Source organism: Nonomuraea spiralis, from assembly GCF_014648435.1.
GTDB lineage: Bacteria > Actinomycetota > Actinomycetes > Streptosporangiales > Streptosporangiaceae > Nonomuraea > Nonomuraea spiralis.
Map to the genome: position 1 here is coordinate 114,918 of NZ_BMRC01000021.1, position 53,201 is coordinate 168,118.

At 70.0% G+C, this 53,201-nt stretch carries 55 protein-coding genes (1 of these 55 only partly in view); 21 read left to right on the forward strand and 34 right to left on the reverse strand.

Annotation, left to right across the window (positions count from 1 at the left end):
* The 3 genes in view from IEZ27_RS38035 to IEZ27_RS38045 are tightly spaced (at most 43 nt apart) and all read left to right on the forward strand, a layout consistent with a single transcriptional unit that may run on beyond the window.
* Positions 1-511 carry the 3' end of a family 2B encapsulin nanocompartment shell protein gene (locus tag IEZ27_RS38035; protein WP_189651710.1) on the forward strand. It extends 899 nt beyond the left edge of the window, so only the last 511 of its 1,410 coding nucleotides appear in the window; the start codon falls outside the window, past its left edge; the stop codon is at positions 509-511.
* Positions 512-554: 43 nt separating this feature from the next.
* Positions 555-1,925, forward strand: a complete 1,371-nt coding sequence (locus IEZ27_RS38040; protein WP_229824724.1) for a family 2B encapsulin nanocompartment shell protein — start codon at positions 555-557, stop codon at positions 1,923-1,925.
* Complete coding sequence (locus IEZ27_RS38045) at positions 1,925-4,090, forward strand: terpene synthase family protein (protein ID WP_189651711.1); 2,166 nt, start codon at positions 1,925-1,927, stop codon at positions 4,088-4,090. The genes IEZ27_RS38040 and IEZ27_RS38045 overlap by 1 nt, the downstream gene beginning before the upstream one ends.
* On the opposite strand, the gene IEZ27_RS38050 is transcribed toward IEZ27_RS38045, so the two are convergent.
* Together IEZ27_RS38050 and IEZ27_RS38055 are read right to left on the reverse strand one after the other, a co-directional pair.
* Positions 4,087-4,434, reverse strand: coding sequence for an STAS domain-containing protein (locus IEZ27_RS38050; RefSeq protein ID WP_185845005.1), 348 nt, complete (start codon positions 4,432-4,434; stop codon positions 4,087-4,089). The genes IEZ27_RS38045 and IEZ27_RS38050 overlap by 4 nt on opposite strands.
* A gap of 419 nt (positions 4,435-4,853) precedes the next feature.
* Positions 4,854-5,120: a hypothetical protein gene (locus IEZ27_RS38055; RefSeq protein WP_189651712.1), complete on the reverse strand. Its 267-nt coding sequence runs from the start codon at positions 5,118-5,120 to the stop codon at positions 4,854-4,856.
* A 450-nt stretch (positions 5,121-5,570) separates the two neighbouring features.
* Between IEZ27_RS38055 and IEZ27_RS38060 the strand changes: the two genes are divergently transcribed.
* Entirely contained in the window at positions 5,571-6,026 is a 456-nt protein-coding gene (locus IEZ27_RS38060; RefSeq protein ID WP_185845006.1) for a C40 family peptidase, read from the forward strand.
* Positions 6,027-6,240: 214 nt separating this feature from the next.
* On the opposite strand, the gene IEZ27_RS38065 is transcribed toward IEZ27_RS38060, so the two are convergent.
* From IEZ27_RS38065 to IEZ27_RS38075, 3 genes are all read right to left on the reverse strand, one after another.
* Positions 6,241-6,507, reverse strand: coding sequence for a hypothetical protein (locus IEZ27_RS38065; RefSeq protein ID WP_125641548.1), 267 nt, complete (start codon positions 6,505-6,507; stop codon positions 6,241-6,243).
* Positions 6,508-7,479: 972 nt separating this feature from the next.
* The gene (locus IEZ27_RS38070) at positions 7,480-8,013 is read right to left on the reverse strand and encodes a MarR family winged helix-turn-helix transcriptional regulator (RefSeq protein WP_189651713.1); all 534 of its coding nucleotides are present in this window, start codon (positions 8,011-8,013) and stop codon (positions 7,480-7,482) included.
* The gene (locus IEZ27_RS38075) at positions 8,010-8,627 is read right to left on the reverse strand and encodes a type 1 glutamine amidotransferase family protein (protein WP_189651714.1); all 618 of its coding nucleotides are present in this window, start codon (positions 8,625-8,627) and stop codon (positions 8,010-8,012) included. The genes IEZ27_RS38070 and IEZ27_RS38075 overlap by 4 nt, the downstream gene beginning before the upstream one ends.
* 61 nt (positions 8,628-8,688) lie before the next feature.
* Between IEZ27_RS38075 and mads6 the strand changes: the two genes are divergently transcribed.
* The gene (gene mads6, locus IEZ27_RS38080; RefSeq protein ID WP_189651715.1) at positions 8,689-10,035 is read left to right on the forward strand and encodes a methylation-associated defense system protein kinase MAD6; all 1,347 of its coding nucleotides are present in this window, start codon (positions 8,689-8,691) and stop codon (positions 10,033-10,035) included.
* A 6-nt stretch (positions 10,036-10,041) separates the two neighbouring features.
* Here mads6 and IEZ27_RS38085 read toward each other — a convergent pair whose 3' ends face one another.
* Complete coding sequence (locus IEZ27_RS38085) at positions 10,042-12,726, reverse strand: AfsR/SARP family transcriptional regulator (RefSeq protein ID WP_189651716.1); 2,685 nt, start codon at positions 12,724-12,726, stop codon at positions 10,042-10,044.
* 115 nt (positions 12,727-12,841) lie between these two features.
* On the opposite strand from IEZ27_RS38085, the gene IEZ27_RS38090 reads away from it, so the two are divergent.
* Complete coding sequence (locus IEZ27_RS38090; RefSeq protein WP_189651717.1) at positions 12,842-13,750, forward strand: M23 family metallopeptidase; 909 nt, start codon at positions 12,842-12,844, stop codon at positions 13,748-13,750.
* Positions 13,751-13,765: 15 nt separating this feature from the next.
* Here IEZ27_RS38090 and IEZ27_RS38095 read toward each other — a convergent pair whose 3' ends face one another.
* The gene (locus IEZ27_RS38095) at positions 13,766-14,581 is read right to left on the reverse strand and encodes an FKBP-type peptidyl-prolyl cis-trans isomerase (protein ID WP_189651718.1); all 816 of its coding nucleotides are present in this window, start codon (positions 14,579-14,581) and stop codon (positions 13,766-13,768) included.
* 96 nt (positions 14,582-14,677) lie between these two features.
* Here IEZ27_RS38095 and IEZ27_RS38100 point away from each other — a divergent pair, with 96 nt between their 5' ends.
* Positions 14,678-15,724, forward strand: a complete 1,047-nt coding sequence (locus IEZ27_RS38100; RefSeq protein WP_189651719.1) for a DUF2293 domain-containing protein — start codon at positions 14,678-14,680, stop codon at positions 15,722-15,724.
* Between the two features lie 58 nt (positions 15,725-15,782).
* Here IEZ27_RS38100 and IEZ27_RS38105 read toward each other — a convergent pair whose 3' ends face one another.
* Positions 15,783-16,448 (reverse strand): inositol oxygenase family protein, encoded by a 666-nt coding sequence (locus tag IEZ27_RS38105; RefSeq protein WP_308427335.1) that lies wholly within the window; start codon positions 16,446-16,448, stop codon positions 15,783-15,785.
* Here IEZ27_RS38105 and IEZ27_RS38110 point away from each other — a divergent pair.
* Positions 16,383-16,757, forward strand: a complete 375-nt coding sequence (locus tag IEZ27_RS38110; protein WP_125641580.1) for an MmcQ/YjbR family DNA-binding protein — start codon at positions 16,383-16,385, stop codon at positions 16,755-16,757. The genes IEZ27_RS38105 and IEZ27_RS38110 overlap by 66 nt on opposite strands.
* On the opposite strand, the gene IEZ27_RS38115 is transcribed toward IEZ27_RS38110, so the two are convergent.
* From IEZ27_RS38115 to IEZ27_RS38155, 9 genes are all read right to left on the reverse strand, one after another.
* Positions 16,737-17,345 carry a LysE family translocator gene (locus IEZ27_RS38115; protein WP_229824725.1) on the reverse strand — a complete coding sequence of 203 codons (609 nt, stop codon included), beginning with the start codon at positions 17,343-17,345 and terminating at the stop codon, positions 16,737-16,739. The two genes, IEZ27_RS38110 and IEZ27_RS38115, sit on opposite strands and share 21 nt — an antisense overlap.
* Before the next feature lie 122 nt (positions 17,346-17,467).
* On the reverse strand, positions 17,468-18,664 hold the full coding sequence (locus tag IEZ27_RS38120; protein ID WP_189651721.1) for a serine hydrolase domain-containing protein: 1,197 nt from the start codon (positions 18,662-18,664) through the stop codon (positions 17,468-17,470).
* A 122-nt stretch (positions 18,665-18,786) separates the two neighbouring features.
* Positions 18,787-19,983 (reverse strand): kynureninase, encoded by a 1,197-nt coding sequence (gene kynU, locus IEZ27_RS38125; RefSeq protein WP_189651722.1) that lies wholly within the window; start codon positions 19,981-19,983, stop codon positions 18,787-18,789.
* Between the two features lie 12 nt (positions 19,984-19,995).
* The gene (locus IEZ27_RS38130; RefSeq protein ID WP_189651723.1) at positions 19,996-21,090 is read right to left on the reverse strand and encodes an ABC transporter substrate-binding protein; all 1,095 of its coding nucleotides are present in this window, start codon (positions 21,088-21,090) and stop codon (positions 19,996-19,998) included.
* A gap of 11 nt (positions 21,091-21,101) precedes the next feature.
* Positions 21,102-21,911, reverse strand: coding sequence for an amidohydrolase family protein (locus tag IEZ27_RS38135; RefSeq protein ID WP_189651724.1), 810 nt, complete (start codon positions 21,909-21,911; stop codon positions 21,102-21,104).
* Complete coding sequence (locus IEZ27_RS38140) at positions 21,912-22,427, reverse strand: 3-hydroxyanthranilate 3,4-dioxygenase (RefSeq protein WP_125641598.1); 516 nt, start codon at positions 22,425-22,427, stop codon at positions 21,912-21,914.
* Entirely contained in the window at positions 22,424-22,849 is a 426-nt protein-coding gene (locus IEZ27_RS38145) for a RidA family protein (protein WP_189651725.1), read from the reverse strand. The genes IEZ27_RS38140 and IEZ27_RS38145 overlap by 4 nt, the downstream gene beginning before the upstream one ends.
* Entirely contained in the window at positions 22,846-23,643 is a 798-nt protein-coding gene (locus IEZ27_RS38150) for a 2-keto-4-pentenoate hydratase (protein ID WP_189651726.1), read from the reverse strand. Before IEZ27_RS38150 ends, IEZ27_RS38145 begins: the two co-directional genes overlap by 4 nt.
* Positions 23,636-25,045 (reverse strand): aldehyde dehydrogenase family protein, encoded by a 1,410-nt coding sequence (locus IEZ27_RS38155; RefSeq protein ID WP_189651727.1) that lies wholly within the window; start codon positions 25,043-25,045, stop codon positions 23,636-23,638. The genes IEZ27_RS38150 and IEZ27_RS38155 overlap by 8 nt, the downstream gene beginning before the upstream one ends.
* Before the next feature lie 198 nt (positions 25,046-25,243).
* Between IEZ27_RS38155 and IEZ27_RS38160 the strand changes: the two genes are divergently transcribed.
* The 3 genes from IEZ27_RS38160 to IEZ27_RS38170 all read left to right on the forward strand — a co-directional run bounded on the left by IEZ27_RS38160 (position 25,244) and on the right by IEZ27_RS38170 (position 27,075).
* Complete coding sequence (locus IEZ27_RS38160) at positions 25,244-25,786, forward strand: VanZ family protein (RefSeq protein WP_125641607.1); 543 nt, start codon at positions 25,244-25,246, stop codon at positions 25,784-25,786.
* A 153-nt stretch (positions 25,787-25,939) separates the two neighbouring features.
* A complete protein-coding gene (locus IEZ27_RS38165) occupies positions 25,940-26,692 on the forward strand; it encodes a GntR family transcriptional regulator (protein ID WP_125641610.1) in 753 nt (250 codons plus the stop codon).
* 140 nt (positions 26,693-26,832) lie between these two features.
* Positions 26,833-27,075 (forward strand): hypothetical protein, encoded by a 243-nt coding sequence (locus IEZ27_RS38170; RefSeq protein WP_189651728.1) that lies wholly within the window; start codon positions 26,833-26,835, stop codon positions 27,073-27,075.
* A 161-nt stretch (positions 27,076-27,236) separates the two neighbouring features.
* On the opposite strand, the gene IEZ27_RS38175 is transcribed toward IEZ27_RS38170, so the two are convergent.
* On the reverse strand, positions 27,237-28,349 hold the full coding sequence (locus tag IEZ27_RS38175) for a coiled-coil domain-containing protein (RefSeq protein ID WP_189651729.1): 1,113 nt from the start codon (positions 28,347-28,349) through the stop codon (positions 27,237-27,239).
* Between the two features lie 147 nt (positions 28,350-28,496).
* Here IEZ27_RS38175 and IEZ27_RS38180 point away from each other — a divergent pair, with 147 nt between their 5' ends.
* Positions 28,497-29,018 carry a gamma carbonic anhydrase family protein gene (locus tag IEZ27_RS38180; protein WP_189651730.1) on the forward strand — a complete coding sequence of 174 codons (522 nt, stop codon included), beginning with the start codon at positions 28,497-28,499 and terminating at the stop codon, positions 29,016-29,018.
* Here IEZ27_RS38180 and IEZ27_RS38185 read toward each other — a convergent pair.
* Positions 28,990-29,892 carry a DUF1349 domain-containing protein gene (locus IEZ27_RS38185; RefSeq protein WP_189651731.1) on the reverse strand — a complete coding sequence of 301 codons (903 nt, stop codon included), beginning with the start codon at positions 29,890-29,892 and terminating at the stop codon, positions 28,990-28,992. The genes IEZ27_RS38180 and IEZ27_RS38185 overlap by 29 nt on opposite strands.
* Before the next feature lie 53 nt (positions 29,893-29,945).
* Between IEZ27_RS38185 and IEZ27_RS38190 the strand changes: the two genes are divergently transcribed.
* Together IEZ27_RS38190 and IEZ27_RS38195 are read left to right on the forward strand one after the other, a co-directional pair.
* Positions 29,946-31,268: a hypothetical protein gene (locus IEZ27_RS38190; protein WP_229824726.1), complete on the forward strand. Its 1,323-nt coding sequence runs from the start codon at positions 29,946-29,948 to the stop codon at positions 31,266-31,268.
* A 214-nt stretch (positions 31,269-31,482) separates the two neighbouring features.
* On the forward strand, positions 31,483-31,644 hold the full coding sequence (locus IEZ27_RS38195) for a hypothetical protein (protein ID WP_020540796.1): 162 nt from the start codon (positions 31,483-31,485) through the stop codon (positions 31,642-31,644).
* A gap of 128 nt (positions 31,645-31,772) precedes the next feature.
* On the opposite strand, the gene IEZ27_RS38200 is transcribed toward IEZ27_RS38195, so the two are convergent.
* From IEZ27_RS38200 to IEZ27_RS38230, 7 genes are all read right to left on the reverse strand, one after another.
* Positions 31,773-32,054, reverse strand: a complete 282-nt coding sequence (locus IEZ27_RS38200; protein WP_080044376.1) for a metal-sensitive transcriptional regulator — start codon at positions 32,052-32,054, stop codon at positions 31,773-31,775.
* Between the two features lie 29 nt (positions 32,055-32,083).
* Positions 32,084-33,151 (reverse strand): glycosyltransferase, encoded by a 1,068-nt coding sequence (locus tag IEZ27_RS38205; RefSeq protein ID WP_189651733.1) that lies wholly within the window; start codon positions 33,149-33,151, stop codon positions 32,084-32,086.
* A complete protein-coding gene (locus IEZ27_RS38210) occupies positions 33,148-33,942 on the reverse strand; it encodes a hypothetical protein (RefSeq protein WP_125642008.1) in 795 nt (264 codons plus the stop codon). Before IEZ27_RS38210 ends, IEZ27_RS38205 begins: the two co-directional genes overlap by 4 nt.
* 147 nt (positions 33,943-34,089) lie before the next feature.
* On the reverse strand, positions 34,090-36,189 hold the full coding sequence (locus IEZ27_RS38215) for a (Fe-S)-binding protein (protein WP_189651734.1): 2,100 nt from the start codon (positions 36,187-36,189) through the stop codon (positions 34,090-34,092).
* Positions 36,190-36,315: 126 nt separating this feature from the next.
* Entirely contained in the window at positions 36,316-36,900 is a 585-nt protein-coding gene (locus tag IEZ27_RS38220) for a TetR/AcrR family transcriptional regulator (protein WP_189651735.1), read from the reverse strand.
* 16 nt (positions 36,901-36,916) lie between these two features.
* Entirely contained in the window at positions 36,917-37,681 is a 765-nt protein-coding gene (locus tag IEZ27_RS38225) for a class I SAM-dependent methyltransferase (RefSeq protein ID WP_189651736.1), read from the reverse strand.
* An 11-nt stretch (positions 37,682-37,692) separates the two neighbouring features.
* Positions 37,693-38,502 (reverse strand): sugar phosphate isomerase/epimerase family protein, encoded by an 810-nt coding sequence (locus IEZ27_RS38230; protein ID WP_189651737.1) that lies wholly within the window; start codon positions 38,500-38,502, stop codon positions 37,693-37,695.
* Positions 38,503-38,614: 112 nt separating this feature from the next.
* Here IEZ27_RS38230 and IEZ27_RS38235 point away from each other — a divergent pair, with 112 nt between their 5' ends.
* Genes IEZ27_RS38235 through disA form a run of 5 tightly spaced genes read left to right on the forward strand, consistent with a single transcriptional unit; the run spans position 38,615 to position 42,595 of the window.
* On the forward strand, positions 38,615-39,313 hold the full coding sequence (locus IEZ27_RS38235) for a class I SAM-dependent methyltransferase (RefSeq protein ID WP_189651738.1): 699 nt from the start codon (positions 38,615-38,617) through the stop codon (positions 39,311-39,313).
* A 41-nt stretch (positions 39,314-39,354) separates the two neighbouring features.
* A complete protein-coding gene (locus IEZ27_RS38240) occupies positions 39,355-39,723 on the forward strand; it encodes a MerR family transcriptional regulator (RefSeq protein ID WP_189651739.1) in 369 nt (122 codons plus the stop codon).
* Positions 39,724-39,725: 2 nt separating this feature from the next.
* A complete protein-coding gene (trxA, locus tag IEZ27_RS38245; protein ID WP_221762492.1) occupies positions 39,726-40,034 on the forward strand; it encodes a thioredoxin in 309 nt (102 codons plus the stop codon).
* A gap of 37 nt (positions 40,035-40,071) precedes the next feature.
* Positions 40,072-41,478: a DNA repair protein RadA gene (gene radA / locus IEZ27_RS38250; RefSeq protein ID WP_189651740.1), complete on the forward strand. Its 1,407-nt coding sequence runs from the start codon at positions 40,072-40,074 to the stop codon at positions 41,476-41,478.
* A 40-nt stretch (positions 41,479-41,518) separates the two neighbouring features.
* Positions 41,519-42,595: a DNA integrity scanning diadenylate cyclase DisA gene (gene disA, locus IEZ27_RS38255; RefSeq protein ID WP_189651741.1), complete on the forward strand. Its 1,077-nt coding sequence runs from the start codon at positions 41,519-41,521 to the stop codon at positions 42,593-42,595.
* Between the two features lie 14 nt (positions 42,596-42,609).
* Here the strand turns inward: disA and IEZ27_RS38260 are convergent, their stop codons facing one another.
* The gene (locus IEZ27_RS38260) at positions 42,610-43,281 is read right to left on the reverse strand and encodes a hypothetical protein (protein WP_189651742.1); all 672 of its coding nucleotides are present in this window, start codon (positions 43,279-43,281) and stop codon (positions 42,610-42,612) included.
* Positions 43,282-43,359: 78 nt separating this feature from the next.
* On the opposite strand from IEZ27_RS38260, the gene IEZ27_RS38265 reads away from it, so the two are divergent.
* Positions 43,360-44,235, forward strand: coding sequence for an A/G-specific adenine glycosylase (locus tag IEZ27_RS38265; RefSeq protein WP_189651743.1), 876 nt, complete (start codon positions 43,360-43,362; stop codon positions 44,233-44,235).
* A gap of 19 nt (positions 44,236-44,254) precedes the next feature.
* Here the strand turns inward: IEZ27_RS38265 and IEZ27_RS38270 are convergent, their stop codons facing one another.
* Together IEZ27_RS38270 and IEZ27_RS38275 are read right to left on the reverse strand one after the other, a co-directional pair.
* Entirely contained in the window at positions 44,255-44,671 is a 417-nt protein-coding gene (locus IEZ27_RS38270; protein ID WP_185845011.1) for a cupin domain-containing protein, read from the reverse strand.
* A gap of 29 nt (positions 44,672-44,700) precedes the next feature.
* Positions 44,701-45,078, reverse strand: coding sequence for a cupin domain-containing protein (locus IEZ27_RS38275; protein WP_125641660.1), 378 nt, complete (start codon positions 45,076-45,078; stop codon positions 44,701-44,703).
* Between the two features lie 116 nt (positions 45,079-45,194).
* On the opposite strand from IEZ27_RS38275, the gene IEZ27_RS38280 reads away from it, so the two are divergent.
* Positions 45,195-45,608 carry a MarR family winged helix-turn-helix transcriptional regulator gene (locus IEZ27_RS38280; protein WP_229824727.1) on the forward strand — a complete coding sequence of 138 codons (414 nt, stop codon included), beginning with the start codon at positions 45,195-45,197 and terminating at the stop codon, positions 45,606-45,608.
* Positions 45,609-45,615: 7 nt separating this feature from the next.
* Here IEZ27_RS38280 and IEZ27_RS38285 read toward each other — a convergent pair whose 3' ends face one another.
* The 5 genes from IEZ27_RS38285 to IEZ27_RS38305 form a co-directional block, all read right to left on the reverse strand.
* Positions 45,616-46,554: a sugar phosphate isomerase/epimerase family protein gene (locus IEZ27_RS38285; RefSeq protein WP_125641663.1), complete on the reverse strand. Its 939-nt coding sequence runs from the start codon at positions 46,552-46,554 to the stop codon at positions 45,616-45,618.
* Between the two features lie 800 nt (positions 46,555-47,354).
* Positions 47,355-49,856: an ATP-dependent Clp protease ATP-binding subunit gene (locus IEZ27_RS38290; RefSeq protein WP_189651745.1), complete on the reverse strand. Its 2,502-nt coding sequence runs from the start codon at positions 49,854-49,856 to the stop codon at positions 47,355-47,357.
* 1,146 nt (positions 49,857-51,002) lie between these two features.
* Positions 51,003-51,335 carry a histone-like nucleoid-structuring protein Lsr2 gene (locus tag IEZ27_RS38295; RefSeq protein WP_125641669.1) on the reverse strand — a complete coding sequence of 111 codons (333 nt, stop codon included), beginning with the start codon at positions 51,333-51,335 and terminating at the stop codon, positions 51,003-51,005.
* A gap of 515 nt (positions 51,336-51,850) precedes the next feature.
* Positions 51,851-52,339, reverse strand: coding sequence for an RDD family protein (locus tag IEZ27_RS38300; protein ID WP_189651746.1), 489 nt, complete (start codon positions 52,337-52,339; stop codon positions 51,851-51,853).
* Between the two features lie 105 nt (positions 52,340-52,444).
* Positions 52,445-53,201: RDD family protein (locus IEZ27_RS38305; RefSeq protein ID WP_189651747.1), on the reverse strand; the 757-nt coding region annotated here is incomplete at its 5' end.

Below are 53,201 nucleotides of genomic sequence, written 5' to 3' on the forward strand. Positions count from 1 at the left end.
CAACAACAGGGAGTTCGGCCTGCTGCACAACGCCGACTTCAGCCAGCGCATCCGCACCCGTTCCGGTCCTCCGACGCCCGACGACCTCGACGACCTGCTGGCCGTCGTGTGGAAGGAGCCGTCCTTCTTCCTCGCGCACCCGCAGGCCATCGCCGCGTTCGGCAGGGAGTGCAGCAAGCGCGGCCTCTACCCGCAGGCCAGCGAGGTCAACGGACACCGTATCCCGGCCTGGCGGGGCGTGCCGATCTTCCCGTGCAGCAAGATCCCGGTCACGGGCAAGCGCACCACGTCGTTCCTGCTCATGCGTACGGGCCAGGAGAATCAGGGTGTCGTCGGCCTGCACCAGACGGGCATCCCCGACGAGTACCAGCCCAGCCTCTCGGTGCGCTTCATGAACATCAACGAGAAGGCGATCATCTCGTACCTGGTGAGCGCCTACTACTCGGCCGCCGTCCTGGTGCCCGACGCGCTCGGCGTCCTGGAGGACGTCGAGCTCGGCAGGAACGGCTAACAGCCGAATCGTCCGTCCGGTCCAAGAATTGGTGGTGTTTGAGTTGACGGAGTCGGATCAGCGGCTGAGCCTGGATACCGCCGCGGCGCGGAAGCTCGCCACGACGACCAAGACGCCTCCGCAGATGCGGGAGATCTCCTCCCGCTGGCTGCTGCGGATGCTCCCGTGGGTGGACACCGCCGGCACCTACCGGGTGAACCGGCGGCTCACCTACATGGTCGGCGGCGGCAAGGTGGGCTTCTCGCGTGCCGGCGCCCGGGTGCGGGTGGCGCCGCCGAGCCTGACCGAGCTGCCTCCGCTCCACGGGCTCGAGGACGACCGCCTGCTCGACGCCCTGGCGGGGCTGTTCGAGCAGCGGGAGTACGCCCCCGGCGACACGATCGCACGGGCCGGACGGCCGGCCGACGAGATCATCCTGATCGCGGACGGCCGGGTCACCAGGTTCCAGCACGGCTCGTACGGCGACCGCCTCGTGCTCGGCACCCTCGGCGAGGGCGACCACGCGGGCACCGAGCCGCCGGACGAGCGGGCCGTGTGGAGCCACACGCTGGAGGCCGGCACCAGGTGCACGGTGCTGGCCCTGCCGTGGGAGGAGTTGCGCGCGCTGGCCGGCGATTCCCCCGCCCTGCTCGACATGCTCGAACGCCATCGCGCCCGGCGGGCCGCCCCGCAGACCAAGCACGGCGAGGCGGCCATCGGCATGGCGGCCGGCCACCGGGGCGAGCCCACGCTGCCGGGCACGTTCGTGGACTACGACCCGGGTCCGCGCGAGTACGAGCTGAACGTGTCGCAGACCGTGCTGCGCGTGCACACCCGGGTCGCGGACCTGTTCAGCGACCCGATGGACCAGACCGAGCAGCAGCTCAGGCTCACCGTCGAGGCGGTGCGCGAGTCGCAGGAGCGCGAGCTGGTCAACAACCGCGACTTCGGCCTGCTGCACAACGTCGACCCGTCGCAGCGCATCCGTACGCTGACCGGGCCGCCCACCCCCGACGACCTGGACGACCTGGTCAGCCGCAGGAAGAAGTCCCGGTTCTTCCTGGCCCACCCGCGGGCCATCGCGGCCTTCGGGCGGGAGTGCAGCGCGAGGGGCGTCTATCCCGACATCGCCGAGGTCGAGGGTGTGCCGGTGCAGTCGTGGCGGGGGGTGCCCATCCTGCCGTGCGACAAGATCCCCATCAGCCGGGCGGGCACCACGTCCATCCTGTGCATGCGGACCGGCGAGAAGGACCAGGGCGTCGTCGGGCTGTTCCAGACCGGCGTCCCCGACGAGCGTGAGCCGGGGCTCAGCGTGAAGCTCACCGGCATCGATCGGAAGGCGGTCATGTCGTACCTGGTCAGTGCCTACTACTCGTGCGCGGTCCTGGTGCCCGACGCGCTCGGGGTGCTGGAGGACGTGGAGGTCTCGGGTTGATGGCCAAGCCGTTCGAGCTGCCCGACTTCTACCTGCCGTACCCGGCGCGGCTCAACCCGCACCGGGAGGAGGCCCGTACGCATGCCACGCTGTGGGCGCGTGACATGGGCATGCTGGAGGGCTCGGGCGTCTGGGAGGAGGCCGACCTCGACGGGCACGACTACCCGCTGATGTGCGCCTACACCCATCCCGACTGCGACGCCGCCGAGCTGTGCCTGATCACCGACTGGTACGTCTGGGTGTTCTTCTTCGACGACCACTTCCTCGAGGTCTTCAAGCGCTCCGGCGACATCGAGGGCGGCAAACGGCATCTAGACCGGCTCCCCCGGTTCATGCCGATGGGCGGTGACCTGTCCATGCCCGAGCCGGCCAACCCGGTCGAGGCGGGCCTGGCCGACCTGTGGCGGCGTACGGTGCCGGGCATGTCGGCCGACTGGCGGCGGCGGTTCGCCGAGAGCACCCGCCACCTGCTCAACGAGTCGATCTGGGAGTTGTCCAACATCAACGAGGGCCGGATCGCCAACCCGGTCGAGTACATCGAGATGCGCCGCAAGGTCGGCGGCGCTCCCTGGTCGGCGGGGCTGGTCGAGCACGCGGTACGGGCCGAGATCCCCGCGCGGCTGGCCGGCACCAGGCCGCTGCGGGTGCTGAAGGACAGCTTCTCCGACGCGGTGCACCTGCGTAACGACCTGTTCTCCTACGAGCGGGAGGTCCGGGACGAGGGCGAGCTGAGCAACGGCGTGCTGGTGCTGGAGACGTTCCTCGGGTGCTCGACGCAGGAGGCCGCCGACGCCGTCAACGACCTGCTCACCTCGCGCATGCAGCAGTTCGAGCACACCGCGCTGGCCGAGCTGGGCCCGCTCTTCGTCGAGCACGCCATCGACCCGGCGTCGGCGATGGGCGTGCTGGCCTACGTCAAGGGGTTGCAGGACTGGCAGTCCGGCGGGCACGAGTGGCACATGCGGTCGAGCCGCTACATGAACGAGGGCGCGGCGGCGGCCAAGCCGCTCGGCACGAAGTCCCTGATCGCCCTGACGGGGGCCAAGCGGCTGCGCAACTTCACCTCGGTCAGGCGGCAGCGGGTCGGGCCCTCGCGGATCCCCGAGCTGTACATGCCCTTCGAGCTGCGTCTCTCCTCCCATCTCGACGGGGCCCGGCGCAACGCGGTGGCCTGGAGCGCGGCCATGGGCCTGCTGGAGGCGCAGCCCGGCGTCGCCGGCTCGGCGGTGTGGGACGCGGACAAACTGGTCGACTACGACCTGCCGTTGTGCGCCGCGGGCCTGCATCCCGACGCCACCGCCGAGGAACTGGACCTGGCCTCGTACTGGTTGTGCTGGGGGACGTACGGGGACGACTACTTCCCGGCCGTCTTCGACCGGTCGGGCAACCTCGCGGCGGCCAAGGTCACGGTGTCCAGGCTCTCGGCGTTCATGCCGCTGGACGGCACGCCCGCGCCGCCGCCCGTGAGCGCGCTCGAACGCGGCCTGGCCGACCTGTGGGTGCGTACGGCGGGGCCGATGCCGGCCGCGGGGCGCGCCATGCTGCGGCGGGCGGTCGAGACGATGTGCGAGAGCTGGTTGTGGGAGCTGGGCGACAACGTGGTCGGGCGGGTCCCCGATCCGGTGGACTACATGGAGATGCGCCGGCTCACCTTCGGCTCGGAGCTGACGATGAGCCTGTGCCGGCTGCGGCACGCGCGCACGCTGCCCGAGGCGCTGTCCGAGAGTGGGCCGATGCGGGCGCTGGAGAACGCGGTCATGGACTGCGGGACGCTGATCAACGACATCTTCTCGTACCAGAAGGAGATCGAGTTCGAGGGCGAGGTGCACAACTGCGTCCTGGTGGTCCAGAACTTCTTCGACTGCGACTACCCGGCCGCGCTGGTCATCGCCAACGACCTGCTGACCTCGCGGATGAAGCAGTTCCAGCACATCGCCGAGCACGAGCTGCCGGTTCTGTGCGACGACCTCGGGCTCGACTGCGCGGCGAGGGGCGTGCTCGACGCGTACCTGGCCGAATTGCGCCACTGGCTGTCCGGCGTGCTCAACTGGCACCGGGCCTGCTCCCGCTACGACGAGCCCTCCCTGCTCCGGCACCACCGGCCGCCGGTCTTCCGCCTGGCCGGCCCCCGCGGGCTCGGCACGTCGGCGGCGACCGTCCTCTAAAGCGGCACGTCGTACGGGCGAGGGGTGTAGAACCAGCCCATCATGCGCAGCAGCCGCCGCAGGTGGGGTGTGAGGTTGTGCAGGCGGATCCACCGCTCGTCCGGGGGCAGCGCGGGCATGACCAGCACCCGCAGGCCGGACAGGTCGATGAAGGTCAGTCCTCCGGTGTCGACCCAGATGTAGGTGTTGCCCCCGCGTGAGTCCGACAGTGTGCTGGCGAGCGCGGGGCTGTTGGTGGCGTCGACCTCTCCGGTCAGGGCGACGGCCGGGGCTCCGGGCGCGACCCGCAGCGTGACGCTGAGCTGCCCGTCCTGATAGAGCAGCCGCTCTTCGAGATCGTTCACGACGTGCGCACCCCCCAACAGCTATGGACAGGGGGCTGCCTGCGGGATGACCGTCGGGGTTCCTCCCGGCCGTACTGGCCGTCCTGAGGAGGTCGCGGCTCCTTTCGCCGCACCGACGATTAACCCGAAACCAGGTTACACGCCGTATGTTTCGCTATGTAATATTCGCCGGAATTATGACCGAATTAGACGAAAAGATGAAGTGCGACGGGCGGCCTCCGAGACGACCGAGGCCGGCCCAGCACGCAGGGCTGGGCCGGCCTGGACCGTCCTCGCAGCGGGCCCCGGCGTGCGCATCCAGTCACGGGCGAGCCTGCGGGCGTTCCCGGCCAGGTGCCGCCACGAGGGGTCGTGGCTGCCGGAAAGCCTTCAGGTCAGCGTGACGGGCGCGCGGGCGGGCCGCCGCCGATCAGGAACTCTCAGTTGTTGTCCCCGTAGTGGCTCTGCGCGTCCAGGAGGTTGAGCTCGATGTCCTGCAGGTGCAGGGCGGTGAGGACGTCGACGTACTTGACGGAGTCGTTCAGGACGTCGTTGGCGAGCGTCAGGTCGTCGAGGATGGACAGCTGGCTCAGGATGTTCTTGCCGCTGTTGTAGGCGTTGGGGCCGACGTCGGCGGAGGCGCTCGTGGCCGAGAACCCGATCAGCGCGCCGGCGATGGCTGCACCGGTGAGAATGCGACGCATCATTTTACTTCTCCTTCATCGGAATCGGCGCAGCGGTGCGCGTCATCATAATTACCCGCCTCCCGAGTGGCGAGATTTTCGCGAATAACAATGTCGTGGACCGCCGGGGCCCGCAAGGGGAATATGCTAAGGCAAAGTCAAGTACCCGCACTTATTCCTTGGCCCGTGGTTCGACAGAAAATCACCCCGACATGCCTCGAAATATTCGGACTTGTCAGGCTTGGCGCGGTGTTTTATCCCCATACTGCCGGAGCAAGTAATCGGGAGAACTCACCGAATAACGCCGTGCCGTATGGCGGCGCGGCCCCGGGTCACGGGAGCGCCGAATATGCCATGAACGGACGACTGCGACTACTGCCAATAGCATTGGCGCACACGATTGTGTGCGTTTTCCATTCGATTCCCGCGCACTCCGCGGCCGGATGTCCGCCGCATGCGTGCCGCGCGGAGACCATGGCCGTACGGTCGATGGCGGGCTCGATCGCGCTCCGGGCGGCGATAGAGATGATCGGCGTCCCGTACTCGTGGGGCGGCGGCGGGCCGGACGGTCCCGGGTTCGGGATCGGAAAAGGGGCCAAGACCTGGGGATTCGACTGTTCAGGTCTCGCCGAGTACGCGTGGGCGCGGGCCGGGGTGGCGATCGGGACCACGACGTACGAGCAGTGGCGGGCCGGGATCCGGATACCGCGGGAGGAGATTCAGGCCGGGGACCTGGTGTTCTACGACAATGACGCCGGCAGTCCGGGCCCCGAGCACGTGGCGCTCGCGGTGGATGCCACGCAGATCGTGCACGCGCCCTTCTCGGGCGAATCCGTACGGCTCGACTCGTTGGAGCGGCCGCATTTCCTGGGTGTCGTACGTCCCAGCGCGGGGCGTTCCGACGCTTTCGCCAAGTCCGCGTACGGGTGAGCCCCGCGGCCCGGGTCGTCCTGCAGTGATCGACCTGGACCGCGGGGCGTTCAGAGCTCGGTGCGCACCGAGCCCGTGCCGTGGCCTCGCGAACTGCCACGGCCCGTACGATCGGTCCACCTCAAGGCATCAGGAAGGCGACCTTGGCCGGGCGGCTCCACGGAATTGTCCGCGGGTCGCCGATCGTCTTCCTGCCTACGCCACGCGAGGAGGCTCAGTTGTTGTCGCCGTAGTCGTCCTGGTTGTTGAGGACGTTGGCCTCGATGTCGTTCAGGTGCAGCAGCGTGAGGATGTCGATGTACTTGACCGAGTCGTTGAGGACGTCGTTCAGCGCCGTCAGGTCGTCGAGGATGCTCAGCTGGCTCAGAATGCTCTGCCCGTTGTTGTACGGGTTGGGGCCGACGTCGGCGGACGCGGCGGTGGCGGAGAAGCCGAGAGCGGTGACCGCGATTGCTGCACCGGCCAGAATGCGACGGATCATGTTTGCTTTCCTCCATGGATCGGCGCTTAATTTGTGCGCCATGGTCGTTTGTGCAGGGCTGTGAGGTGCCGCCAATAACCATCGCGGCAGGCAGCGAAAACCGCAACTCAGAATGCCCTAACCAAGGTCAAGGGGACGCCTCGATTTCTTGGGACTCGGTTGTCGTGTCCATCGACGGCAGCAGGCATACATCCTTGGCCCGCTGCCCGGCGAACGGGATTCTTTTGGTCTTCAGGCGAGCAGGTTGGGGCGTTCGTGCCCTGCGGTTCAGGCAACGATCACCCGAAACTTGAGAAAGGACCTACGGCGAACGGCGTACCTGGAGTGCCATCCCGGGGCCGATGTCCGGGATGAACAATGCGGCGGCGATGGTGGGCCGAGTTCGGCGAATCCGGAGATCGGGTGAGTGCGATGCGGCCGACTATCCGCGAGAGCGTCGTGGTTATCCACGTCATCGTCTCGGTGGCGCTGCTGGGCGAGGTGTGGGGCTGGTCGCGCTGAATGTGGCGGCCGGTGTCACAAAGGATCAGGCGCCGGCCCACAGGGCCTATGGCCATTGGGGGTGTTCCGCTATTACTGGACGGCGGTCAAGCTGGTGGCGGTCGCCTGTATGGGCAGGTGGCGGTGCTGGGGCGCAGATCGTCATGCTGATTTGCGCGACGGGGTTGTCGGTGTTCAAACCGCGCACAAAACTCCGCTGATCCCCGAATAGGTCGCGGAACGGAAATGCCCCCCATTTCTCAGCTCCCCCGCTTCCCACCCCCCGAAAGACAGATGGCTCCTCGCAGGGGAGTCCCCCTCGGAGTTGAAGGGCGGCCCAGGAGGCGGGGCGTGCCTCGGGGTGGGGGGCTGGGGCTGAGGAGGGGGAGGGCAAGGGCGGAGGGCGGGTCTGCTCTCCTGGCCTCTTGCCTGCGGGATGCCGTCTTTGGAACGTGGCTTCTGGGCGCGGACCTCGGGTGGGGCGCCTCGGGGTCAGGTGTTCGTCAGGGTGGTCAGCGTGCTGGTCAGGTGGGTCAGGGCTGCCAGGGTGGTGCGGGCGGTTTCGGGGCCGAGTTCTGCCACCAGGCGGTCGGCGAAGGCGCGGTGGCCGGGGACGATCTTGCTGATCGCCTCGCGGCCCGCGTCCGTCGGCTGGAGCAGTTTGGCGCGGCGGTGGGCGGGGTTGGGGTGGTATTCGGCCAGCCCACGTTCCACCAGCAGGTCCGCGATGCGCTGGACCCCCTGCCGGGTCATGCCCATCACCCGCGCGATCCCCGCCACCGGCAGCGGCTCGCCCAGGACGGCGCCCAGCACCTGCCACCAGGCCGCCGTCATCCCCGCCGGCTTGGCCAGCTCCTCAGCCACGTGCAGGAACTGGCCGTTGAGCCGGAACGACGCCAGCGCCAGGCCGGACAGCAACTCGGCCGCGTCGCCGCCGCCCCCAGGGCTCGCGCCGGCCCCAGCGCCCGAGCCGCCGCCTCCAAAGTTCGCGCCACCCTCAAGGCTTCCGTCGCCGTCGGTGCTCATGCCGCCATCAGCACCTCGAACGCCGAGGCGTCGCTCTTGCCGAACAGGCGGTACCACGCGTCGAGCACCTCGGGCCGGTAGATGTCGAGGCGGCGGAAGATCTCCCTGGCGAAGGCGACGGGCTCGGTGGGGCCGGCGGTGACGAGGTCGCCGTCGAGCACGGCGTCCCGGTCCCGGTAGTGCTCGGCGCCGGCGTATCCCTGCTGCGCCTCCAGGTACGGGAGCACCGCGCTGGTGTGGTCGCGTACGTCGAGCAGGCCCTCGCGGGCGAGGCCGGCGGTGGCGCCGCAGATGGCGGCCACCGGGACGCCCGCCTCCAGGAACTCGCGCGCCTTGCGGGCGAACGGCGCCAGCTCGTCACCCGCGTCCCAGAGGTCGGCGCCCGGCAGGATGAGCAGCGAGCTGCCCTCGGGCGTGAGCCGGTCGAGCGCGAGGTCGGGCGTGACCCGCAGGCCGCCCATGCTGACGACGGGCTCGGCGGTCATGCCGACGTTGACGATCTCGAAAGCCCCCGGCTCGCGCTGGAAGCGCCCGCTGCGCAGGTGGGCGGTCGCGTGCCCGGTCTCCCAGTCGGCGAAGGTGTCGTAAACGGCGTGGTGAATGATTCCCTTCATGACAACATATTGTCATTTCGACAACATGCTGTCAACAGAGAACCGTGGGAGGATGGGCGCCATGGCACAGATCGTCGGCGGAGGACGGCCGGTCAACGACGCCGAACGGCGCGTGATCTCCTACTTGCGCGACCACGCCCCCGCCGACTGGCTGCTGCTGCACAACGTCGAGGTCCCACGCGGCGACGACGTGTTCGAGGTCGACCTGCTCGTGCTGACCGGCCACTCACTCGCGGTCGTCGACGTCAAGGGCAGCCGCGGGCGCATCGAGGTGTCCGGCACCCGCTGGTACCCGCCGCGCAGGGAGGCGTTCGGCTCGCCGGTGACCAAGCTGCGGGGCACGGCCAAGGCGCTGAAGGGCCTGCTGGTGTCCAGGGCCACCCAGCTCGAACGTGTCTACGTCGACAGCCTGGTCGTGCTCACCTCGCCCGACGCCGAGCTGGTCGACCCGGCCGGCCGTGACGCGCCCAACGTCACCGACCTGCCCGGTCTGGTGGCCACGCTGGGCGACGTCTCGCGGGTCAGGCGGGGGTGCAGCCCCGACGTACGGCCTTATCTGACGGCGGTGCTCGACGCGCTCAACCAGACCGTGCGCCGCAGCACCGCGCCGCCCAGGTTCGGCAACTGGGAGGTCGAGGAGCAGCTCGGCGGCGACGCCAAGGTCACCGAATACCGCGCGTTCAACGCCACGCTGCCGGGCAGCGAGACCGTGCTGCTGCGGGTCTACCAGGCCGATCCGCTGGCCGACCACGAGGCGCGGGCGGCCGAGCGCCAGCGCATCGCCAACGCCTACCAGTCGCTGGCCCGCATCCCGCCCCACCCGTGCGTCGTGCGTTCTCGGGACTTCTTCGCCATCGACGACGAGAGCCGGTTCGTGCTGGTGCTCGACGACGTCCACGGCGAGGCGCTGCACCTGTCGCTGGGCAAGGGCGCCAGGCTGGGCGTGATCCAGGACCTGCTGCGCGGGCTCGCGCACGCGCACGCCAACGGCGTCGTCCACCGGGCGCTCACGCCCGGGTGCGTGCTGGTCACCGACGACGGGCACGCGGTGCTGACCGGGTTCGACTACGCCAAGCCGGGGCCGCGCAACTACACGGTCGCCCACGAGCTGGGCAACGTGCTCGACGCCCATTACGTGGCGCCCGAGTGCCAGGAGCGTCCCGACCGGATGACCACCGCGTCCGACGTCTACGCCGCGGGCGCCATCGCCTACCAGTTGCTCACCGGGGAGCTCCCGACCAGCTCCGACGTCCACGGTCCCGACGTGCCCGACGTGGTGCGCCGGATGCTCGACCACTCCCCCGCCAAGCGGCCGAGCGCCGCCGAGGCGCTCGACGCGCTCCAGGGCGTGCCGTTGCAGCAGTCGCGGTTGCGGCGGCTGGTCCGCCGCCTGGTGTCCGGTCCGTAGCGCCGGTCAGACCGGCAGGCTGCGGCGCAGGGCGCTGGCGTGCCTGAGGTAGTCGAGGGCCAGGCCGGTACGTCCGGCCGAGCGGTGCAGTTCGCCGAGCAGCTGGATGGTCGACGCCTCGCCGCTGCGGTCGCCGAGCTCCTGGAAGATCTCCAGCGAGCGTTCGAGGCCGGTGGAGGCGCGGGTCAGGTCGCCGCGCGCCGCCTGCAGCCCCGCGATGCCCTGCAGCGCGTACGCCCCGCAGTGGCGGTCGCCCAGCGACTCGAAGATCTCCAGGGCATGCCGGTGGAACGACATCGCCTGGTGCAGGTTGCCCATCTGGAGGCACACGCAGCCTTCCCGGTGGGCGTCCCCGAGCTCCTGGGCCAGCCGCATGGCCTCCGCGAGCGACTCCGACGCCTGGACCAGGTCGCCCGACTTCAGGCACACGCGGCCGATGGCCTGGCGGGCGAAGGCCTCGCCGTGCCTGTCCCCCGCGGCCACGAACATGGCCAGCGCCTGGCGGATGTAGCCGAGCGACTGGGCGTGCCGGCCGCGGAACTGGCTGACGGCCCCGAGTCCGCAGACGGAGGTCGCCTCAGCCCTGATGTCTCCCATTTCGTGAAATATCTGGCGGGAACGGGTGAAGCCCTCGGCGGACTCCTCGTACCGGTCCTGGTACAGGCTGACCTGGGCCAGGCCCCTGAGCATGGCGGCCTCGCCGTACCGGTCGCCCGCGGCCCGGGCGGCGGCCAGGGCCGCGGTGTGCGTACGGCGCCAGGTGCCGAGATGGCAGTGCAGGTCCAGGTAGGGCACCATGGCGGCGGCCAGCCCCCAGGCCGACTCGGCCAGGCCCAGCTCGGCGGCCAGGTCCACCGCCCCGGACAACGCCTCGTGCTCGGACTCGAACCAGGTGATCGGGTCGCAGGTGAGCCGGTCGAGCGTACGGGCGGGCAGGCGCCACCTGTCCGCCCCTGCCGCGGTGAGGCTGAAGACGGTGGTGGGCAGGCGGGCCATGGCGTGCTCGGCGGTCGCCGTCCAGCCGGCCAGCACGCGGGCCAGGGCGGCGCGGTCGGGGCCGCGTTCGCGCGCGTGCCTGCCGATGAGGTCGGGCACGCGGTAGCGCGGCTGGCCCACGTCGTCGGTGCCGACCGGGTCCAGCAGGTGCACGTCCACGAGCAGGTCGGTGATGTCGTGGGCGCCGTACCGGCCGAGTGCGGCGTCCACCACCCAGCCCGGCTGCGTCCCGGCGGCCGGTCCGAGGGCGCCGAGCGTGCTCAGCGTACGGGCGGCCTCCGCCGGCAACCGGCGGTAGCCGGCGTCGAGGCAGGCCCGTACCTCCTTCAGCTCGGCCAGCCAGTCCTCCGCCAGCCGTTCGCGCAGCACCGACAGCGACCAGCCGGGCCGTCCCGCCAGCCGCGCGCCGGCGCTCCTGACGGCCAGCGGCAGGCCGCCGCAGAGCGCCACGACGGCCAGGGCGTCGGCCGGTTCGCGGGCCACCCGCTCGGCCCCGGCGATGCCGCCGAGCAGCGTCAGCGCCTCCTCTTGTGACAGCTCGCCGAGTTGCACGCGCAGCGCGCCGGGCAGCTCGGTGATCCGCCGTCTGCTGGTCACGATCACGGCGCTGTCGTTGCCGGGGAGCAGCGGGCGTACCTGGGCGGCGTCGCGGGCGTCGTCCAGGAGGACCAGCATCGGCCGCTCGGCCAGCAGCGAGCGGAACAGCGCCGACCGCTCGCCGAGCGTGGGCGGCGCGTCGGTCACGCCGAGCCCGCGTAACGCCTCGGCCAGCAGCTCGGCCGGCGGCCTGCCGCCGCCCAGCTCCAGGTGGAGCTGCCCGGCGGGGAAAGCCGCGCGCAGGGCGTGGGCGGCGTGCACGGCCAGCGCCGACTTCCCGGCGCCGGGCGGCCCGGAGATCACCGCGACCGAGAACGTCTCCCCCAGCGCCGCCATGGCCGCCGTCCGGCCGATGAAGTCCGGCAGGTCGGGCGGGAGTTGCCGGGGCACGACGGGCGCCGCCCGTCCCTCGTCGGCCAGGATCAGCTCGTACGCGCCCCGCAGCTCCGCCCCCGGCTCGACGCCGAGCTCGTCCACGAGCTGGTCGCGTACCGCCGCGTACGTGCGCAGCGCCTCGGCCTTGCGGCCCCCGCGATGCAGGGCGAGCAGCAGCCCGCCCCACAGGTCCTCCCGGTAGGGGTGCTCGGCGAGCAGGCCGCGCAGCTCGTCGGCCGCGCCGTCGTGGTCGCCGTCCTCGATGCGCCGTTCGATCAGCGCCTCGGCGGCCCGCAGCCGCAGCCGGTGGAGGTGTTCGATGCGGCGGTCCCAGACCGGGCTGCCGGGCAGGTCGGACAGGGGTGCGCCGCGCCAGAGCGCGAGGGCGCCGGCGTGGTCGCCGCGGCCCGCCAGCTCCTCGAACAGGCGCAGGTCGAGCGCGCCGTCCGCGACGTCGATCGTGTAGCCGGCCCCCGCCGCGCGCAGCCCGACCGGCCCGAGCTGGGACCTCAGCGAGCTGACGTAGGTGCGTACGTTGGCCAGGGCCGAACGCGGCGGGCGGCCCGGCCAGAGCACTTCGGCGAGCCGGTCGGCGCCGACCATCTGCCCGGCTTCCAGCAGCAACGTGGCCAGCAGCATGCGGGGTTTGCCGCCGGAGATCCGTAGGGGCTTGCCGCCGGAGCGAATCTCCAGCGGCCCGAGGACGTGAAAGGTGACCGTCATGACAGCATCAGCCCCTCTACGGGAGATCTGACAGCTCTTTGTATCGGTTCTGGATGATTCTTGTGCGGCCAATGCGGACTCTGGTGTCACAGGTCCCACTGGAAAGGATCACCCCATGAAGCTCAGCCGATCAATGGTCGCGAGCCTCGCGTTGTTACTCGGCCTCGGTACGACCACCCCCGCCTTCGCCGACCCCGAACCGGAGTCCGCACAGGCCCAGATCCTCGCGACCAACTTCCAGATGCCGTTCCCCTGCGGCCAGACGTGGACCGGCAACTCCAGCGCCAGCAGCGCCCACCAGTCGTGGGAGATCGACTTCAACAGGGGCAGCACGGCCGACGCCGACCTCGGCGACCCGGTGGTGGCCGCGGCCTCGGGCACGGTGGCGATCTCCGCGCACCAGGGCTCGACCAACGGCTACGGCAACCTCGTCAAGATCGACCACGGCGGCGGCTGGTCCTCCTACTACGCCCACCTGAACACCAGGCTGGTCAGCGCCGGCCAGTCCGTCTCCCAGGGCCAGCAGATCGGTACGGTCGGCAACACCAGCAAGCCGGGCAACAACATCAGCCCGCACCTGCACTACGAGGTGCGCCTGGGCACCAGCTACCCGTCCAACATCCAGAAGGCCGTGTTCAACGGCGTCACCTTCGGCTACCCGGCCCAGACCCTGAGCTCGAAGAACTGCGGCGGCTCGACGAACCCGTACACGCCGCAGGAGGCGTGCGGCTCCGGCTACGACGTGATCGACTCGGCCGGGCTCGGCGCCGACGGGACCGTCTACCTGCTCTACAACAACTCCAACGGCAACAACTGCGTGGTCACGATGAAGGCGAAGTCGCTCGGCACGGCGACCGCGACCACCGCCTACCTGGAGGTACAAGGCAGCGCCAGGAAGACGGACTCGGGCAACTACGGCTACTACGCGGGTCCGGTCTACGCCGCCGCCGCGAACACGTGCGTCAAGTGGGGCGGCAAGGCCGGCGCCTCGGCGTACGACAGCCCGTTCGAGCACTGCGGCTGAGGCGGCTGAGGCGGCTCAGGCGGGCGTGATCGTGTCGAGGACGTCGATCACGTACAGCATGGGCCTGTCCCCCTGGGATCCGACGGCCAGCCGGCTGCCGACCCGCTGGCCGACCAGCGCCTCCAGCCACGCGGGCGGCACCGAGCCCGGCTTGAGCGTGAAGGCGCTGGGACCGCCGCGCCGGTAGGACGAGTCCACCACCGCGCGGGACGGCCAGGACGCGGCCACGTACTGGATCACCACTTTGGAACCCGCCGTGACCTCCCGCCCCGAACCGTCGATGAGGGTCCGGGGCGCGGAGTCCGGCCGCAGGTCGGACGGGACGGCGGGCAGCGTGCGCCCGACGAGCCGGGCGTCGGGCGGGTAGCCGCCCAAGATGTCGAAGACCACGACGAGCGTGTCGGCCGGCGAGACGCCGGCCAGCGGCACGTTCGGGTTCAGGGCCTCGGCCGCCGGGCTGACCAGCATGACCCGGCTGCCGGCCGGGCGGCCGATGAGCGAGGCGCGCCAGGTCTCGGAGACCTGCCTGCCGTCGAAGACGACAGATGTGGGCTGGTTGCCGTCGTAGGTGCTGAGATACGGCTTGTTCCCCGTCCATCGCCGGATGTCCACGTCGGCGAGCACGACGTCCCCCGGGAGCGTACGCCGTCCGCTGCCCTCGGAGAGCACCGTGATCCGCGGCGTGCGCCCCGGCTTCCCCCGAGGTATGGCGACGACGGGCTTGCTGCCGAACGTGCCCGTCACGACGGGCTGGGAGCCGTCCTCCGCCACACCACACGAGGTGGCCAGCATGAGTACGGCAGGCCAGAGCAGGCGCACGATTTCCCCCAAGATGCCAGATCCGAAGGGGTTACTTGCCGCAATAGCCAAAAGGAAAGCTGCGGGTCTCGCCATCTCACGACAAAGGGACGCGGGAGACTGGACCGCGTGAGCAAGCCCAACCTGGCCCGCCGGGTCGCAGAAACAGCCGAGATCGCGTTGACCAACCGCCACTACGTGACGTTCATCGACGTCGTGACGGGTTTGCGCTGGTTGCACTCCCGCCATGTGGACACCTGGCGGCAGGGCCGGGCCGGCACGCTGGCCGAGCTGGCCGCGGTCGACGAGGAACGGTTGCTCACGACGGCCGTCCTGCTGCGCGACTGGGCCCTCGCCAAGGGCCTGCGGCCGGTGGACACGCCGTACGTGGCGAGCACGCGCGACCGGCGCGACCTGCGCTTCACCTCGGGGAACGGGCAGGACGCGTTCCGCGTCCACTGGCTGTCGCCGGACCTGAGCGAGGCCCGGGTGCGACAGCTCACCGAGCGGCAGAGCAAGGCGCCCGACCTGGTGGCCGTGGCCTCGCAGGAGCCGTGGACGTGCGCGTCCTGCGGCGACACCGGGCCGTACCTGATCATGGAGGACGATCGCCCCCACTGCCTGACCTGCACCGACATGGACCACCTGGTGTTCCTGCCGTCGGGGAACGCGGCGCTCAGCCGCCGGGCCAAGCAGGAGAGCGGGTTGTCGGCGGTGGTCGTGCGGTACAACCGGCGGCGCAAGGTCTACCAGCGCCAGGGCATCCTGGTCGAGGAGGGCGCGCTGGCCGCGGCCGAGGAGCGCTGCCTGGCCGACGAGGAGGTGCGCGTACGCCGCCGCGAGCGCGACGCGGTGCGCAGGGCCGAGCAGGACGTCGGCTTCCAGGCGGCGATGGCGGCCGAGATCGCCCGGCTGTTCCCGAGTTGCCCGGCCGAGCGGGCGCGCGAGATCGCCGAGCACGCCGGCCAGCGCGGCAGCGGCCGGGTGGGCAGGACGGCGGCGGCCAGGGCCCTCGACGAGAACGCGATCACGCTGGCGGTGATCGCCTCGGTACGGCACCTCGACACCGACTACGACCGCCTGCTCATGTCCGGCGTCCCCCGGATGGAGGCCCGCGACCGGATCAGGGACACCATCGAGACCAAACTCACGGAGTTCCGGCAGCCGCTCCCATGACGCGGCGCCGGGCTTGTCAAAACCCGGCGACCGCTCCTATGACGCGACACCGGGCCTCTCACAACCCGGCGACCGCTTCGATGAGCGGGCGCCAGGTGGTCAGTTCGGCGAGGGGCGGGCGGGTGAGGCCCACCACCTTGCCCAGGTCGTCGGCCCTGCGCAGGGCGACGGCGGCCGGGCCGTGCGGCGCGGCGGCGAAGGCGGCCGCCTCCGCGGCGGACATCGGGCCGCCCTGCAATGCCAGCGTCCGAGCCGACTCCGGCGACAGGCCGCGGTCCGGCTCCGCGGCGGCCAGGTAACGCTTGGCGGGCACGTGCAGCTCGACCAGCGCGGCCACCCGGTCGCCGAGCAGCCCCCGCACCGCGGCCGCGCCCGTGGCGGCGTGCCCGGCCTCGTCGCCCGGGGCCAGCAGGTGCCCGAGGTCGTGCACCAGCCCCGCCACCTGCAACTCGCGATCATCGGGAAACCGGTCGCGCAGCACGGCGGCCACCTGGAGCCCGTGGTCGAGCAGCGGCACGGGGTCGCCGGTCCGGTCCGGGGTGTCCCAGGCGTCCTCGCAGCGCGCCAGCAGGTCCATCAGCTCGTCGACCGTCATGCGCCAAGCCTCGGACGCGGACGCCCGTGCCGCCAGACAGGACTTTTCGATACCGTCCATCGCATGGACGACTGGCACACCGTACGGGAAGAGCTGCGGTCCTTCGCGCTGAGTCTGCCCGAGACCCATGAGGACCACCCGTGGGGCGAGACGGTCATCAAGGTCAACAAGAAGGTCTTCGTGTTCCTCGGCATGGACGAGCAGACGGAGAAGTGGGACCCGACGTTCGGCGTGAAGCTGCTGTCGGAGGCGCACGGCCACGCGCTGACCGTCGAGGGCGCGGCCCCCAGCGGTTACGGCCTGGGCAGGGCGGGCTGGGTGACCGTGCCGTTCCTGTCGCCGCTGCCCGAGACCGAGGTGCTGCTCGACTGGGTGGAGGAGAGCTACCGGACCATCGCCCCCAAGCGGGCGGTCAAGCTACTGGACGGCCAGCCGTAGCGCGAAGGCGACCAGCAGCACCCCGGTCGCCCGCTCGACCCTGGCCCGGATCCGCGGCCTGCGCAGCAGCGCGCTGACCCGGTCGATGATCACGTTGTAGAGGCTGAACCAGAGCGCGTAGAGCACGGCGATGATCCCCGACAGCAGCAGCGCCCTGCCCAGGGTGTCACCGTGGCCGGGCAGGAACTGCGGCAACCAGGTCACGAAGAGCAGCAGCACCTTGGGGTTGAGCAGGTTCGACAGCAGCCCTCTGCGTACGTGCACGAGCGGCGAGCCGGTCGGGGGCGCGGGGGCCTCCACGATCCTGGCCCGGTTCCGGCTGGACAGCAGCGCGTGCACCCCGAGCCAGAGCAGGTAGCAGATGCCGAGGCCGCGGACCACGGTGAAGGCGGTGGGCGAGGCGACCAGCAGCGCCGACAGGCCGATCGCGGCGGCGCCGGCGTGCACGGACAGGCCGAGCAGGCCGCCGAGCATGGTCAGCAGGCCGGCCACGCGGCCGTGGGCGAGGGAGTTGCGCATGATCAGGGCGGCGTCGGGGCCGGGAATCATGATCATGATGAGGGTCGTGACCGCGAAGGTCAGCAGCATGGCGGGGGTCTCCCGGAGCCGAAGGCGCGCTCCCGCCCGACCCCGCTGTGTGTGCGCAGGTCGCACGGTCACGCGGGCGAACATCGTCAGTGCCTTTTGGGCACTGACCATGCTACCTGGACCTATTTGGCGAAAGCCGCCAGGGCCACCCCGAGGGCGCGCTCGTTCTGGCCCTGAGCCTTGGCGTCGGTGGAGTTGATCGAGTAGACCACGACGCGGCTCAGGTCGCGGGTGGCGCCGATGCCGGTGGAGCTGCCGTAGCGCGCGCCGGTCTTGCCGTACGCGACGATGCCGCCGGGCAGCACCAGCTCGGTCAGGCCCGAGGTGTAGTGGGCGGGCTCGTTGCCGCCGTACATGGTCACCTTCGGCACGGTGAACATCGGCTCAAGCTGCTCGGTGGGCACGATCTTGCCGTCGAACAGCGCCTTGGTGAACTTCTCCAGGTCGGCGGTGGTGGAGATGAGGTCGCCCGAGGCCCAGGTGGAGGTGACCTCCATCTCGGTGACGTCCACCACGTACGCGTCGCCGTACGCGAAGGAGTCGGGGAAGCCCTTCGGGACGACCTGGTAGCCCTGGTTGTGACGGCCGCGGATCTTGACGGACGTACCGGGGAAGTAGCTCTGGCGCATGCCCAGCGGGCGCAGGATGCGGGCGCCGACCTCGTCCTCGTACGACCTGCCGGTGACCTTCTCGATCAGCAGGCCCTCGACGAAGGTGTTGATGTTGAGGTAGTGCTGCTTGGTCCCGGGGGTGAACTCGATCGGGTTGAGGACGGCTTGGCGGACGTACTCCTCGGGGGTGATCGTGGTGAAGCGGTCGGCGTAGACCCGTTCGAAGCCGCCCTCCGTCTTCGGTGCGGGCAGGCCGCTGGTGTGGTTGAGCACCTGGGCCAGCTTGACCGGCGGGTAGTCGGCGGGCAGCAGCTCCGGCAGGTAGTCCTGGACCGTACGGTCGAGGGAGATCTTGCCCTCCGCCACGAGCTGGAGCACGACCGCCGTGGTGAACACCTTCGTCACGCTGCCGGCCCGGAACCTGGCCCCCTCCTTGGCCTTGTGCCTCCCGCGCAGGTCGGTCACGCCCGAGACGCCGCGCCAGGAGCCCGCCCGGCCGCTCACCCTGACCTCGGCGGCGGTGGCGTCGGGGGCGGGCAGCCCGGCGATGCTCTTCCGCAGCGCCGCCTCGTTGATCGGCGGCACCTGCACGGCGGCGGCGGCGGACGCGGTGACGGCGCCGGGCGAGCTCGTCGCGGCGTACGCGGGGGCGCTGACGGTCAGGGCGGCCAGGGCCAGGGCGGCGGCGGTGAGGCGGGTGCGCTTCATGGGGTTCTCTCCAGGTCACATCGGCTTTCGATGGGACAATCCTGGCGAGCGGACCCCCGGTGGCGGATCGCCGACGACGGCGATCTACGGGCTCGCTCTCAGGAGGGAGAGGACTCGCCCGATCAGGTGACCGCGAGCCGCCGCGCGTACCGTTCGTCCCGCCACAACTCCTTGTCGAGCACCTCCAGCAGCGTGGTGGCGGCGTCGTGGACGTCGGCGTAGCCGATGTAGAGCGGCGCGAAGCCGAATCTGAGGACGTCCGGCGCGCGGAAGTCGCCGTGCACGCCCCGGTCGATGAGCGCCCGCATGACCGGGTAGCCGTCCGGGTGGTGGAAGGAGACCTGGCTGCCGCGCGACTCCGGCTCCGCGGGTGAGACCAGCTTGAGCGCGTCGCCGACCAGATCGACGAAGAGCGAGGTCAGGGCGACGCTCTTGGCGCGTACCTGTGCCATCGGGACCCGGTCCCACACCTCCAGAGCCGCCTCCAGCGCCGCGAACGACACCACGTGCGGCGTGCTGACCGCGAACCGCCGGACGCCCTCGGCCGGACGGTAGCCGGTCTCGAAGGCGAACGGCTCGGCGTGGCCGTGCCAGCCGGACAACACGTTCTCGGCGGTGGCGTGGTGGCGCGGGTTGACGTAGAGGAAGGCGGGCGCGCCCGGTCCCGCGTTCAGGTACTTGTACGTGCACCCGACCGCGAAGTCGGCCTGCGACACGTCCACCTCCATGGCCCCCACGCTATGGCACACGTCCCAGACCATGAGCGCCCCCGCCTCCTGGACCTGGGCGGTCACCGATGGCACGTGCCGCCTGGCCCCCGTGCGGTAGTCCACCTCGGACAGCAGCACGACGGCCGCGTCGTCGAACCGGCCCTCGGCGTAGTCGCGCACCTCGTAGTCGCCGAGCAGCCGGGCCAGGCCCTGGGCGATGTAGTGGTCGGTGGGGAAGTTGCGCGGGTCGGAGACGATCACCTTGCGGCCGGGCCGCAGGCGTACGGCGGCGGCCAGCGCCTGGTAGGCGGCGATCGTGGTGGTGTTGCCCACGACGACCTGGCCGGGGCCGGCCCCGATCAGCGGCGCGAGCCGGTCGCCCGCGGTGAGGGGCTGGTCGTACCAGCCGGCCTGGTTCCAGCCGCCGACGAGCTGCCTGCCCCATTCGTCCTCGACCGTCCGGCGTACGCGCTCCGCGGCGCGGCGGGGCAGCGCGCCCAGCGAGTTGCCCACGAGGTAGACGACCCCTTCGGGCAGGACGAACTCGTTCTTGAACGCCCGCAGCGGATCGTCGGCGTCGAGGGCGAGGCAGGCGTCGCGGTCCAGCACCGGGGTTGCTCCTTATGGGGGTGGGATGGTGGCAATTATCCGGTTTACACCATTCTGGTACTGGCGGACGTACCAGTTCTGTACCGGATCGTGTGCCGCGTCCAGCTTGAACGGCCCCCGGGGACCGTCCAGCTCGCCCACCCCGGCCAGCGCCCGCGTCAGGTCGCCGCCCGCGGCCGCCGCCCGGTCGACGAGCCGCATCGCGTCCCAGCTCTGCAACGCCACCGCGGACGGGTTCCGCCCGGTACGCGCCCGCCACCGGGCCACGAACGCGGCGTTGTCCGGGTTCTCCAGCGCGGGCGACCAGAGCCCGACGCTCACCATGCCCTCCGCGTCCCGGCCGACCGCGCGCAGGACGTCCTCGTCGGCCAGGTTCTGGCAGGCCAGCAGCTTGATCCTGGCGTCGCCGAACCGCTTGAACGCCTTGACGAACGCGATCGCCTCGCCGCCCGCGTAGAAGGCGTACAGAAGCCGCGCTCCGCGCGGGATCCGGGCCAGGTACGGCTCCAGGTCGGCCTGCCCGCCGAAGGGCGTCAGGATGCGCTTGAGCGGTCCGGCGCCGTACCCCTCGGCGAAGCCGTCCAGGGTCTCGACGCCGGCGGAGTAGTCGGAGGCCATGAGCGCCACGTCCTGGCCGGCGTAGTGCTCGGCGGCGTACCGGCCGGCCGCGTAGCCGTGGGCGCGGTTGGTGTAGGACACGCGGAAGACGCCGGGTCCGCCAAGTTGGTCGGCGCCCGCGTTGGCGATCACCACCGGGATGTCGCCCGCCGCCTCCTTGACCACCGAGACCGCGACCGGCGAGGCGATCAGGCCGGTGAGCACGTCGGCGCCGCCGTCGATCAGCTTCCTGGCCTGCTCGGCGCCGATCTCCGGGCTGCTCGCGTCGTCGGCCACGACCAGCCTGGCCGGCCGGCCGCCGAGCAGGCCGCCGTGGTCGTCCAGGTAGAGCTGCATGGCGGTCTCCATGTCGTCCCCGAGGGTGGCGTACACGCCGGTCTGCGAGATGATCGCGCCGACCCGTACGGGCTCGTCCTCGGCGGCGAGGGGCACCGAGCCGCCGCAGCCCGCGACCATCAGCGCGACCAGTCCCAGCACGGCGACGCGCATGGGAGCCCCCTTCAGCCCAGGAACACCTCTGCGTTGGCACCGAGCAGCTTCGTGCGCGCCGGGCCGGACAGGAATCCGGCGTTCCTGATCAGCTCGCCCGCCGGTGACTCGCCGAGCGGGTAGGGGAAGTCGGAACCGAGCATGACGTGGTCCTCCCCGAGGGTGTCGACGAGCAGCCGCAGCGCCCGCTCGTCGAAGACGGCGGAGTCGACGCCGAACCTGCCGAGGTAGTGCGAAGGCGGCCGCTCACAGCCCCCGACCAGGTCGTGCCTGCGATGCCAGGCGTTCTCGACCCGCCGGCCCCCGGCCATGTCCCAGGGGTGCACGAAGACGGGAACGTTCCTTTCCGCGCAATGCACCAGGAACTCCGCCACGCCCGGGTCGTCGAGGTCGCGGTCGCCGACGTGGTTGCCGATCTCCACGCCCCGGTGCCCGCCGGCCAGGCAGCGGTCGAGCTCGGCGCAGGCCAGGCCGGGGTCCTGTAACGGCACCTGGCAGAACGGGATCAGCCGCGGGTCCCGGCAGATCTCCAGCGCCAGGTCGTTGAAGACCCTGGAGATCCGCACGCCCTCCGCGGGCGTCCTGTCGTAGCCGAAGAAGACGGGTGTGGGCGAGACCACCTGCCGGTCCACGCCGTCCTCGTCCATCCGCGCCAGCCGGACCCGCGGGTCCCAGCAGTCGTCCTGGATCCGGCGGAACTCGCGGTCCCGTACGAGGATCGTCGCCTCCCGCTCGGAGTCGACCCGCAACCGCGGCGCCCCGGGCCAGCCCAGGTCGGGCCAGCCCTTGGGCACGTGGTGCGTGTGGACGTCGATGACCATCTAGCCCTTGCCAGGGTGCAACGCGCCGCACCGGTCACACGTACGGGCCCGCTCGTCGGCGTAGAACGCCTCGAAGACCGGCGGGAGGTCCTTGACGATGTCGCGTACCTGGAGCTCGACCTCGTGGACCTTGGCGCCGCACTCCGCGCAGTACCACTGGAACTTCTCCAGCTCGCCCTCGGGACGGATGCGCTCCACGACCAGCCCCACGGACCCGGCCTCGGGGCGCTGCGGCGAGTGCGGCATGCGCGCCGGCAGCAACCACATCTGCCCCTCGCGGACGTGCACGGTCTCGGGCCCGTCCGCGGTCACCACGTTGACGTGCATGTTGCCGCGCACCTGGTAGAACAGCTCCTCGTACGGGTCCACGTGGTAGTCGGTCCTGGAGTTGGGCCCGCCGACCACCATCACGATGAAGTCACCGGCCCCCTCGAAGACGACCTTGTTGCCGACCGGCGGCTTGAGCAGATGGGCGTGCTCGTCGATCCACTTGGTGAAGTCAATCGGGGGGATCATGGTCGCTCCTGTGGATGGTAGGCGACGGCCTGCATCTCGATGAGCAGGTGCGGATGCGGGAGCTGGTGCACCGCGACCGTGGTCCTGGTCGGACCCTCCTCGTCGAAGAATTCGGCGTACACCTCGTTGTAGCCCTTGAAGTCGTTCATGTTTACCAGGTACGTGGTGATCTGTACGAGGTCGGCGAGCGAGCCTCCGGCGGCTTTGAGCAGGTCGCCGATGTTCTCGATGACCGCCCGCGTCTGGGCGCGGATGTCCAGGTCGGTGACGCCGTACCGGTCGGCCTGCGCGCCCGCGAAGGTGCCGTCCGGCCTGCGGGAGCTGGTGCCGGACACGTACAGGAAGTCGCCCGCGCGCTTGACGTGCGGGAAACGTCCCCGGGGCACGGCCTTGCCGGGGACGCGGATGGCCTCGCGGCTCACGTGCCGAACACCGCCCGTACCGAGCCGAGGCCCTCGATGCGCGCCTCGAACACGTCCCCCGCCTCGACGGGCACCACCGGGCCGAGCGCGCCGGTCAGCACGACGTCGCCGGCCCGCAGCGGACGGTCGCCGGCGGCCAGGGCGCCGGCCAGCCAGAGGGCGGCGTTGAGCGGGTTGCCCATGCACGCGGCCCCGGACCCGGAGGAGACCTGCTCCCCGTTGCGGGTCATCGTCATCGCCGCCGCGCCCAGGTCGAGCCCGGACAGCGGCATCGGCGTGCCGCCCAGCACGTACGCGCCGCTGGAGGCGTTGTCGGCGATCGTGTCGGCGATCGTGATGTCCCAGTCGGCGATCCGCGAGTCGGCGATCTCGATGGCGGGCAACACGAACTCCACCGCCCTGATCACGTCCACCAGCGTGAACGGCCCTTCGGTCAGGTCCGCGCCGAACACCAGCGCGACCTCGGCCTCGGCGCGCGGCTGGAGGAACCGCCCGGCCCGTACGGGCAGCCCGTCGAGCTCGGCCATGTCGGCGAAGAGCATGCCGTAGTCGGGCTGGTCGATGCCGAACTTCTGCTGCAGCAGCGGGTTGGTGGCGCCGATCTTCCTGCCGACCAGCCGCCGGCCCTCCGCCAGCGCCCGCCGGGTGTTGATCTCCTGCACCGCGTAGGCGTCGGCCGCCGACGCGACGAGGTCCCTGACCGGCGCGCACGGCTTTCCGGTACGCGCCGCCTCGACGAGCCGCTCGGCGGCCTGACCCCGCGTGTCCACGGCCAGCGACCATTCGTCATACATCGGGTTGCTCCAGTTTGATGGTGATCGTGGTGGGCTCGGAGTAGAAGTCGAGCGACTGCGTGCCACCCTCCCTGCCGATGCCCGACAGCTTCACGCCGCCGAACGGGGTACGCAGGTCACGCAGGTACCAGGTGTTGACCCAGACGAGCCCCGCCTCAAGGCGCTGGGCCACGCGGTGGGCGCGGTCGAGGTTGGTGGTCCAGAGGGTGGCGGCCAGGCCGTACTCGCTGCCGTTGGCCAGGTCGATCGCCTCGGCCTCGCTGTCGAAAGGAGCCACGTGGCACACGGGACCGAAGATCTCCTCTCGATTGAAACGCGACCACTCTGACAAGCCTGTCACTACCGTCGGTTCCACGAAATATCCGGAATCGCGATGATCGCCGAACGCGGGGACAGTTCCTCCTGTGAGCACCTTGGCTCCCTCCGAGCGGGCCAGGGCGTAGTAGGAGAGCACCTTCTCGCGATGCTCGGCCGAGATCATCGGCTGCGGCTCGACCTCCTGCGCGCGGGCCGCGAGCCGGCCGCAGAAGTCCTCGAAGATCGACCGCTCTACGTAGAGCCGTTCGGTGCACAGGCACACCTGGCCGCCGTTGGTGAAGACCGACTTCACGGTCCCCTCGACGGCCCGGCCGAGGTCGCAGTCCTCGAAGATCAGGCCGGCGTTCTTGCCGCCCAGCTCGAACGAGATCGGCTTGACCCGGTCGGCGGCCGTCTTCATGATCTGCGTCCCGGTCCTGGTCGAGCCGGTGAACGTCACCCCGTCCACACCCGGGTGCTCGACGAGGAGCTGGCCCGCGGGACCGTGGCCGAAGATGATGTTGACCACGCCCGGCGGCAGGCCGGCGTCGGCGCAGATCTCGGCGAAGACGGCGGCCGAGCCGGGGGTGTGCTCCGACGGCTTGACCACCACGGTGTTGCCGGCGACGAGGGCGGGGGCCAGCTTCCATGTCATGAGCAGGAACGGCAGGTTCCACGGCACGATCACGGCGACCACGCCGAGCGGCCTGCGCACGGTGTAGCTGAGCATGCCGGCGAGGTGAAAGGCGTCGTCGGGGCGCTGGGAGGCGATCTCGGCGAAGGCGCGGAAGTTCGCGATGCCGCGCGGGACGTCGAGCGTACGGGTCTGGCCGAGTGGTTTGCCGGTGTCGGCGATCTCGGCCGTGACCAGGTCGTCGAAGCGGGCCTCGATGCCCTCGGCGAGGCGGCGCAGCCATCCGGCGCGCTCGGCGACCGGCATCCCCGCCCAGTCGCGCGCCGCCTCCCTGGCCGCGCGCACCGCCCGGTCGACCACCTCCGGATCGGCCTCGTGGACCTGCCTGATCACCCCGCCCGTCACCGGGTCGTGGACCGGGAACGCATTGCCCGCCGCCACGGGCAGCCCGCCGATGAAATGGGTCAGCACAGCAGCCTCCTCTCGCCTCACCTCCCGGTATAGATCGTCGGGCGACGGTCAGACAACAGTTCGGCGGGGCCGGAACCACGCGGGCCCGCCGTGCCGTGGTGGCCCCGGTGACACTGAGCCACCCCTCAGCCGGACCCGCGCGGACCTGTCCATACAGACATCTTCCGGTACCCCTCGATCACCCGAGATGATGACCGAATGGCGCGCACGTGGGAATTATGGGGAAATATCATTATTGCTGGTACTTTTGCACTCCCGGTGGCCTTGCTGGCAATCATGTGGCTCTCCCGCCACCGTGTCCGCACCGGGCATCCCGCGCCGCTGCGCACCTCGCTCGCCGACATCGGCATCGCTGTCGGAACCGCGCCCTGGATCTGGATGATCCTCACGCCGTCAACCGGTCGGAGCGGAGTCAGTCTCGTGCCGTTCACGGACCTCGCCGATCTCGCCGGGGCGTCGTGGGAGACGGTGACGGTGCAGGTCGGAGGCAATCTGCTGGTGTTCGCCGCGCTGGGCGCGCTGCTGCCCGTACGCACTGCCGCGATGGCCTCGTACGGCCGTGTTGCGGCCATCGCGGCGGCCTTTTCGGTCACGGTCGAGTTCCTCCAGTACGCCCTGAGACTGGGCCGGTTCTCCTCCGTGGACGACGTCATCATGAACACCGCGGGTGCGCTGCTGGCCGCGTTGGTTACTCGCCGCTGGTGGGCCTCCCGAATAGCGGCTGGGACCGTTCCACGATAACGGCCTGCAAAAACGTCCCCGAATTCATCACACGGGCACGATCCGCTCAAAAGAAGCTCGGGACCAACCCCTGTATCTGTGCGATCGTGGACAAGACGGGGCAAGTTCTCTGGAGACGCCACAACCTGGTTGGTGACAGAGGGTGATCGAAACGTGTCTGAATCCCCGGTACCCCACGAGCCCCCTATTTACCGCCGCATCGCCGACGGCCTCCGCGCCCGGATCCTCTCCGGCGAGCTGCGCGACGGGGACCGACTACCGGGCGAGAACGCGCTCATGGCCGACTACGCAATCGCACGCGCCACCGCCAGGCAGGCGCTTGCCGTACTGATCAACGAAGGGCTGGCGGTGCCCAAACGAGGTTCGGGGGTCTACGTGCGCCTGTTCAAACCGATACGCAGGCACGGCTCGCGCCGCCTGTCACGAGAGCAGTGGGGTCAGGGGCGTGCCATCTGGGACGCCGACACCCGGGGCCGCCCGTTCACCGTCGACCTTGTGGAGGTGGTGCTGGAGCGTGCCCCGGAGGAGGTGGCGGGCGTACTGGAGAGCGGCGAGGTGTGGGTACGCCGCCGCCGCTACTCGGTCGACGGCAGGCCCGTGCAGCTCGCCACCTCCTCCTTCCCCGCCCGGCTGGTCGAGGGCAGCGCCATCACCCTGCCCGACACCGGACCGGGCGGCGTCTACGCCAGACTCGGCGACCTGGGCCTGCCCCCGGCCCACTTTACCGAGGAGGTACGGGCCCGCATGCCGGCCCCCCGCGAGACCGGGCTGCTCGACCTGCCCGGAGGAACCCCCGTCATCGTCATCGCCCGTACCGCGTACACGGCGGGCGGCCTGCCCGTCGAGCTCAACGAGATGGTGCTGGACTCGGCGGCATACGTACTCCAGTACGACTTCGACGCCTAGTTCAACCCGATCTGTCAAGCGATAGGTTGACCTGTCCATCACGATCATTGAATTCTCTAGAGAAGTCCCTCATCTTCTAAGGAGACGGAACCGTTCAGGAGATGGAACCTTCGCCTGGGGCCCGGGAAAGGTGGACAGAGATGCCCATCGATCGGCATCTTGTCGAGATCGCCCGGGAGTACCCCCAGTGGACCATCTGGCGGAGTGACGCGGGCCGGTGGTGGGCCACCCGCCACCACCCGCTCAGCGCGGCGCAGCGCGACGCCGGATGTGCGATGACCATCGACGCGGACGACCCGGACGGTCTGCGCGACCAGCTCCGGGACCAGGAGGGACGGATCGGCCGGCAAGTCCGGTGGCGGGCCGGCCCCGCCCCTCCATGACACGGGCTGTGGAGCGTTCCCCAGCCTGTGCACGCGAGCAGCCCGGTGCCGGGTCCAGCGTCTCGGCGGCCCCGGTACCGGGCCCCCAACGGGGCCAAGAACGCGGAAGTCTCCGACCCTATCGGGGGCGGGGGCTTCCGCTCCCGCCCCCTTCACGCTCTTCAGGTGTGGTACTCGCCCAGCCGCAGGATGTGCACGTCGGTGTCGTCGGAGACGTGCCCCCTCGGCTTCTCCTCGACCTCCTCGACCTCCTCGACCTCCTCGACCTCCTCGACGATCACCCGCACGTCCTCCTGCGGCGACGGCTGCGGGGACGGCTGCGAAGCGGACTGCGCAGAGGACTGCGGGGACGGCTGCGGGGACGGCTGCGGCGCGGCCTCGATGGCGGCCTCCGGCGCGGGCGGCGGCACGGGCACGGCCTGCTTGGCGGCGACCTGCGCGGGCGGGAGCGCCGCCTCCGGCACGAGCGCCCCGGCCGTCGACTCGGTGCGCATGAGGTCGCCGAGCACCGAGCCGATCTCGGTCAGCCGCCGCACGACCTCGGTGTGGGTGTTGGTCAGGTACTCCACGCGCCGCCCCGCGTGCTCGTCCAGGGTGGCCGTGCGCTGCCGCGCCGCCGCCAGCATCGACTCGGCCTCGCCGTGCGCCTCCGACAGCAGCTTCTCGGCCTGCGCGTTGGCGGTCGACATCACGCGCTCGGCCTCGTTCTGGGCCGCGCCGAGCAGCCGCTCGGCCTCGGTGTGCGCCTCACGCAGCAGGTCCTCGGCCTCGGTACGGGCCGACCCGAGCTGCTCCTCCGCGTCCGCGCCCGCCTGGGCCAGCATCCGTTCGGCCGCCTGCGTGGCCTCGGCCACCCGCCGCTCGGCCTCCGCCTGCGCCGAGGTCAGCATCTTGTCGGCCGTCTCACGCGAGGACGTCACCAGCCGCTCGGCCTCCGACCTCGCGCTCTCCCGCACGGCGGTCGACTCGGCCTCCGCGTCCGCGCGCTTGGCCGCGGCCTCCTCCTCGCCCAGCTTCAGGATCTGCGCGAGCCTCGGGCTGAGGTCCTCGTAGCTCTGGGGCGCCTCGACCATCCGCCGCCTGGCCTCCGCCAGCTCGACCCGGCCCTGTTCCGCCTGGTCGATCGCCCGCGCCAGCCGCTCTTCCAGATCCCGGACCTGGTTCCGGGTACGGATCATGTAGTCGTGCACCTGACGGCGGTTGTAGCCGCGCATCACGACTTCGAAGGTGTCCTCTTGCATCAGATCGGGAATGCTCTCGTGCTGGTTTGTCATGGGGGTTACCTAAGGGTTTGCGTGAGGCGGGGGAAAACTGCGAGTTGTGAGGGTCTGACGACGAGACGTCAGGAAACGACTTTCCTGCCATCTGCCCACGTCCGCAACCGGAACGCCATACCTGAGGCGGGAATTACGATTGGACGAATGTACATAGCAGCGTTGGATAACGGGGCAGTGCCGGACATCCACCCAGAGGCGTACATCGCGCCTGGTGCCGTCGTGGTCGGGAGTGTGCGGGTGGGCCGGGCGTCCAGCATCTGGTACGGCTCCGTTCTCCGAGGGGACGACGAGCGGATCGAGATCGGCGAGGAGTGCAACGTACAGGATCTCTGCTGCCTGCACGCCGACGCGGGCCAGCCTGCGGTCCTTGAGGACCGGGTCAGCCTGGGCCACAAGGCCATGGTCCACGGCGCCCACGTCGAGACCGGCGCGCTGGTCGGCATCGGCGCGATCGTGCTCGGCGGCGCCCGCGTGGGCGCGGGCACGCTGGTCGCGGCGGGGGCGCTGGTGGGGCCGGGCAAGAAGATCCCGTCCGGGGTGCTGGTCGCCGGCGTGCCCGGCAGGATCGTGCGCGAGCTCACCGACGACGACCGGGCTTCCTTCGCCCGTACGCCGGACAACTACATGGCCAAGGCGATCAGGCACCGGCAGGCGTCAGCAATTTGATCAGGACCTGGTCGGACACCGAGGCGGTGTTGAGCGGGTCGGCGTACTCGGGCAGCTCGGGGCGGAGGAAGCGGACGAAGTCGACGGTCAGCTTGAGGTCGGGCGTGCCCTTGATCTGCTTGGCGTTGGCCTTGGCGGCGTCCTTCTTGAGGGTGCCGTAGCTGTCCCAGTCGGTGTAGGCGGTGACACCCCATTGCAGCACCTCGGGGAGGTTCGAGGGCCAGCGTCTGGCGACCTTCCAGGCGCCGCCGTCCTCCTTGTAGAGCGCGACGGCGACCCGGCCCAGCCTGGCCAGCACGAGGTCCACCCAGCCGCTCTTGACCGCCACCTCCAGCGGCTTCGAGCTGCCGTCCAGGGTGAACTTGGCCTCGACCTGCCCGGCCGCGTCGGCGGTGCCGGTGGTGACGGACATCCAGTTGGGCTTGTCGTACGTGCCGGGCTGGCGGGCCATCAGGCCGCCGAGCGAGAACTTGCGGGCGGGTTTGCCGCCCTTCGTGCCCGTGACCTTGACCCGGGCGTGCATGACGATGTCTCCGGCCAGCTCCTGGTAGACGAACGGGCCGCGGAAGCCGTCGAACCAGGTGGACGTCTTGGGCTCCAGGTAGAGGGAGCCCTTGGCGGTCTTGTTCACGTCGAGCTTGGCGATCCTGTCGACGTCCTTCTCGATGTCGCTGAGTTTGCTCCACACGGCCAGCTCCGCGGCGTCGGCGAACTCGCCGGAGGCCGATCCGACCTCGCCGCCGGGCGTGGGCGCCTGCGCGTTCTGGACGGTGAGCACTCCGGGACCGGTGGGGGTGGGCGGTGCACCGGCCGCGATCCCGCAGCCGCTCACCACGCTCGCCACAACCAACGCCCCCGCCACCTTTGCCCTCATAGCGGACATTCTGCCGTGAAATGCCGGTGGGTAGAGTCCGGAGGCCCAGTACGATGACGGCCGTGCGCCCCTGGGATGCGTTCACCTCGGCAGAGGCGGAGGTCCGCGCGATGGTCGCGGACCCGCGCTGGCAGGGCCTGTCCGTGCCCGACCGCGCGCACGTCCTGGCCGCCAGGGTCCTGGTCACCCAGGACGGCGACCGCTGGCTCTACGGCGCGTACGCACGCTGGCACCTCTACGACCCCGGCGACGGCCGCTGGCATCCCGCGCCGCCGCCCAGAGGCGAACGGGCGCGCAGGGTGCAGCACGCCGCCGCCGTGCTGCCCGACCAGGTGGTGCCCACCGGGCCCGACTTCGCCGCCGAGCCCGGCTCGACCCAGTCGTTCATCGGTCCCGACGTGCCCCCGGGGGTGACCGAGCAGATCGGCGAGATGGTCCGCGGCGCCGGGCGCAAGCCGGAGCTCGACTACCCGCTGACCGCCTTCGGGGAGATCTTCGCCGCCGACGTGCCGAGCACGGTCGCCGCCGTCTGGGGGACGATCATGTGGTGCGCGTACGCGCCGGCCTTCGACGGCAACGAACGGCTGATCACGCTCTTCGGCGAGTACCTGCGCCGCTCGCTGCCCGGCGACGAGTGGGTGCGCTGGTTGCCCGCGCCGCCGCTGCTCGACCTGGTCACGCTGGTGGCCGAACGCCTGCGCGCGGGCCGGTCGCGGGCCGCGCTCCGGCTGGCCGCGCTGATCGCCGACACCGCCCAGGTGCTGCTGTCCGACATCCGGTTCAGGCCGCGCGCGCTGGCGCTGCTCACGATGGTGGAGCCCATGCTGCGCCGGCCCGGCCGGGACGACGCCACCGCCCTGCGTGGCGACGACGCCGTACGCCGGGTCTGGCTGGAACGTTGCCCGCCGCGGCTGGCCCTGGCCCTGCTGCCGGAGACCGACCCCGACGCGTACTTCGCGCACTCGGTCTACGACCTGGTCGAGGCGCTGGGCTTCGTGGACGACGCGCCCACGGCCGCCGCCGCCTACCTGGCCGACCTGTCGGACTCCAGGAGGCTGCTGCCCGAGCGGCTGAACCACCGGCTCAGGCGGGCGTACGGGGAGTTGGAGCGTGCCGGGCTCACGGGCACCTCGGCGGCCGAGCGCACCGAGCCTGAGGGCTTCGCCGTACGTCCGGGCGGGGTGCCGGTGCCGCCCGTGGTGACGCCGCCGGACCGGGAGAGCAAGGCGGCGGTGCTGGGCGCCGCGTACGCGACGTGCCTCGCGTGGGGCCGGCTGACCGGGGCCAAGGTGCCGCAGCACGGGCTCGCCGGCCAGAGCGCGCTGGTACGCGAGCTGATCCACGAACGCGACGATCATCACATCGGTCACACGTAACGCATTAATATCGTTATTTCACCTTTACTCCTCCTATATCCCGCTATCACTTCAGTTACCGGGCCATTCGCTGAATTGTGATCTCGGGCTGGGGAAATGATCCCTGTGGGGCCCCCGTGACGCCGAAAGGAATGACTCCGATGGGCCATGTCGCGGGAAGAGCCATCGCCGTAACCTCGTAGAAGGTGTGGGCTGCGGAAGAGAGGACGACGCGGTGGGGCACGACGACCTGGACTCTCGGGTCCACGACCGTGTCGCGTTGGACGAGATTGCGCTCTACGCCGAGGTGCTCACGGCCGTGGCTGTCAGCGAGCGGCGGCTGACCTTGGACGAACTCGACGACGCGCTCGGATTGCGGACTTCGGCGAGTCGCTGAAGACCATCGAAAATTACCTGTCCCGGGCTCCTGAGGGGTCCGGGACAGTGGTACCCGGGGATTCCAGGTAACTAGTCAATCGTGGGTGACCCTCTCCTACGTACGGAGGAGGCCGCTCCATGACGGCCCTAAGACCGGACGAGGCGCGCGATGGCGGCGGAGGCCTCCTTCACCTTCGCCTCGGCCTCCGGCCCACCCGTGTTGATCGCGTCGGCCACGCAGTGAGAGATGTGCTCCTCCAGCAGCCCGAGCGCGACGGCCTGGAGCGCCCGCGTCGCCGCCGAGACCTGGGTGAGGACGTCGATGCAGTAGGCATCGTCGTCGACCATGCGCTGCAGGCCTCTGATCTGGCCCTCGATCCGCCGGAGGCGCGTCAGATATGCCTGCTTGTCTCCGCTGTACCCATGCATGCTTCTACGGTACCCGTAACCCGTATGGGCTAGCGGAGATCTGACAAGAGCTTCTCCCACTGCTCGGCCACTTCCTCGGCCGAATGGCGTACGGCGGTGTCGAGGGCGCCGGCCGCGAGCGAGCGCCGCCGGCGCTCGTCGTCGATGAGCGCGAGCAGCGCCCCGGCGAAGAGTTGTGCCTCGCCCTCGCTCTCGGGCAGCAGCACGCCGTTGTAGCCGGTCGCCACGAACTCCCTGGGGCCCCTGGCGCCCTCGAAGGCCACCACGGGCACCCCGCAGCCCATGGCCTCCAGCACCGTCATGCCCAGGTCCTCGCTGCGTGAGGGGTTGGCCACGATCGACGCCTTGGCGAACTCCCCCGCCAGGTCGGGCGTGACGCCCATGAAGTAGACGTGGTTGTGCAGGTTGAGCTCGCTCACCAGCGACCGCAGCCGCCGTTCCTCGGGGCCGCCGCCGTAGAGCCGCAGCCGCCAGTCGGGACGTTTGTCGGCCACGATCGCGAACGCCCTGATCAGCCGGTCGTACGCCTTGACCGGCACCCACCTGCCCCCGGCCGCCACGATCCGGTTGTCCATCCGCGAACGCGGCCACGGACCGAACGGCAACGCGTCCGGCACGGAGTGGACGGCGGGCCCGTCGCCGAGCAGCCTGGTCCACTCCTCCTGGGCCGACTCCGTGGCCGTCACGACGGCGTCGAGGCGCGGGTAGAGCCGGCGTACCGGGCCGGGTACGGCGGGCCGCCCCCACTCTCTGGCGATCTTGAGGGTTTCACGTGGAGCATGCCGCGCCACCTGGACGCCGATCGCCGGCCTCGTCGTGATCAGCACGTCGGACCTCAGGCCGCGCAGCAGCCGCCAGAGCGCCACCTCGGTGCGCACCTGACCGCGCGGGAGCAGGTGGCGCACCCCAGGCCGGGCGTCGACCACGCTGCGCATGGCCACCTTGGGGCCGATGGAGAAGAACGGCTTCTCCTTCTGCCGCCTGACGCTGATGACCTCGACCTCGTGCCGTTCGGACAGGGCGGTGGCGAGGTTGAGCATGGCCCGCACGTCGCCGCGCATCCCGTACGCCGAGGCGAGGACCAGGCTGACCTTCATCCGCCCACCTCGATGCGCAGCTCGTCGTCGGCGGTGTAACAGGGCCGGACGGGCACGCCGTCGATCTCCGCCGACGGGTAGTGCAGCCGTCTGCGTTTGCCGTCGACGTCGTCGAGCCAGGCGCCCAGGCGCAGCGGCGTGGACACCCCCTCGACCTCCAGGGCGGGCTCCCAGGTGCCGGCGGTGTCGGGGTCGGCCGCGACCACGTTCACCAGCGACACGGCCGCGTGGAAGCGCACCCCCTGGACGGTCGCCGTGGCCGACACCCGCTCTCTGGTCGGCCTGCGGGCGAGGGTGAGCGTGGCCTCGCGGCGCGCGTCGTCGTCCTCAAGCCCGGTGTAGGCCAGCAGCCCCGTCACCTCGAACCGGCCCTCCCTGAACCAGATCGCCCGCACCTCGGCCGCCGGCGCGGCGTCGGCTATCTTCAGGGCCAGAAACCCGTTACGCGTCCGGTACGACCGGTAGGCCAGCGTGCGCCGGCACAGCGCGTACGCGTCGAGGTGGTCGAGTGAGAAGCCGGGATCGACGCTGCGCAGCCTGCTGCGCAGGCCCTCGTGCCGCAGGTAGGCGTCCCAGCGGCCGGCGGTCAGCTCCAGCGGCGCCAGCGAGACGGCCAGCGTGGCCTCCCGCGTCCGGCTGCCCGTCCGGCCGAGGCGCACGTCGCGCTCGACCCCCGTGGCGCGATGGCGCAGGACGAGCTCGGTGCCGTCACGCAGGGGTTCGTCGATGGCCAGTCGCAGGGAGAGCACGTCGGCCAGGGTGACTTCGGCGTCCGTGACCACGACGCGCATCACCAGCCCCCTCCCCGTCGAATAAGGCCATGCGACGTTGAGGTTACCGTGATTTTCCCGTTATGTGGATGGCAGATTTCCTGCATCTGTACCGCTGACGTGCGGAACTCCTCTACAGAGCCTGTAGAGGAGTCCGACTTTTCGTGGTCAGGAAGCGCCCTTGACAGATTTGATCAAGAGCTGGGCGACGTCCACGACTTCCAGGGATTCCTTGGCCTCGCCGCTGTTCTTCTTCTCGTTGATCGCGTCACCGAGCATCACCATGCAGAACGGGCACGCGGTCGAGACGGTGTCGGGGTTGGTGGTCAGCGCCTCGTCCACACGCTCGGTGTTGATGCGCTTGCCGATGCGCTCCTCCATCCACATGCGCGCGCCGCCGGCGCCGCAGCAGAAGCCGCGGTCCTTGTGGCGGTGCATCTCCTGGGTCTGTACGCCGGGCACCTTCGACATGATGTCGCGGGGCTGGGAGTAGACCTTGTTGTGGCGGCCGAGGAAGCACGGGTCGTGGTAGGTGATCTTCTCCTCGATCGGCGTGACCGGGGTGAGCAGGCCCTCGTCCACCAGCTTCGACAGCAGCTGCGTGTGGTGCACGACCTCGTACGTGCCGCCGAGCTGCGGGTACTCGTTGGCCAGCGTGTTGAAGCAGTGGGGGCAGGTCGCGACGATCTTCTTGACGCCGGCCTCGTTGAGCGTCTCGATGTTCTGCTGGGCGAGCATGTTGAACAGGTACTCCATGCCCAGGCGGCGGGCCGGGTCGCCGGTGCACGCCTCCATCGGGCCGAGCACCGCGAACTTGACGCCCGCGATGTGCAGCAGCTCGGCGACCGCCTTGGTGGTCTTCTTGGCGCGGTCCTCAAGGGCACCCGCGCAGCCCACCCAGAACAGGTACTCGGCGTCCTCGGGCATCTTCTCGTCGACGACCTCGACCTCGAAGTCGAGCTCCCCGATCCAGTCGGCCCGCTTCATCTCGGACATGCCCCACGGGTTGCCCTTGTTCTCCAGGTTCTTCACCATCACGCCCGCCTCGGACGGGAACGACGACTCCACCATGACCTGGTAGCGGCGCATGTCGAGGATGTGGTCGATGTGCTCGATGTCCACCGGGCACTGCTCGACACAGGCGCCGCAGTTGGTGCACGACCACAACACGTCGGGGTGGATGACGCCGTCCTCGCCCACGAGCGGCTTCTCCAGCAGCGCGAGCACGTCGGTGTCGGCGTGCTCGGTGCTCGCGGCCATCAGGTACGGGGCCACCTTGAAGGCGTGGTCGCGCTGGTCGAGGATGAGCATCTTCGGCGAGAGCGGCTTGTCGGTGTTCCAGGCCGGACACTGCGACTGGCAACGGCCGCACTCGGTGCAGGAGTAGAAGTCGAGGAAGCCCTTCCAGGTCGTGTCGCCGATCTTGCCCCGGCCGAGGCGCTCAGGGTCGAGGTCCTCGTCCTCGAAGTCGACGAGCTTGCCGTCCACGCGCAGCTCGGGCGCGGCGCCGAGGCCGTCGGGACGCCGGGAGAAGAGCACGTTGAGCGGCGCGGTGAAGATGTGCAGGTGCTTGGAGTTCACCACGATGACCAGGAACACCAGCATGAAGCCGATGTGCAGGAGCAGCGCGATCTCCTCCAGCAGCGAGCCGGCCGGGAGCACGTCGCCGAGCGCCAGGGAGACGAACGCCCCCGAGGAGTAGGGGAAGTTGCCGTTGGCGGCCGAGGCGCCGCGGGCCAGGAACAACGTCCAGATGATGTTGAAGATCATGAACAGGACGAGCCACGCGCCGCCGAGGTGCGAGCCGGAGAAACGCGACTGGCGGCCCAGCGTCTTGGGCGAGTTCTTCACCCGGATGATCGCGAAGGCGACCAGGCCGAGCAGACACGCGACCGCGATGAAGTCCTGGAGGAAGCCAAGCACCCCCCAGGTCCCGATGAGCGGGATGTGGAAGTCGGGCTCACCGGTGATCGCGCCCTGGATGATCGCGCCGTACGCCTCGATGTAGACGGTCAGCAGGATGAAGAACGCCCACATGACGAAGAAGTGCGCCGTGCCGGACGGGGTCCACTTCAGCAGCTTCTTCTGCCCGAAGACCTCGACGAGCTGCGCCTTGAGCTCGTCGCCGGCGTGCTCCTTGGCGTACTCGACGCGTTCGGGGGCCGGTGGTCCCGAGGTCGCCAGCCTGTACAGGAACAGCACCCTGCGGCCGGCGACGGCCACCGCCAGGACGGTCATGACCAGCCCGATGATCGCTACCCAGAGCACGGGGTCCTCCCACAGACGACGATGGCTGCCAGCATACGGACACGTGTTTCCAGGAATCTTACCGGCCAGTAACTTCCTGGGATGACACCCATACCCTATGGTCAGTGCCCTATACCGAACAATGCTCTACGCCGTGAAGTACCTCTGGATGGTCGGAGCCAGCAGTTGGACCAGCTCCTCCGGGTCCGCACTGGCCAGAGGCTCCAATTTGATCACGTAGCGGCCCATGACGACGCCGTACATCTGGCCGAAGGCCGCCTCGATGCGCAGGTGGGGCACGCCGAGGCGGTCGGCCACCTGGAAGAGCAGCGCGTTCGTGATGAACTCGCGGAACATCGCGGCGGCCTGCTCGTTCGTCAGCGCCGAGCGCATCAGGGCGATCATCGGCTCGCGGGTCTCCGGGCGCGCCGTCACGCCGAGGATCATCCGCACCAGCCGCTCGCCGATCTCCTCGCGCGGGCCCTCCAGCAGCAGCGGAACGACTTCGTCGGGCGTGATCGGGAGCTGCATGGCCGCCGCGAACATGCCCTCCTTGGTCTCGAAGTAGTGGTGCACCAGGGCCGGGTCGACCTTGGCCTCCCGCGCGATCCCCCGCACGGTGGCCTTGTCGAAGCCCTTCTCCGCGAACACCCGGCGCGCCGCCGTCAGGATCTCGCCGCGCGTGTCGGCCGACCCCGGCCGGCGGCCGGGCCTGCGTCGTACGTCGTTCATCCCCGTGCTCCGCCCGTCACCGGCCCACCGCCAGGTACACCCGCATGGGCACCGACAGCACACCCTCGGGGAACGCCTCGCGCAGCTCCCGGCGCTGCCGCCCGACCAACTCGTCGGCCGCCTCCGGCGACAGCGCCGCCATGTACGAGTGGGACCGCAGGTCGAGCAGGAAGTCCTCGATGCCGACCAGCCGCGTCCACGGGATCCAGCGTTCCTCGATCACCTCGAAGGCCGCGGCGATGGGCGGCACCGACCACTCCTCGACCGCCGGCCCCCAGTAGGTGGGCACCGCCTCGGCCAGCCGCGACTCGTACGCGGCCAGCCACTCGGCCTGGGCCGCGTGATGCAGGTTCCAGCAGCCCGCGATCGCGCCGCCGGGCCGCAACACCCGCCTGGCCTCGGCGATCGAGACCACGGGATCGAGCCAGTGCCACGACTGGGCGTACGTCACCAGGTCGGCCACCCCGTCGGCCAGCGGCAGCGCGTTGCCGTCGGCGAGCACCGCGGCGACGGCCGGCCGCCCCCCGCCCGCGCCGGCGGTGCGCGAGACCAGCCGGGCCAGCATCTCGGCCCCCGGGTCGACCGCGATCACCTGGGACCCGCGGGCCCGCAGCGCGTGCGTGAGGATGCCCGTGCCCGCGCCCACGTCGACCGTGGTGGCGCCGTCGAGCTCGACCCCGGACACCTCGGCGAGCGCCCGGTACAGCTCGTCGGGGTAGGTGGGACGGCCCGCGTCGTAGGCGTCCGCCACGCTGTCGAAGACCCTGGCCAGGTTTCGCATCGGCCCCACGTTCATCGGGACGCCGCCAGGTGCAGCCGGGCGAAGGCCAGCCCCTCGGCCAGGTCGTCGATGCGCTCGGTGCGGCTGGCCGCCTTGCGGGTGTTGATCTCCAGCACCACGAGGCCACCGTAGCCCGAGGTCGCGAGGCGTTCGAGCATCTGGGCGCACGGCTGGTTGCCCCTGCCGGGGACCAGGTGCTCGTCCTTGTTGGTCACGCCCATGCCGTCGGCCAGGTGGAGGTGGGCCAGCCGGTCGCCGAGCTTGGTGGCCATCTCCATGGCGTCGGAGCCGGACACGGCGGTGTGCGACAGGTCGAGGGTGATCTGAGGGAAGTCGTAGTCGATGGGGTTCCAGTCCGGCGAGTACGGCACCACGTCGTTGCCCCGCGCGCGCAGCGGGAACATGTTCTCGACCGCGAACGTGACGTTCGTCTCGTCGCGCATACGGGCCAGGCCGTTCTCGAAGTCGCGGGCGTAGTCGCGCTGCCAGCGGAACGGCGGGTGCACCACGACGGTCGAGGCGCCGAGGCGCTCGGCGGCCTTCTGCGCCCTGACCAGCTTGGCCCAGGGGTCTCTCCCCCACACCCGCTGCGTCACGAGCAGACAGGGCGCGTGGATCGCCAGGACGGGCACCTGATAATGCTCGGACAGCCGCTCGATCACGTCGATGTCCTGGCTCACCGGATCGGCGCCGACCATGATCTCGACACCGTCGTAGCCCAGGCGCGCGGCCAGTTCGAACGCGTCAGGAGTGCGTTCTGGATATACCGAGGCGGTGGACAATGCGATCTTCGCATTGGGCACGCGGATGACATCAGCCACATTGCCAGCCTAAGCCGGAGAGCCGCCTCTGGCGCGAGAGCCCCACCAGATACCCCGCCGGGAGCCCGGACGCCACGGTCGCCGGACACGCCCGGCCACTACGGTTGTCCCCATGCCACGGATAGCCAGGGGCGCGATCCCGAGCCCGAACATCTGGAACGCTCCCCAGGTCTACGAGCTGGAGAACCGCGCCGTAGACCCCCAGGGCGCCGCCGACGCGGCGATGCGCGAGCTGCGTCCCTGGGCCGGCGCGACCGTCCTCGACATCGGCTGCGGCACCGGCTTCCACCTGCCCGTCCTGGCGGCGGAGGCGGCCCACGTGATCGGCGTCGAGCCCCACGGCGACCTGGCCGGGCTGGCCCGGCGCCGCTGCGCGGACCTGGCCCACGTGACGGTGCACGCCGCCACCGCCCAGGACCTCCCGCTCCCCGACGCGAGCGTGGACGTCGCGATGGCGCGCTGGGCCTACTTCTTCGGGCCCGGCTGCGAGCCCGGCCTGCGCGAGTTGTCCCGCGTCGTACGCCGCGGCGGCGCCGCCTTCGTGATCGACCTCGACGCCACCCGGGGCTCGTTCGGCCGCTGGTTCTCGCGTACGGTGCCGTCGTACTCGGCCCGCGAGGTGGAGACGTTCTGGGACCGGCAGGGCTGGCTGCGGCGGCCGCTCGACCTCACGATGACCTTCGAGCGGCGGGCCGACCTGGAGGCCGTGCTGCGCATCGAGTTCGCCCCCGACGTGGCCGAGCAGGCCATCGCCGAGACCTCCGGCCTGGAGATCTTCTATCCCAACGTGCTGCGCTGGCGCTACTTCTGAGGCTTGACATTGACGTCGGTGTCAACGTTTACCGTAGTGACATGCGCATCGGGGAGCTGGCGGAACGCACCGGGGTGAGCACCCGTTCACTCCGTTACTACGAGCAGCACGGCCTGCTCTCGGCCAGGCGTGGGCCCAACGGCTACCGCGAGTACGCCGAGGAGGACATCAAGCTGGTGTCCGAGATCAGGTCGCTGCTCTCGGTCGGTTTCACGCTGGAGGACACCAGGCCGTTCGTCGACTGCCTGCGCTCGGGCCACAGCTCGGGCGGCTCGTGCTCGGAGTCGGTCGAGGTCTACCAGCGCAAGATCGTGCAGATCGACGAGGAGATCCGCGTGCTGCTCTCCCGTCGCGCCGAGGTCGCCGCCCAGCTCGCCCAGTCGTGCCCGGGTTGTTTCGTGAGGGGATGAAAATGATCACGTTGACCACCGACAACTTCGAGGAGCAGGTGCTCAGGAGCGACAAGCCGGTGCTGGTCGACTTCTGGGCCGAGTGGTGCCCGCCGTGCCGCATGGTGGCCCCCGTACTGGATGAGATCGAGGCCGAGCACGGCCTGGCCATCGGCAAGCTCAACACCGACGAGAACCCCGAGATCATGTCCCGCTACGGCGTGATGGGCCTGCCCACGCTGCTGCTGTTCGAGAACGGCGAGCCCGTCAGGCAGATCGTCGGCGCCCGGCCCAAGCGCCTGCTGGTGCAGGAACTGGGCCTCACGCGGTAGTCGGCGATTGTCGGTACGTGCCGCTAGCCTGCTCGACATGGCCAAGACAGCGCAGAAGCCCGGTTACCGCTGTGCCGAGTGCGGCTGGCGCACCAGCAAGTGGGTCGGCAGATGCGGTGAGTGCCAGGCGTGGGGCACCGTCGACGAGGAGGGCGCCCGCGCCGGGGTCAGCGTCGTCCAGGGCGGCGCGACCACCGGGCCCGCGCTGCCCATCGGCCAGGTCAAGGCCGAGGTCGCGGCGGCCCGCACCACGGGGGTGAGCGAGCTCGACCGGGTGCTCGGCGGCGGCCTGGTGCCCGGCGCGGTGGTGCTGCTGGCCGGCGAGCCCGGCATCGGCAAGTCCACGCTCCTGCTGGAGGCGGCGGCCCGCATCGCCGAGCGCACCACCGTGCTCTACGTGACGGGCGAGGAGTCGGCGGCCCAGGTGCGCCTGCGCGCCGACCGTATCGGTGCCATCCAGGACAATCTCTATCTCGCCGCCGAGACCGAGCTGTCGGCGCTGATCACCCACGTCGACAAGGTCGAGCCCGGGCTGCTCGTCGTCGACTCGGTGCAGACGGTCGGCTCGGCCCAGGCCACGGGCGTGCCGGGCGGCGTGACCCAGGTGCGCGAGGTGGCCGCCAACCTGGTGCGCATGTCCAAGGAGCGCAACCTCGCCACGGTGCTCGTGGGCCACGTCACCAAGGACGGCTCGATCGCCGGCCCCCGCACCCTCGAACACCTCGTCGACGTCGTGCTCAACTTCGAGGGCGACCGCCATTCCAGGCTCCGCATGGTCCGCGCGATCAAGAACAGGTTCGGCCCCACCGACGAGGTCGGCTGCTTCGACCTGCACGAACGCGGCATCGAGGGCATCACCGACCCGAGCGGGCTGTTCGTCTCGCGGCGCAGCGAGCCGGTCGCCGGCACCTGCGTCACCGTCACGGTCGAGGGCACCCGCCCGCTGCCCGCCGAGGTGCAGGCGCTGGTGGCCCGCACCGAGGCCCAGCAGCCGAGGCGCACCTCCTCCGGGCTCGACACCTACCGCGTCCAGATGATCCTCGCCGTGCTGGAGCGCCGGCTCAACGCCCGGCTCGGCGGTTGCGACGTGTTCACCGCCACCGTGGGCGGCATCAAGCTGGCCGACCCGGCCGTCGACCTCGCGGTCATGCTCGCCGTCGCGAGCGCCGCGGGCGACAAGCCGCTGCCGCCCGGCCTGGTGGCGCTCGGCGAGGTGGGCCTGGCTGGCGAGCTGCGTCCGGTCAAGGACGTACGCAGGCGGCTGACGGAGGCGTCCAGGCTGGGTTTCAAGCGGGCGCTCGTCCCCGCCGGATCCCTCGAAACGGGCACCGGCAAACGCAACGGACAGCGGGCTCTGGTGCCCGTCGGCCCGGTCGCGTTCGCACCCGGCTTCGAGGTCGTCCAGGCGGAGAACGTCTGGGACGCACTCACGCACGTCACATAGCACGGCTAAGCTGGGCGTGACCAATCGACACGGGGGTCAGGTGGACAGGAGTCTTGACGACCGCCGTCGCGACGCTTTGGCCGCTGTGGCGCCGGGCACACCACTGCGCGACGGCCTGGAGCGGATCCTGCGCGGGCAGACCGGCGGGCTGATCGTGCTCGGCTACAACAGGACCGTCGAACAGGTCTGCAGCGGCGGCTTCGAGCTCGACGTCGACTTCTCGGCCACCCGCCTGCGCGAGCTGGCCAAGATGGACGGCGCGATCGTGGTGAGCAACGACCAGAAGATCGTACGCGCGGCCGTGCACCTCGTGCCCGACCCCGCGATCCCCACCGACGAGTCGGGCACCCGCCACCGCACCGCCCAGCGCGTGGCCAGGCAGACAAGCCTGCCCATCATCGCGATCAGCAAGTCCATGCGGATCATCGCCCTCTACCTCGACGGCATCCGCTACGTGCTGGAGGAGTCCGCGGCCATCCTGTCCAAGGCCAACCAGGCCCTGGCCACCCTTGAGCGCTACAAGCACCGGCTCGACGAGGTCTCCGGCACCCTCTCGGCCCTGGAGATCGAAGACCTCGTCACCGTGCGCGACGTGTCGGCGGTGGCCCAGCGCCTGGAGATGGTCCGGCGCATCTCCGACGAGATCAAGGGCTACGTCGTCGAGCTCGGCACCGACGGGCGGTTGTTGTCGCTGCAGCTCGACGAGCTGGTGGCGGGCGTCGACTCCGAGCGCGAGCTGGTCGTGCGCGACTACCTGCCGGCCCCGGCCGGCCGCCGCCAGAAGCGCCTGGTCGAGGCCCTGCACGACCTCGACCACCTCTCAGGCGCCGAGCTGCTCGACCTCTCGGCCGTGGCACACGTGCTGGGCCACGGCGGCGCCGAACGGCTCGACAGCCCGGTGAGCCCGCGCGGCTTCCGTCTCCTCGCCAAGGTGCCCCGCCTGCCCGCCACGGTGGTCGACCGCCTGGTCAACCACTTCGGCGGCCTGCAGAAGCTGCTGGCGGCCAGCATCGACGACCTCCAGGAGGTGGGCGGCGTCGGGGAGTCCCGCGCGCGCAGCGTCCGCGAGGGCCTGTCCCGCCTGGCCGAGTCGTCCATCCTCGAACGTTACGTCTGAGCCGGCCAGCATCATCAGCGCAGGTGGAAGACGCCCTTGCCGCTGCGCAGGGTGCCCATGCGGGCGGTGGCCACGTACGTGCCGGGCAGGGCGGCCGCCGAGACCGAGCGGCAGTCGGTGCTCGACCGGCGCCGGTCCCACTCCAGGGTCCGCACGTACGGCACCCCGCGCTGCAGCTCCCTGACCTCGGTCCCGACCCCGCTCACGCAGTCGGCGGTGGACCAGATGCGGTCGGCGCCCGAGGTGATGCGGATCTCCATGGTCCGCGGCCCGACGTCGGCCGTGCACATCACCGGCCCGGTGTTGACCAGCGTGACGATGAAGCTCGGACGGGTCTCGCCCGTGTAGATCGGCTCCTTGCCGCCCTGGAGGCTCAGCACCAGGCTGTCCTGCTGGCACGGCTCTCCGGGACGCCTGGGCCGGACGGACGGGCTCTCCTTGGGCGCCGGGGTGGGCGACGGGCTGGCCGTGCCCATGGCGAGCGTACGCAGCCCCGCGAGCAGCGGATCAGTGGCGGGCGTGGCGCTCGGTGAGGTCTGCGCGCTGGACGAGCGCTCCGGGCCGCTGCCCCCGCTGGAACACGCCCACGCCACCACGGCCACGACGACGAGAACGGCCACCAGCACGCTCATGCGACGCCGCCAGTAGACGTCACCGCCGTCGCCACCCATCGAATCCGGATCCATAGGCACAGCATGGTAATTGATCGGCTACCAACAGTGACGACACGCCGAACGAGTCCTTCTACGAATACGCTTGACCGCGTGGTTGAGCCGAACCTCCTGCACGCCCCCGTTCTGGCGTGGTACGAGGACAACGCCCGAGACCTCCCATGGCGGGCCGACGACGCGACGCCGTGGGGAGTGCTGGTGAGCGAGATCATGCTCCAGCAGACCCCGGTCGTCCGCGTCCTGCCGGTGTGGCGGGAGTGGATGGCCCGCTGGCCCACGCCCAAGTCGCTGGCCGAAGAGCCGCCGGGCGAGGCCGTACGGCATTGGGGCAGGCTCGGTTATCCGCGCCGGGCGCTGCGCCTGCACGCCTGCGCCCGGGCCATCACCGACGAGCACGGCGGCGAGGTGCCCGCCGACCACGCGACCCTGCTGGCCCTGCCCGGCATCGGCGAGTACACCGCCGCCGCGGTCGCCAGCTTCGCGTACGGCGGCCGGCACGCCGTCCTGGACACCAATGTCCGCCGGGTGTTCGCGCGGGCCGTACGCGCCGAGGAGTACCCGCCCACGGCCACCTCCGCGGCCGAGCGGCGGCTGGCCGAGACGCTGCTGCCCGAGCTGGGCGCCGCCCGGTGGGGCGTCGCCGTGATGGAGCTGGGCGCCCTGGTCTGCACGGCCCGCGCGCCGCGCTGCGCCGACTGTCCCGTCGCCGATCTGTGCGCGTGGCGGCTGGCCGGCAAACCACCCCACACCGGCCCCGCCCGCAAGGGCCAGACGTACGCCGGCACCGACCGCCAGTGTCGTGGCAGCCTGCTGGCGGTGTTGCGCTCGGCCCACGGCCCGGTGCCGAAGGCCGCCCTCGACGTGGTGTGGGACGACGCGGTCCAGCGCGAACGCGCCCTCGACGGCCTGGTCGCCGACGGGCTGGCCGAGGTGCTCGACGACGGCACGTACCGCCTCCCGCACGCCTGACCCGCCCAAAGGCCCCGCGTCAGCCCATCCACGGCGGCACGGTGCGGTCCGTGCCCTTGGGGGCCAGGTCGCAGGCGTCGGGCGCGGACACGCCACCGGGGTTGTAGACCTCGGTCCCCGGGGAGGCGACCACGATCGAAACGAACCCGCGCCCTGGGTCGGCGAACATCTGCCGGCTCACGTCGGCCGGCAACACCATGGTGTCGCCGGGCCCGACCTCGAACCGTTCGCCGCCCAGCTCGACGACCGCGCCGCCCTCCAGCCAGGTCCACACCAGCTCGCCGGCGACGGCGTGCACCGGGCCCTCCATGCCGGGGACGGCGTCCACCCGCCACATCGCCTGCCCGGCCCCGCCCTGGCTGGGCGAGGCGAGCGTGGTCATCAGGGCGTTGGGCGTACGGGTCCTGCGCGCGTCGGCGTTCACCACAACAGGCATCACGATCTCCTTCTTCTCAGCTTGTACGGTCAGGCGATCCACGGCGGGGTGCCCAGGTCGGCGCCGTCGGCGCTGATGGCCCTGGCGCCGGCGGCCGCGGTGACGACGGCGGTGTAACCGGCGTCCGGATCGGCCAGCACCCGGCGCGCGACGTGGGCGGGCATGACCACGGTGTCCCCCGCGCCCACGGCGAACCGCTCCTCGCCCAGCTCGACGGTGGCCGCGCCGGAGATCCAGCTCCACACCTGCTCGTTGTCGAAGTCATGCAGCGGCCCCGCCGCGCCCGGCTTGGCGTCGACCCGCCAGAGCGAACGCGAGGCCCCGCCCTGGGTCGGCGAGGCGAAGGTGGTCATGACCCCGCTCGGCGTCTCGGAACGCCGGGAATCCGCGTCACGAATGACAGACACGTTCGAACCCCTTAAGATAGGCAACTACGTTGTCTATATAGTTAACCAGGTTGTCTATCGTGTCAAGTGACGCCCCAGGCTTCGAACTGCCTCTACGACTTCTGCTCGCTTTCCGCGTGCTCATCGACGAACTCCACGCCGAACTCGCCAAGCAGGGCCATCCCGACATGCGGCCCATGCACGGATTCGTCATGCAGGCGATCGGCACCCGCGGCACGACCGCCGTCGAGCTGGGCCGTGCACTCGGCGTCTCCAAACAGGCCGCGGGCAAGACCGTCGAAGCCCTGGAACGCGTCGGCTACGTGGAGCGGACCAGGGACACCGCCGACACCAGACGCAAGATCGTGCGCCTCACGCCCTACGGCGTGGACGCACTCGACCGTTCGGCCCGGATCTTCGACGACCTGCGCGCCCAATGGGCCGCGGAACTGGGCGAGGACCGCCTGCGGGCCCTGGAGTCCGATCTGCGCAGGATGACGCCGGCGAACCTGTGGCGCCTGGACACCCCAGGCTGGTTCGCCGGCCTCTGAGAGGGGGTCAGGCGGCCAGTTGCAGGCCGAGGCTGGTGAGGTTCGTACGGGCCCAAGCCAGCTCCTCGGCCAGCAGCGACACCAGCGCCCCCGGCCCCTTCGCACGCCCCGGCACGAACAGATTGTGCGTCTCGACCTCGATGTGCGCGCTCCCGCTGACCGCGCCGGACAACATCGCCGTCAGCGTGTCGTGCAGCACCGCGCCGGTGCTCGGCGTCTCACCCGTGTGGTTGTGCACGTGCCCCAGCTTGACGACGGGCGCGCCGGCCTCGGCCAGCCCCTTGAGTGCCGCGCCCGGCTCCTCGGCCCCGCAGGCGAGGTTACAGGCGTCCAGGCAGACGCCCAGGTGTTCGGAGTCGATGCCGCACACCCGCTCAAGCGCCTGCTCCGTCGTCTCCAGCACGCAACCGGGCCACGGCTCGAACCCGACCCGGATGGTCTTGCCGGTCACGCTGTAGATGCCACGCAACTCGCGGGCCAGCCGCTCCAGGCGGCGCGTGGCGATGGTGTGCAGGTCGGCCGGCCAGTCCCGGCGCCAGCCGATCGGTATCGTCGAGATGCTGCCGAACCGTACGTCGTCGGGCAGCAGGAACGCCAGGATCTTGGCCAGCGCCATGGTGTAGCGGTAACGCTCGGGCTTGGCCCAGTCGGGTCCGGGGACCTCCTGGTTGCGGCCGCCGGTGCCGTTCAGGCTGACGACCTCCAGGCCGCGCTCCTCCAGGGAGCGGCGCAGCCGTACGAGCTCGATGCGGTCGGCGGTGAGGTGATCGGCGACGCCGGGCGACAGCCACAGCCCGATGCCCATCCGCTCCACGCCCAACCTCTTGCGCACCGGCACCGCGTAGCGGGTCAGGTGGGCGATCAGGTTCTCCAGGTCCTCGGCAGGGTGGATACCTGCGTTGTAGGCGAGGTGAACGAGCGTTCCGTCGTTGTGACGCAGGCGCATCGGTTCCTCCACGGCTTGCTTGAGTGTTCCCGTCGCCCGCCTCCGGCGCGCGAACCCTGTCGAGCATGCCTGCTTCCGGGTGGCGCACGCGTCCGCCCTGAGTTGATCCCTTGCTACTCCCTCGGGAGCAGCCCTGACTCTAGGAACACGCTCTTGCGGATCACTTGGATGAGACTTGGCGATGCTCTACGCAGTGTAGTACTACTAACGGTGGCGGTACACCCACTCATCCAACGATTAGGCAACAACCCCCACCCCACCGCCGCTCACCACCAAGGTGGCATTCCCCACACCCCCGACGCGGTGCACTTCCCGGGGCTCGATGAGGGGCATGCACCGCAGCCCGCACCACCAAGCGGCCCCGGCACGCCTCGCGAACCTCCCGGCACCGTGCCCGGCATGCCGCAATCCGCCACGGGCTCCCGTTAGGGAAGCCCGAAATGCAGGGAACCCGCGCGCAGGGCACACCGCGAGGCCGCACGTACAGGGGGCGCACGTACAGGGGGCGCAGGCGCCGCTTGCGGGCGCTTTCTGGGGCGCCGCGCGGCGGGAGGTGGGACGGGTGGGGCCCGGCGCCCTGAACGGCGGCCAGGATGGGCCACGGAGACGGGGATACGTACGGCGTAACGGCGGCCGACCCCGTGCGGGCTCAGATCCCGTCTCCCTGGAGGCCCCCGACCATGTACGGCGTCTGGGTCTCGTCGGCCCCGCCGTAAAAAAAGGGGCACGAAAAAGAAGCACCACGAAAGACCCGGAAAACCAGAAAACCCCCGCCGGAGCGGGGGTTTTCGGTGGAGCGGTCAGTGCTGGATCGGCGCGGCGATCGCCTCCGCCGAGTCCGGAACCGTCGTGGCGGACTCGCCCTTGAAGATGAACTTGGCGTTCTCGCCTTCGCCCTCGATCGTCACCTTCACGACCTGCCCCGGACGGAGCTCGCCGTAGAGGATCTTCTCGGACAGGGAGTCCTCCAGCTCGCGCTGGATCGTACGGCGCAGCGGCCGCGCGCCCATGACCGGGTCGTAACCACGGTCGGCCAGCAGCTGCTTGGCCTCGGGCGAGACCTCGAGGCCCATGTCGCGGTCCTTCAGCCTGGAGTCCACCTGGGCGAGCATCAGATCGACGATCTTGATGATCTCGTTCGGCGTGAGCTGGTGGAAGACCACGATGTCGTCGACACGGTTGAGGAACTCGGGCCGGAAGTGCTGCTTGAGCTCCTCCTGGACCTTCGCCTTCATCCGCTCGTAGTTGGACTCGGTGTCGTTGGACTTCGCGAACCCGACCCCGATGCCCTTGGAGATGTCACGGGTGCCGAGGTTGGTGGTCATGATGATGACCGTGTTCTTGAAGTCGACCACGCGGCCCTGGGCGTCGGTCAGGCGACCGTCCTCCAGGATCTGCAGCAGCGAGTTGAAGATGTCGGGGTGGGCCTTCTCGATCTCGTCGAACAGGACCACGGAGAACGGCTTGCGCCGCACCTTCTCGGTGAGCTGGCCGCCCTCCTCGTAGCCGACGTAGCCGGGAGGCGAGCCGAACAGCCTGGAGACGGTGTGCTTCTCCATGAACTCCGACATGTCCAGGCTGATCAGAGCGTCTTCGTCGCCGAAGAGGAACTCCGCCAGAGCCTTGGACAGCTCGGTCTTACCGACACCGGACGGGCCCGCGAAGATGAACGAGCCGCCGGGACGGCGCGGGTCCTTCAGACCGGCGCGGGTACGCCGGATGGACCGCGACAGGCCCTTGATGGCGTCGTCCTGGCCGATGATCCGCTTGTGGAGCTCGTCCTCCATGCGGAGCAGGCGCTGGGACTCCTCCTCGGTGAGCTTGAAGACCGGGATGCCGGTGGCGGTGGCCAGGACCTCGGCGATGAGCTCCTGGGTGACCTCGGCCACGACGTCCATGTCGCCGGCCTTCCACTCCTTCTCCCGCCGCTCGCGCTTGAGCTGGAGCTGCTTCTCCTGGTCGCGGAGGGCAGCGGCCTTCTCGAAGTCCTGCGCGTCGATCGCGGACTCCTTGTCGCGACGGACGTTGGCGATCTTCTCGTCGTACTCGCGCAGGTCCGGCGGAGCGGTCATCCGGCGGATGCGCATCCGGGAGCCGGCCTCGTCGATGAGGTCGATCGCCTTGTCGGGCAGGTAGCGGTCGCTGATGTAGCGGTCGGCCAGCTGCGCGGCGGCCACCAGCGCGTCGTCGGTGATGGAGACGCGGTGGTGTGCCTCGTAGCGGTCGCGCAGGCCCTTGAGGATCTCGATCGTGTGGCTGAGAGAGGGCTCGGCCACCTGGATCGGCTGGAAGCGGCGCTCCAGCGCGGCGTCCTTCTCAAGGTACTTGCGGTACTCGTCGAGGGTCGTGGCACCGATGGTCTGCAGCTCGCCACGGGCCAGCATCGGCTTGAGGATGCTGGCGGCGTCGATCGCGCCCTCGGCGGCGCCCGCGCCGACGAGCGTGTGCAGCTCGTCGATGAACAGGATGATGTCGCCGCGCGTGCGGATCTCCTTGAGCACCTTCTTCAGGCGCTCCTCGAAGTCACCGCGGTAGCGGGAGCCGGCGACCAGGGCGCCGAGGTCAAGCGTGTAGAGCTGCTTGTCCTTCAGCGTCTCGGGCACCTCGCCCCTGACGATCTTCTGCGACAGGCCCTCGACGACGGCGGTCTTGCCGACGCCGGGCTCGCCGATCAGCACCGGGTTGTTCTTGGTCCTCCGGGAGAGGACCTGCATGACCCGCTCGATCTCCTTCTCACGGCCGATGACCGGATCCAGCTTGCCCTCGCGGGCGGCCTGGGTCAGGTTGCGGCCGAACTGGTCGAGCACCAAGGACGTGGAGGGCGCCGACTCCTGGGGACCGCCCGCGGCGGCCGGCTCCTTGCCCTGGTAACCGTGGAGCAACTGGATGACCTGCTGCCGGACACGGTTGAGATCAGCTCCAAGCTTGACCAGCACCTGGGCGGCCACACCCTCACCCTCACGGATGAGCCCGAGCAGGATGTGCTCGGTGCCGATGTAGTTGTGGCCCAGCTGCAAAGCCTCACGGAGCGACAGCTCGAGGACCTTCTTGGCCCGCGGGGTGAACGGAATGTGCCCCGACGGAGCCGACTGGCCCTGGCCGATGATCTCCTCGACCTGCTGGCGCACACCCTCAAGGCTGATGCCGAGGCTCTCCAGAGCCTTGGCGGCTACGCCTTCACCTTCATGGATCAAACCAAGAAGAATGTGCTCAGTGCCGATGTAGTTGTGGTTGAGCATCCTGGCCTCTTCTTGGGCCAAGACGACAACACGCCTCGCTCGGTCGGTGAACCTCTCGAACATCTCGTCGCTCCTCACAGAGCGGTCAGTCAGGCCGGTAAATCCGGTCCCGTCATCCCGCATGCTAGCCCTGGCTCGGCGAACCGTGCCCACTGCCGCTGACACGCTCTATAGCAGAGACGTTCCCCGAGAGCAGGGCGTTCACCCTCCATCCAACTACTGTTCGGGGGTGGCGTGTTCCCGATACGCCGCAAGCGAACGATGTTTAGGCGGCTTCGCGGAAGCGCCTGAAATTCGACGCTGCGGCCCAGGGCGGACCAACACGGATCGGCCATCGGACACTGGGTCGGGGTCGGCCTTGGGGTGGCTCGTCCGCCCATGCGTCTCGGATGCCCGCGCCCGTATCTGTTACGTAATCATCGTATGTGCTGCTCCAAACGGAGTCCAAGCGCGGACGCTACGCCCTGAGCACAACGCGGCACGTTGACGCGCCCCGGGGCGTATTCCCCATCGGGTCAGCCGGGTTACCGATCCGCCCGTCGTCACGCGGCGTACGGGACGGGACAATGCGCGGCACATGGGAGAGGTCACCGGTTTTCCATCGTGCCCCACGAGCCGCACGCCCCACGTTTTACGGTCATGCACGCTTCCCCTTAGAACCACCGAAGAACCATCGAAGAACCCGAAGAACACGGAAGAACGCGGAAGAAGCCCGCAGAGGCCGGAAGAAGCCGGACGCCCCAGGGAAGCGGGCACCCGCCAAGAGCCCGCAGAGGCCGCGGCAAGAAGGGCGGGCGCCGGTTTCTGTGGCGGAGCGTGACCGCTTTGCCCGTACGCCGCGGGAGTCCGGGATCGCCGGCATTGCGGGCGGGTGACGGCATTGGCGCGTTCCCGCGAAGGCGCGGACGAGGCGGACACCCGAGCACGCCCCGGAAAAACGCGCGGACGCCGCCGCAAAGCCCGGCGCGTTCCCCTCTCGGGCGGGATCTCCCGGAAGGGACCGTTCCGCCCACCCAGGAACCACTCAGGAACCTTCCAGGAAGGAACCAGAAGAGCATTACGCCCACATTTGGGCGAATTAGAAGATCAACAACTCGGCGCGAGGATTCGCGAACTCCCCACAAAAACGATCATGCGCTTATGGCGCTCGCCGGGGTCCTAGGCGAACGGCATAAGCGCATGGTCAGGAGATGGCTCTCTCGACGAGGCTCAGTGAGCCGCTTCGTACTTCTCCACCACGGTGGAGGCGATCCTGCCGCGCTCGCTGACCGGCAGGCCGTGAGCCTTGGCCCACTGCCGGATCTCCGAGCTCTTCTCGCGGCTCATCGCGCGGTTGCCGCCGCGACCACGGCGACGGGCGGACACGGCTCCTGCCCTGCGGGCGTGCTGCACGAAAGGCGTGAGGGCGTCCCTCAGCTTCTTGGCGTTAACGTCGCTGAGGTCAATCTCATAGGAGGAGCCGTCAATAGCGAAGCTGACCGTCTCATTGGCCTCGCCCCCATCGAGGTCATCGATGAGAATCTCCTGGATCTGCTTGGCCATCTACGCAATCCTTTCCCGGAGCATTGTTTCATTCGCTCGCCCAAACATATACCCGGAAAGGCGCGGAGACAATTCAGCGCTACGGGGATTCGGCTGACTGGCAGATCAGTTCTGGTTCTCGGCCTGATCCTGGCGGTTTGACCGACGCCCGGCGGCCTCCGATCGCAGCAACTTCACCGCGCCAAAGATGAAGGCGCCGCCGACCACGACCGGGGGGATGAGCGCTGACAATACGTCTGTTACGGCTTCCATTCGTCCTCGCCTCCAGGGCTAGCAGGGTTTCGGGGGCGCTAAATACGCATCCCGGCGCGACCTGCGGAGCACGCCGGACCCTCATGACGTCGAGGTGACAACTCACCCGGAACCGACCATAGCCACACACAGACGCCCTCTGGGAGCAGGGGCACCGACATCCGGCAACCCGGACGTCCCATAGCCTAATGCCAGTCTCTCCAGGCTCCTTACCGGATCAAGGGAAAATTTTGCGAAAAGGCATCTTCCCAGGTGCAGATGCCTCAACGAAGATCTTTTACCGCCCGCGTTCCGGCCAGCCTGTCATGCGGCCCGCGCTCCAACGGCTTGTCGATCAGGATGAGCAGCCCGACGCCGAACAGCAGTATTCCGGCCAGCAGATTGACCACCGGAATGCCCATCAGGACGACCGGCCCGGGATAGACCAGAGCCCGTTTCAGCAGAGCCGACCGCGGAAGGTCGTCCGGCGCCAGGCGAATCTTCATGATCGCCTTGCCGAAGGTCCTGCGCCGCCGGCAATGGGCCCGCCAGTCATAGACCACATAACCCAGGCCCGCCAGGAACCAGGCGCAGGCCCCGGGGAGCCGCCCGTCGAACCCCTCCGACATCCCGACAGTTCGGAAGATGCCCCACAGGATGATGAACAGAATGTAATAGAAGACCCCGAAGACGAGCGCCTCAATGAAGCGGGCGGCGAGGCGTTCCCACCATTCCGCGGGCACGGCGCCCGGCCACGACGGTGTCCCGGCCATATCCCACCTCACGCGGTCGGCGGTCGTACCCCCCATTTTGGTACGCCCCGCACACACAAAACAGAGGCCGGCGGGAAGCCGGCCCCTGTTTACGCTGACGCGGGATTACTTGATCTTCACGACCACCGTGCCCGCGAACTTGTCCGCGAACGTCTGCTGCAGCGGCTTGTCCCACAGCTGCGAGGCGCCGTTGACCGCGACGCACGCCCAGCCGATCAGCCATCCCAGGAGCGGGATGATGCTGAGGATGTAGCCACCCCAGGTGACGCCGGCGCGCTTGATCGCGACGTCGGTCCCGAGCCCGCCGGGAGCCAGGGCCTGGCCCACCGGCACGACCTTGATCCCCATGACCATCTTGCCGACCGTCTGGCCGTTCGACTTCGTCATGAAGAACTCGTAGACCACCCAGAGAGCGGTCGAGATGATCGTCGACAGGATGCCGATGAGGTAGGCCGAGAAGAGGCCGGAGGTGGCTCCGGACGCCGAGTCGTAGCCGACCGCGAACAGCCCCAGGATGAGGTTGATCACGAAGTTCACGACCATGAGGATGACGCCGTCGACGATCCTCGCGACCAGACGCTGCCACCACTCCGCCAAGGGGGCCGGGGCGCCCGGGGGCTGCACGCCGACGGGCTGGCCGTAGCCGGGCTGACCGTAGGGCTGCGACTGCTGCTGGCCGTAGCCCTGCTGCCCGTAGCCCTGCTGGGCGTACTGCTGCTGGTCGCCGTACTGCTGCTGGCCGTACTGGTCCTGCTGGCCGTAGCCGGGCTGGGTGTACTGCTGGCCGGAGGACTGCGGCTGCTGGCCGTAACCCTGCTGCTGGCCGTACTGGGCATCCTGCCCATAGCCCTGCTGCTGGCCG

Bases quoted from the DNA above. Each gene is read 5' to 3' on its own strand.
- IEZ27_RS38045 (WP_189651711.1), top strand. From the start codon at position 1,925: ATGGCCAAGCCGTTCGAGCTGCCCGACTTCTACCTGCCGTACCCGGCG.
- IEZ27_RS38055 (WP_189651712.1), bottom strand. From the start codon at position 5,120: ATGATGCGTCGCATTCTCACCGGTGCAGCCATCGCCGGCGCGCTGATC.
- IEZ27_RS38060 (WP_185845006.1), top strand. From the start codon at position 5,571: ATGGCCGTACGGTCGATGGCGGGCTCGATCGCGCTCCGGGCGGCGATA.
- IEZ27_RS38065 (WP_125641548.1), bottom strand. From the start codon at position 6,507: ATGATCCGTCGCATTCTGGCCGGTGCAGCAATCGCGGTCACCGCTCTC.
- IEZ27_RS38070 (WP_189651713.1), bottom strand. From the start codon at position 8,013: ATGAGCACCGACGGCGACGGAAGCCTTGAGGGTGGCGCGAACTTTGGA.
- IEZ27_RS38075 (WP_189651714.1), bottom strand. From the start codon at position 8,627: ATGAAGGGAATCATTCACCACGCCGTTTACGACACCTTCGCCGACTGG.
- mads6 (WP_189651715.1), top strand. From the start codon at position 8,689: ATGGCACAGATCGTCGGCGGAGGACGGCCGGTCAACGACGCCGAACGG.
- IEZ27_RS38085 (WP_189651716.1), bottom strand. From the start codon at position 12,726: ATGACGGTCACCTTTCACGTCCTCGGGCCGCTGGAGATTCGCTCCGGC.
- IEZ27_RS38090 (WP_189651717.1), top strand. From the start codon at position 12,842: ATGAAGCTCAGCCGATCAATGGTCGCGAGCCTCGCGTTGTTACTCGGC.
- IEZ27_RS38110 (WP_125641580.1), top strand. From the start codon at position 16,383: ATGGACGACTGGCACACCGTACGGGAAGAGCTGCGGTCCTTCGCGCTG.
- IEZ27_RS38105 (WP_308427335.1), bottom strand. From the start codon at position 16,448: ATGGGTCTCGGGCAGACTCAGCGCGAAGGACCGCAGCTCTTCCCGTAC.
- IEZ27_RS38115 (WP_229824725.1), bottom strand. From the start codon at position 17,345: ATGCTGCTGACCTTCGCGGTCACGACCCTCATCATGATCATGATTCCC.
- IEZ27_RS38120 (WP_189651721.1), bottom strand. From the start codon at position 18,664: ATGAAGCGCACCCGCCTCACCGCCGCCGCCCTGGCCCTGGCCGCCCTG.
- IEZ27_RS38130 (WP_189651723.1), bottom strand. From the start codon at position 21,090: ATGCGCGTCGCCGTGCTGGGACTGGTCGCGCTGATGGTCGCGGGCTGC.
- IEZ27_RS38135 (WP_189651724.1), bottom strand. From the start codon at position 21,911: ATGGTCATCGACGTCCACACGCACCACGTGCCCAAGGGCTGGCCCGAC.
- IEZ27_RS38140 (WP_125641598.1), bottom strand. From the start codon at position 22,427: ATGATCCCCCCGATTGACTTCACCAAGTGGATCGACGAGCACGCCCAT.
- IEZ27_RS38150 (WP_189651726.1), bottom strand. From the start codon at position 23,643: ATGTATGACGAATGGTCGCTGGCCGTGGACACGCGGGGTCAGGCCGCC.
- IEZ27_RS38160 (WP_125641607.1), top strand. From the start codon at position 25,244: ATGGCGCGCACGTGGGAATTATGGGGAAATATCATTATTGCTGGTACT.
- IEZ27_RS38170 (WP_189651728.1), top strand. From the start codon at position 26,833: ATGCCCATCGATCGGCATCTTGTCGAGATCGCCCGGGAGTACCCCCAG.
- IEZ27_RS38175 (WP_189651729.1), bottom strand. From the start codon at position 28,349: ATGACAAACCAGCACGAGAGCATTCCCGATCTGATGCAAGAGGACACC.
- IEZ27_RS38180 (WP_189651730.1), top strand. From the start codon at position 28,497: ATGTACATAGCAGCGTTGGATAACGGGGCAGTGCCGGACATCCACCCA.
- IEZ27_RS38185 (WP_189651731.1), bottom strand. From the start codon at position 29,892: ATGAGGGCAAAGGTGGCGGGGGCGTTGGTTGTGGCGAGCGTGGTGAGC.
- IEZ27_RS38190 (WP_229824726.1), top strand. From the start codon at position 29,946: ATGACGGCCGTGCGCCCCTGGGATGCGTTCACCTCGGCAGAGGCGGAG.
- IEZ27_RS38200 (WP_080044376.1), bottom strand. From the start codon at position 32,054: ATGCATGGGTACAGCGGAGACAAGCAGGCATATCTGACGCGCCTCCGG.
- IEZ27_RS38205 (WP_189651733.1), bottom strand. From the start codon at position 33,151: ATGAAGGTCAGCCTGGTCCTCGCCTCGGCGTACGGGATGCGCGGCGAC.
- IEZ27_RS38210 (WP_125642008.1), bottom strand. From the start codon at position 33,942: ATGCGCGTCGTGGTCACGGACGCCGAAGTCACCCTGGCCGACGTGCTC.
- IEZ27_RS38220 (WP_189651735.1), bottom strand. From the start codon at position 36,900: ATGAACGACGTACGACGCAGGCCCGGCCGCCGGCCGGGGTCGGCCGAC.
- IEZ27_RS38225 (WP_189651736.1), bottom strand. From the start codon at position 37,681: ATGCGAAACCTGGCCAGGGTCTTCGACAGCGTGGCGGACGCCTACGAC.
- IEZ27_RS38235 (WP_189651738.1), top strand. From the start codon at position 38,615: ATGCCACGGATAGCCAGGGGCGCGATCCCGAGCCCGAACATCTGGAAC.
- IEZ27_RS38240 (WP_189651739.1), top strand. From the start codon at position 39,355: ATGCGCATCGGGGAGCTGGCGGAACGCACCGGGGTGAGCACCCGTTCA.
- trxA (WP_221762492.1), top strand. From the start codon at position 39,726: ATGATCACGTTGACCACCGACAACTTCGAGGAGCAGGTGCTCAGGAGC.
- radA (WP_189651740.1), top strand. From the start codon at position 40,072: ATGGCCAAGACAGCGCAGAAGCCCGGTTACCGCTGTGCCGAGTGCGGC.
- IEZ27_RS38260 (WP_189651742.1), bottom strand. From the start codon at position 43,281: ATGGATCCGGATTCGATGGGTGGCGACGGCGGTGACGTCTACTGGCGG.
- IEZ27_RS38270 (WP_185845011.1), bottom strand. From the start codon at position 44,671: ATGCCTGTTGTGGTGAACGCCGACGCGCGCAGGACCCGTACGCCCAAC.
- IEZ27_RS38285 (WP_125641663.1), bottom strand. From the start codon at position 46,554: ATGCGCCTGCGTCACAACGACGGAACGCTCGTTCACCTCGCCTACAAC.
- IEZ27_RS38290 (WP_189651745.1), bottom strand. From the start codon at position 49,856: ATGTTCGAGAGGTTCACCGACCGAGCGAGGCGTGTTGTCGTCTTGGCC.
- IEZ27_RS38295 (WP_125641669.1), bottom strand. From the start codon at position 51,335: ATGGCCAAGCAGATCCAGGAGATTCTCATCGATGACCTCGATGGGGGC.
- IEZ27_RS38300 (WP_189651746.1), bottom strand. From the start codon at position 52,339: ATGGCCGGGACACCGTCGTGGCCGGGCGCCGTGCCCGCGGAATGGTGG.